57 protein-coding genes and 2 tRNA genes (2 of these 59 only partly in view) are annotated in these 56,793 nt (G+C 59.7%); 33 read left to right on the top strand and 26 right to left on the bottom strand.

Annotation, left to right across the window (positions count from 1 at the left end; translation table 11 throughout):
• The 4 genes from CR254_RS01430 to CR254_RS01415 all read left to right on the top strand — a co-directional run.
• A protein-coding gene (locus CR254_RS01430) for an SPFH domain-containing protein (protein WP_097928021.1) crosses the window boundary here: on the top strand, positions 1-729 show its 3' portion. 153 nt of this gene lie to the left of the window's left edge; 729 of the gene's 882 nt are visible here — the last part of the coding sequence; the start codon falls outside the window, past its left edge; the stop codon is at positions 727-729.
• A complete protein-coding gene (locus CR254_RS01425) occupies positions 729-1,001 on the top strand; it encodes an NfeD family protein (RefSeq protein WP_097928020.1) in 273 nt (90 codons plus the stop codon). The genes CR254_RS01430 and CR254_RS01425 overlap by 1 nt, the downstream gene beginning before the upstream one ends.
• Before the next feature lie 88 nt (positions 1,002-1,089).
• Positions 1,090-2,859, top strand: a complete 1,770-nt coding sequence (locus CR254_RS01420) for a DNA polymerase III subunit gamma/tau (protein WP_097928019.1) — start codon at positions 1,090-1,092, stop codon at positions 2,857-2,859.
• A 132-nt stretch (positions 2,860-2,991) separates the two neighbouring features.
• Positions 2,992-4,773 (top strand): ABC transporter transmembrane domain-containing protein, encoded by a 1,782-nt coding sequence (locus CR254_RS01415; RefSeq protein ID WP_097928018.1) that lies wholly within the window; start codon positions 2,992-2,994, stop codon positions 4,771-4,773.
• An 8-nt stretch (positions 4,774-4,781) separates the two neighbouring features.
• On the opposite strand, the gene CR254_RS01410 is transcribed toward CR254_RS01415, so the two are convergent.
• A complete protein-coding gene (locus tag CR254_RS01410; protein WP_180955851.1) occupies positions 4,782-5,201 on the bottom strand; it encodes a YdhR family protein in 420 nt (139 codons plus the stop codon).
• Between the two features lie 94 nt (positions 5,202-5,295).
• On the opposite strand from CR254_RS01410, the gene CR254_RS01405 reads away from it, so the two are divergent.
• Together CR254_RS01405 and CR254_RS01400 are read left to right on the top strand one after the other, a co-directional pair.
• On the top strand, positions 5,296-5,946 hold the full coding sequence (locus CR254_RS01405) for a TetR/AcrR family transcriptional regulator (protein WP_097928016.1): 651 nt from the start codon (positions 5,296-5,298) through the stop codon (positions 5,944-5,946).
• A gap of 107 nt (positions 5,947-6,053) precedes the next feature.
• A complete protein-coding gene (locus tag CR254_RS01400) occupies positions 6,054-7,949 on the top strand; it encodes an acyl-CoA synthetase (RefSeq protein ID WP_097928015.1) in 1,896 nt (631 codons plus the stop codon).
• A gap of 57 nt (positions 7,950-8,006) precedes the next feature.
• On the opposite strand, the gene cysG is transcribed toward CR254_RS01400, so the two are convergent.
• The 10 genes from cysG to CR254_RS01350 all read right to left on the bottom strand — a co-directional run bounded on the left by cysG (position 8,007) and on the right by CR254_RS01350 (position 21,253).
• A complete protein-coding gene (gene cysG, locus CR254_RS01395) occupies positions 8,007-9,410 on the bottom strand; it encodes a siroheme synthase CysG (protein ID WP_097928014.1) in 1,404 nt (467 codons plus the stop codon).
• Between the two features lie 20 nt (positions 9,411-9,430).
• Positions 9,431-12,058 (bottom strand): nitrate reductase, encoded by a 2,628-nt coding sequence (locus tag CR254_RS01390; protein ID WP_097928013.1) that lies wholly within the window; start codon positions 12,056-12,058, stop codon positions 9,431-9,433.
• Positions 12,055-12,387 carry a nitrite reductase small subunit NirD gene (nirD, locus tag CR254_RS01385; RefSeq protein ID WP_097928012.1) on the bottom strand — a complete coding sequence of 111 codons (333 nt, stop codon included), beginning with the start codon at positions 12,385-12,387 and terminating at the stop codon, positions 12,055-12,057. Before nirD ends, CR254_RS01390 begins: the two co-directional genes overlap by 4 nt.
• Positions 12,384-14,813 carry a nitrite reductase large subunit NirB gene (nirB, locus tag CR254_RS01380; protein ID WP_097928011.1) on the bottom strand — a complete coding sequence of 810 codons (2,430 nt, stop codon included), beginning with the start codon at positions 14,811-14,813 and terminating at the stop codon, positions 12,384-12,386. Before nirB ends, nirD begins: the two co-directional genes overlap by 4 nt.
• Positions 14,814-14,818: 5 nt before the next feature.
• The gene (locus CR254_RS01375; protein WP_180955850.1) at positions 14,819-16,507 is read right to left on the bottom strand and encodes an ABC transporter ATP-binding protein; all 1,689 of its coding nucleotides are present in this window, start codon (positions 16,505-16,507) and stop codon (positions 14,819-14,821) included.
• Between the two features lie 5 nt (positions 16,508-16,512).
• Entirely contained in the window at positions 16,513-17,595 is a 1,083-nt protein-coding gene (locus CR254_RS01370) for an ABC transporter permease (protein WP_097928009.1), read from the bottom strand.
• A gap of 83 nt (positions 17,596-17,678) precedes the next feature.
• Complete coding sequence (locus tag CR254_RS01365) at positions 17,679-19,046, bottom strand: CmpA/NrtA family ABC transporter substrate-binding protein (protein WP_097928008.1); 1,368 nt, start codon at positions 19,044-19,046, stop codon at positions 17,679-17,681.
• 269 nt (positions 19,047-19,315) lie between these two features.
• Positions 19,316-20,491 (bottom strand): CmpA/NrtA family ABC transporter substrate-binding protein, encoded by a 1,176-nt coding sequence (locus CR254_RS01360; RefSeq protein ID WP_097928007.1) that lies wholly within the window; start codon positions 20,489-20,491, stop codon positions 19,316-19,318.
• Positions 20,488-21,072, bottom strand: coding sequence for an ANTAR domain-containing response regulator (locus CR254_RS01355; RefSeq protein WP_097928859.1), 585 nt, complete (start codon positions 21,070-21,072; stop codon positions 20,488-20,490). The genes CR254_RS01360 and CR254_RS01355 overlap by 4 nt, the downstream gene beginning before the upstream one ends.
• A gap of 106 nt (positions 21,073-21,178) precedes the next feature.
• Positions 21,179-21,253 (bottom strand) — tRNA-Thr (locus tag CR254_RS01350).
• A gap of 82 nt (positions 21,254-21,335) precedes the next feature.
• On the opposite strand from CR254_RS01350, the gene CR254_RS17825 reads away from it, so the two are divergent.
• The 13 genes from CR254_RS17825 (at position 21,336) to CR254_RS01290 (ending at position 28,907) form a co-directional block, all read left to right on the top strand.
• Positions 21,336-21,515: a hypothetical protein gene (locus tag CR254_RS17825; RefSeq protein ID WP_145996688.1), complete on the top strand. Its 180-nt coding sequence runs from the start codon at positions 21,336-21,338 to the stop codon at positions 21,513-21,515.
• A 12-nt stretch (positions 21,516-21,527) separates the two neighbouring features.
• Positions 21,528-22,793: a UDP-N-acetylglucosamine 1-carboxyvinyltransferase gene (gene murA, locus CR254_RS01345; protein WP_097928006.1), complete on the top strand. Its 1,266-nt coding sequence runs from the start codon at positions 21,528-21,530 to the stop codon at positions 22,791-22,793.
• On the top strand, positions 22,790-23,266 hold the full coding sequence (locus tag CR254_RS01340; protein WP_097928005.1) for a DUF2948 family protein: 477 nt from the start codon (positions 22,790-22,792) through the stop codon (positions 23,264-23,266). Before murA ends, CR254_RS01340 begins: the two co-directional genes overlap by 4 nt.
• Before the next feature lie 120 nt (positions 23,267-23,386).
• Positions 23,387-24,688: a histidinol dehydrogenase gene (gene hisD, locus CR254_RS01335; RefSeq protein ID WP_097928004.1), complete on the top strand. Its 1,302-nt coding sequence runs from the start codon at positions 23,387-23,389 to the stop codon at positions 24,686-24,688.
• The gene (locus CR254_RS01330; protein ID WP_097928003.1) at positions 24,685-25,149 is read left to right on the top strand and encodes a UPF0262 family protein; all 465 of its coding nucleotides are present in this window, start codon (positions 24,685-24,687) and stop codon (positions 25,147-25,149) included. Before hisD ends, CR254_RS01330 begins: the two co-directional genes overlap by 4 nt.
• Entirely contained in the window at positions 25,149-25,595 is a 447-nt protein-coding gene (locus CR254_RS01325) for an arsenate-mycothiol transferase ArsC (protein WP_097928002.1), read from the top strand. Before CR254_RS01330 ends, CR254_RS01325 begins: the two co-directional genes overlap by 1 nt.
• Before the next feature lie 54 nt (positions 25,596-25,649).
• Positions 25,650-26,000 carry a DUF1428 domain-containing protein gene (locus CR254_RS01320; protein WP_097928001.1) on the top strand — a complete coding sequence of 117 codons (351 nt, stop codon included), beginning with the start codon at positions 25,650-25,652 and terminating at the stop codon, positions 25,998-26,000.
• Positions 26,001-26,004: 4 nt separating this feature from the next.
• Positions 26,005-26,619, top strand: a complete 615-nt coding sequence (locus CR254_RS01315) for a LysE family translocator (protein ID WP_097928000.1) — start codon at positions 26,005-26,007, stop codon at positions 26,617-26,619.
• Positions 26,620-26,702: 83 nt separating this feature from the next.
• Positions 26,703-26,921 (top strand): translation initiation factor IF-1, encoded by a 219-nt coding sequence (gene infA / locus CR254_RS01310; RefSeq protein WP_097927999.1) that lies wholly within the window; start codon positions 26,703-26,705, stop codon positions 26,919-26,921.
• Between the two features lie 13 nt (positions 26,922-26,934).
• The gene (locus CR254_RS01305; RefSeq protein WP_097927998.1) at positions 26,935-27,534 is read left to right on the top strand and encodes a Maf family protein; all 600 of its coding nucleotides are present in this window, start codon (positions 26,935-26,937) and stop codon (positions 27,532-27,534) included.
• Positions 27,531-28,574 (top strand): ribonuclease E/G, encoded by a 1,044-nt coding sequence (locus tag CR254_RS01300; protein ID WP_097927997.1) that lies wholly within the window; start codon positions 27,531-27,533, stop codon positions 28,572-28,574. Before CR254_RS01305 ends, CR254_RS01300 begins: the two co-directional genes overlap by 4 nt.
• Positions 28,571-28,750, top strand: a complete 180-nt coding sequence (locus tag CR254_RS01295; RefSeq protein ID WP_097927996.1) for a DNA gyrase inhibitor YacG — start codon at positions 28,571-28,573, stop codon at positions 28,748-28,750. Before CR254_RS01300 ends, CR254_RS01295 begins: the two co-directional genes overlap by 4 nt.
• 82 nt (positions 28,751-28,832) lie before the next feature.
• A tRNA-Phe gene (locus tag CR254_RS01290) sits at positions 28,833-28,907 on the top strand.
• Between the two features lie 24 nt (positions 28,908-28,931).
• On the opposite strand, the gene CR254_RS01285 is transcribed toward CR254_RS01290, so the two are convergent.
• The 3 genes from CR254_RS01285 to CR254_RS01275 all read right to left on the bottom strand — a co-directional run bounded on the left by CR254_RS01285 (position 28,932) and on the right by CR254_RS01275 (position 33,745).
• A complete protein-coding gene (locus CR254_RS01285) occupies positions 28,932-30,815 on the bottom strand; it encodes a glycosyltransferase family 2 protein (RefSeq protein WP_097927995.1) in 1,884 nt (627 codons plus the stop codon).
• Positions 30,816-32,483 carry a cellulose biosynthesis cyclic di-GMP-binding regulatory protein BcsB gene (locus CR254_RS01280; protein WP_097927994.1) on the bottom strand — a complete coding sequence of 556 codons (1,668 nt, stop codon included), beginning with the start codon at positions 32,481-32,483 and terminating at the stop codon, positions 30,816-30,818.
• A 74-nt stretch (positions 32,484-32,557) separates the two neighbouring features.
• Positions 32,558-33,745, bottom strand: a complete 1,188-nt coding sequence (locus tag CR254_RS01275; RefSeq protein WP_097927993.1) for an NAD-dependent epimerase/dehydratase family protein — start codon at positions 33,743-33,745, stop codon at positions 32,558-32,560.
• A gap of 449 nt (positions 33,746-34,194) precedes the next feature.
• On the opposite strand from CR254_RS01275, the gene CR254_RS01270 reads away from it, so the two are divergent.
• From CR254_RS01270 to CR254_RS01260, 3 genes are all read left to right on the top strand, one after another.
• Positions 34,195-35,289 (top strand): carboxynorspermidine decarboxylase, encoded by a 1,095-nt coding sequence (locus tag CR254_RS01270; RefSeq protein WP_097927992.1) that lies wholly within the window; start codon positions 34,195-34,197, stop codon positions 35,287-35,289.
• Positions 35,290-35,333: 44 nt separating this feature from the next.
• Positions 35,334-36,572 (top strand): saccharopine dehydrogenase family protein, encoded by a 1,239-nt coding sequence (locus tag CR254_RS01265; RefSeq protein ID WP_097927991.1) that lies wholly within the window; start codon positions 35,334-35,336, stop codon positions 36,570-36,572.
• A gap of 82 nt (positions 36,573-36,654) precedes the next feature.
• On the top strand, positions 36,655-38,301 hold the full coding sequence (locus CR254_RS01260) for a sulfatase-like hydrolase/transferase (protein WP_097927990.1): 1,647 nt from the start codon (positions 36,655-36,657) through the stop codon (positions 38,299-38,301).
• Positions 38,302-38,382: 81 nt separating this feature from the next.
• Here CR254_RS01260 and CR254_RS01255 read toward each other — a convergent pair whose 3' ends face one another.
• The 4 genes from CR254_RS01255 to ccmI all read right to left on the bottom strand — a co-directional run bounded on the left by CR254_RS01255 (position 38,383) and on the right by ccmI (position 40,963).
• Positions 38,383-39,057, bottom strand: coding sequence for a retropepsin-like aspartic protease family protein (locus tag CR254_RS01255; RefSeq protein WP_097927989.1), 675 nt, complete (start codon positions 39,055-39,057; stop codon positions 38,383-38,385).
• A gap of 91 nt (positions 39,058-39,148) precedes the next feature.
• Entirely contained in the window at positions 39,149-39,376 is a 228-nt protein-coding gene (locus CR254_RS01250; protein WP_097927988.1) for a DUF1289 domain-containing protein, read from the bottom strand.
• On the bottom strand, positions 39,369-39,851 hold the full coding sequence (gene ruvX / locus CR254_RS01245; RefSeq protein ID WP_097927987.1) for a Holliday junction resolvase RuvX: 483 nt from the start codon (positions 39,849-39,851) through the stop codon (positions 39,369-39,371). Before ruvX ends, CR254_RS01250 begins: the two co-directional genes overlap by 8 nt.
• Positions 39,848-40,963 (bottom strand): c-type cytochrome biogenesis protein CcmI, encoded by a 1,116-nt coding sequence (gene ccmI, locus CR254_RS01240; RefSeq protein WP_097927986.1) that lies wholly within the window; start codon positions 40,961-40,963, stop codon positions 39,848-39,850. The genes ruvX and ccmI overlap by 4 nt, the downstream gene beginning before the upstream one ends.
• 182 nt (positions 40,964-41,145) lie before the next feature.
• On the opposite strand from ccmI, the gene CR254_RS01235 reads away from it, so the two are divergent.
• The 10 genes from CR254_RS01235 (at position 41,146) to CR254_RS01195 (ending at position 50,762) form a co-directional block, all read left to right on the top strand.
• Positions 41,146-42,393 (top strand): sarcosine oxidase subunit beta family protein, encoded by a 1,248-nt coding sequence (locus CR254_RS01235; RefSeq protein WP_097927985.1) that lies wholly within the window; start codon positions 41,146-41,148, stop codon positions 42,391-42,393.
• 58 nt (positions 42,394-42,451) lie between these two features.
• The gene (locus tag CR254_RS01230) at positions 42,452-42,775 is read left to right on the top strand and encodes a sarcosine oxidase subunit delta (RefSeq protein WP_097927984.1); all 324 of its coding nucleotides are present in this window, start codon (positions 42,452-42,454) and stop codon (positions 42,773-42,775) included.
• On the top strand, positions 42,772-45,783 hold the full coding sequence (locus CR254_RS01225) for a sarcosine oxidase subunit alpha family protein (protein ID WP_097927983.1): 3,012 nt from the start codon (positions 42,772-42,774) through the stop codon (positions 45,781-45,783). Before CR254_RS01230 ends, CR254_RS01225 begins: the two co-directional genes overlap by 4 nt.
• Positions 45,776-46,357 carry a sarcosine oxidase subunit gamma gene (locus tag CR254_RS01220; protein ID WP_097927982.1) on the top strand — a complete coding sequence of 194 codons (582 nt, stop codon included), beginning with the start codon at positions 45,776-45,778 and terminating at the stop codon, positions 46,355-46,357. The genes CR254_RS01225 and CR254_RS01220 overlap by 8 nt, the downstream gene beginning before the upstream one ends.
• Before the next feature lie 91 nt (positions 46,358-46,448).
• Positions 46,449-47,210, top strand: coding sequence for a transporter substrate-binding domain-containing protein (locus tag CR254_RS01215; RefSeq protein WP_097927981.1), 762 nt, complete (start codon positions 46,449-46,451; stop codon positions 47,208-47,210).
• 54 nt (positions 47,211-47,264) lie between these two features.
• Positions 47,265-47,954 (top strand): ABC transporter permease, encoded by a 690-nt coding sequence (locus CR254_RS01210; protein WP_097927980.1) that lies wholly within the window; start codon positions 47,265-47,267, stop codon positions 47,952-47,954.
• Between the two features lie 9 nt (positions 47,955-47,963).
• Positions 47,964-48,650, top strand: a complete 687-nt coding sequence (locus CR254_RS01205; protein ID WP_097927979.1) for an ABC transporter permease — start codon at positions 47,964-47,966, stop codon at positions 48,648-48,650.
• A 126-nt stretch (positions 48,651-48,776) separates the two neighbouring features.
• Positions 48,777-48,923 carry an RSP_7527 family protein gene (locus tag CR254_RS17985; RefSeq protein ID WP_180955849.1) on the top strand — a complete coding sequence of 49 codons (147 nt, stop codon included), beginning with the start codon at positions 48,777-48,779 and terminating at the stop codon, positions 48,921-48,923.
• Between the two features lie 97 nt (positions 48,924-49,020).
• Positions 49,021-50,232 (top strand): RSP_2647 family RNA methyltransferase, encoded by a 1,212-nt coding sequence (locus CR254_RS01200; protein ID WP_097927978.1) that lies wholly within the window; start codon positions 49,021-49,023, stop codon positions 50,230-50,232.
• On the top strand, positions 50,232-50,762 hold the full coding sequence (locus tag CR254_RS01195; protein ID WP_097927977.1) for an RSP_2648 family PIN domain-containing protein: 531 nt from the start codon (positions 50,232-50,234) through the stop codon (positions 50,760-50,762). Before CR254_RS01200 ends, CR254_RS01195 begins: the two co-directional genes overlap by 1 nt.
• Here the strand turns inward: CR254_RS01195 and CR254_RS01190 are convergent.
• The 7 genes from CR254_RS01190 to CR254_RS01160 form a co-directional block, all read right to left on the bottom strand.
• Positions 50,752-51,447 (bottom strand): M48 family metalloprotease, encoded by a 696-nt coding sequence (locus tag CR254_RS01190; RefSeq protein ID WP_097927976.1) that lies wholly within the window; start codon positions 51,445-51,447, stop codon positions 50,752-50,754. The two genes, CR254_RS01195 and CR254_RS01190, sit on opposite strands and share 11 nt — an antisense overlap.
• A 119-nt stretch (positions 51,448-51,566) precedes the next feature.
• Entirely contained in the window at positions 51,567-52,751 is a 1,185-nt protein-coding gene (locus CR254_RS01185; protein ID WP_097927975.1) for a vWA domain-containing protein, read from the bottom strand.
• Entirely contained in the window at positions 52,751-52,927 is a 177-nt protein-coding gene (locus tag CR254_RS17980; RefSeq protein WP_097927974.1) for a hypothetical protein, read from the bottom strand. The genes CR254_RS01185 and CR254_RS17980 overlap by 1 nt, the downstream gene beginning before the upstream one ends.
• A 68-nt stretch (positions 52,928-52,995) precedes the next feature.
• Complete coding sequence (locus CR254_RS01175; RefSeq protein ID WP_097927973.1) at positions 52,996-53,436, bottom strand: GNAT family N-acetyltransferase; 441 nt, start codon at positions 53,434-53,436, stop codon at positions 52,996-52,998.
• Complete coding sequence (locus tag CR254_RS01170) at positions 53,433-54,341, bottom strand: AEC family transporter (RefSeq protein WP_180955848.1); 909 nt, start codon at positions 54,339-54,341, stop codon at positions 53,433-53,435. The genes CR254_RS01175 and CR254_RS01170 overlap by 4 nt, the downstream gene beginning before the upstream one ends.
• 149 nt (positions 54,342-54,490) lie before the next feature.
• Entirely contained in the window at positions 54,491-54,688 is a 198-nt protein-coding gene (locus CR254_RS01165) for a CsbD family protein (RefSeq protein ID WP_097927971.1), read from the bottom strand.
• A gap of 88 nt (positions 54,689-54,776) precedes the next feature.
• On the bottom strand, positions 54,777-55,559 hold the full coding sequence (locus CR254_RS01160; protein WP_245851338.1) for an SDR family NAD(P)-dependent oxidoreductase: 783 nt from the start codon (positions 55,557-55,559) through the stop codon (positions 54,777-54,779).
• Positions 55,560-55,653: 94 nt separating this feature from the next.
• On the opposite strand from CR254_RS01160, the gene CR254_RS01155 reads away from it, so the two are divergent.
• A complete protein-coding gene (locus tag CR254_RS01155; RefSeq protein WP_097927970.1) occupies positions 55,654-56,205 on the top strand; it encodes a TetR/AcrR family transcriptional regulator in 552 nt (183 codons plus the stop codon).
• Here the strand turns inward: CR254_RS01155 and CR254_RS01150 are convergent.
• A protein-coding gene (locus CR254_RS01150; RefSeq protein ID WP_097927969.1) for an AAA family ATPase crosses the window boundary here: on the bottom strand, positions 56,202-56,793 show its 3' portion. Its footprint extends 251 nt past the window's final position; only the last 592 of its 843 coding nucleotides appear in the window; its start codon lies off the right edge, out of view; the stop codon is at positions 56,202-56,204. The two genes, CR254_RS01155 and CR254_RS01150, sit on opposite strands and share 4 nt — an antisense overlap.

Raw genomic sequence — 56,793 nt, 5'->3', positions numbered from 1 at the left:
GGTATCAACCTGATCGTGCCGTTTCTGGACCGTGTGAAGCATCGGATCTCGATCCTTGAGCGTCAGTTGCCCACCGCGTCGCAGGATGCGATCACGGCGGATAACGTGCTGCTCAAGGTCGAAACCAGCGTGTTCTACCGTATTATCGAGCCGGAAAAGACGGTTTACCGTATCCGTGACGTTGACGCCGCAATTGCCACAACGGTCGCCGGTATTGTGCGGTCCGAGATCGGCGCGATTGAGCTGGACGCCGTGCAATCCAACCGCTCCACCCTGATTTCAAAGGTGAAAACAGCGGTGGAGGCCGTGGTCGATGATTGGGGGATCGAGGTGACGCGCGCCGAAATCCTCGACGTTGATCTGGATGAGGCGACACGCGCCGCGATGCTGCAACAGCTCAACGCCGAACGCGCCCGTCGTGCGCAGGTGACGGAGGCCGAGGGTCGCCGCCGCTCGGTTGAGCTTGCCGCAGATGCGGACCTCTACGCCGCTGAGCAGGCCGCAAAGGCCCGTCGCATCGGCGCCGATGCCGAGGCATATGCCACGCAGGTTGTTGCCGGCGCGATTGCGCAGCACGGGCTGGAGGCAGCGCAATATCAGGTCGCGCTGAAACAGGTCGAGGCACTGGCCGCTGTCGGTCAGGGTGAGGGCAACCAGACCATCGTCCTTCCCGCCAGCGCGGTTGAGGCATTTGGCGATGCGTTCTCGCTGCTCAAGGGACGCCGCTGATGTTGAGCATCTGGTGGGTTTGGTTGGTTGGCGGCGTTGGCCTGCTGATTTTAACGGCGCTGTTGCCGGAACCCATCCTGTTGGGCTTTGCGCTCGGGGCGATCACTGTTGGTATTCTGATGGCGATTGGCCTGCCGCTGGGCGCGTCAATCCCGCTGACTTTGCTGCTCTTTGGCGTGCTTTCCTTTGTCGCATGGCTGATCATGCGCCGCTGGCTGGGCGTGCGGCGGGGGCAGGTTCGGATTTGGAATCGGGATATAAACGAGAACTGAAACCGGTCTGATGTCGATTGAGCGCCCGCCCCGTGTTGCCCGATCCGCGTGGGCGGCTTAGGCTGCGCCGATTGTATTCGGAGGCCCCATGAGCGATTCCACCTATCAGGTACTGGCGCGTAAATATCGCCCGGAAACCTTTGCCGATTTGATCGGTCAGGATGCGATGGTGCGCACGCTCAAAAATGCGTTCGAGGCGGACCGCATCGCCCACGCATTTCTGATGACCGGCATTCGCGGCACGGGTAAAACCACCACTGCGCGGATCATTGCCAAGGGGCTGAACTGCATCGGAACCGACGGTCAGGGCGGGCCGACCACGGAACCTTGCGGTAAATGCGAACCCTGCGTTGCGATTGCCGAGGGGCGGCACGTTGACGTGATGGAGATGGACGCCGCATCGCGCACCGGCGTTGGCGATATTCGCGAGATTATCGATTCCGTCCGCTACCGCGCGGCCTCGGCCCGTTACAAAGTCTATATTATTGATGAGGTGCACATGCTCAGCACCTCGGCGTTCAATGCGTTGCTCAAAACGCTTGAGGAACCGCCGGAGCATGTGAAATTCATCTTTGCCACCACCGAAATTCGCAAGGTGCCCGTCACCGTGCTCAGCCGCTGTCAGCGGTTCGATTTGCGCCGGATGGAGCCTGAGCAGACCATGTCCTATCTGGCGGAAATCGCCGGTAAGGAGGGTGCGCAGGTCGCCGAGGATGCGCTGGCCCTCATCACCCGCGCTGCGGAGGGGTCGATGCGCGACGCGCTGTCCCTGCTGGATCAGGCGATTGCGCATGGGGCGGGGGAAACCACCGCCGATCAGGTGCGCGCCATGCTTGGTCTGGCCGATCGGGGCAGGGTGCTGGACCTGTTCGACATGATTATGCGCGGCGATGCGGCCAGCGCGCTGGCGGAACTGTCCTCGCAATATGCCGCGGGCGTGGACCCGCTGGCCGTGATCCGCGATTTGGCCGAGGTCACGCATTGGATCAGCGTCGTCAAAATCTCACCCGAGGCGGCGGATGATCCCACCGTTTCGCCGGATGAACGCAGTCGCGGCTTGGATATGGCGGAAAAGCTGCCGATGCGTGCGCTGTCGCGGTCATGGCAGATGTTGATCAAGGCATTGGAGGAGGTCGCCGCCGCCCCCAACGCGATGATGGCGGCTGAAATGGCGATCATCCGCCTGACCCATGTGGCCGATCTGCCCAGCCCTGATGAGCTGGTGCGTAAGCTGCAAGATGGCGGCGCAGTGAATGCCGCCGGTCGCGGTGCGCCTGCCGCAGGTGGTGGTGCCAATAACGCTAGCAATACCGGTGGCAGCATTACAGCCCGCGCCGCATTGGGTGGTACACCGATATTACGCTCGGTCGCGCAGGCCGTCGCCTTGGCAGAGCCGGAGGAAAACCCGCTCGCCCGTTATGCGATGTTCGAGGATGTCGTCGCCCTGATCCGTAAGCAGCGGGACATGCAATTGCTGGTACAGGTTGAGCGTTACGTCAGGCTGGCGAAATACAGTCCCGGCCGGATCGAGTTTCAGCCCACGGATGACGCGCCGCCACAACTGGCCGCGACCCTGTCACAACGTTTGGCATCGTGGACCGGCACCCGCTGGGCCGTCACCGTGGTATCCGAGGGTGGCGCGGAAACGCTGGCCGAGGTGAACAGCGCCCTTGCCGACACGATGGAGACGAAGGCCCGTCAGCACCCGCTGGTTCAGGCTGCGATGGAGGCATTTCCCCAGTCGCAATTGATCCGCATCCATGTGCCGCAGCCCGAGGAAGACATTAACGAGGATCTGGTTCCGATTGATCCGGATGATGTCGATGATGATTGGGCGCCCTTCGATCCGTTCGACTGATCGGCGGTGATTGGGCCTAAATGTCACATTTAGCGTGCCACCATCCCTCTGCTATTCGATCACATGCGGGCTGGTTGCGGCGGGCCCACGGGATTGTTACATCCCTATACGAAATTTACTGAAAGTGTGCAGATGGCCGACACCACCGAGGATCGCGCGCGCGCGACGCGATTGTCACCGATCCGGGGTCTGGCCCCGTTCCTTGCACCCTATAAATACTGGATCATCGGTGCCGGACTGGCGCTGACCTTTACCGCGGCGCTGACGCTGATTCTGCCGCTGGCCGGACGGCGGGTGATTGATAACTTCCTTGGCGAAGATCTGGGCGCGATGGATGCCTATTTCGGTGCTGCGCTGGGGATCGCCGCGCTGCTGGCGATCGGAACGGCCATCCGCTACATGCTGGTCACGATCATCGGGGAGCGTGTCGTCGCGGATATTCGCAAGGCGGTTTATGACCGCGCCATCGCGATGTCCCCCGTCTATTACGAGCGTTTGATGACCGGTGAGGTGCTGAGCCGCCTAACCACGGACACGACGCTGATCCTGTCGGTCATTTCCTCCAGCGTTTCGGTTGCCCTGCGCAATGTGCTGACGCTGCTGGGGGGCTTGGTGATGATGCTATATACCTCGCCCAAGCTGACCGTGGCCGTGCTGGTGCTGGTGCCACTGGTGATCCTGCCGATTGTTCTGCTAGGGCGTCGCTTGCGCGGGCTGGGCCGTGAAAATCAGGACCGCATTGCCGATAGCTCCGCACAGGCGAGCGAGACGCTGATGGCCGCGCAAACCGTACAGGCCTATACGCATGAGGCCGTCAGCCGTACTGTTTTTGGCGCGCTGACGGATGCGGCTTTTGCCTCGGCCGAGCGGCGGATCAAGGTGCGGGCGCTGATGACCGCCATCGTGATCTTCCTCGTCTTTGCGGGCGTGGTTGGGGTGCTGTGGCTGGGCGCGCGGGATGTGCGCGCTGAAACCATGTCCCCCGGAACACTGTTCCAATTCCTGATCTACGCGATCCTCGTGGCAGGTGCTGTTGGCGCATTGTCCGAGATTTGGGGTGAATTGATGCGGGCCGCCGGTGCGACCGAGCGTCTGGTTGAGTTGTTGGAGGCGCAAGACCCCGTGCGCGATCCGCAGCAACCCGCCGCATTGCCCGCCCCACGCGGCGCTGTTGCGTTCCACGATGTATCGTTTTGCTATCCTGCACGGCCCAGCATTTCGGCGCTGGACGGCGTGACATTGGACATTGCACCGGGTGAAACCGTGGCGATTGTCGGCCCGTCAGGCGCTGGGAAGACGACCCTGTTCCAGTTGTTGTTGCGGTTCTACGATCCGGCCACGGGCACGGTTTCTCTGGATGGCACGGATGTTGCCACATTGGATCGCACCCAGATGCGCAGCCGTTTCGCGCTGGTCCCGCAGGAGCCGGTTATCTTTGCCGATTCCGCGCGTGAGAATATCCGATTTGGCCGTCCTGATGCGACTGACCTTGAGGTTGAGAAGGCCGCTCGTGCCGCCGCCGCCCATGACTTCCTGACGGCACTGCCCGATGGTTACGATACCTATGTCGGTGAACGCGGCGTGATGCTGTCTGGCGGGCAAAAGCAGCGGATCGCGATTGCGCGGGCCATTCTGCGCGACGCGCCGGTTTTGTTGCTGGACGAGGCGACCTCCGCTCTGGATGCGGAGAGTGAGCGCGCCGTTCAACAGGCCGTTGATGAATTGGCTGAGGGGCGCACCACTCTGGTCATCGCGCACCGCTTGGCGACGGTGAAAAAGGCGGATCGGATCGTTGTGATGGAGGGTGGGCGCATCGCAGCCATCGGCACGCATGACGCGCTGGTTGCGCAGGGCGGGCTATATGCACGCCTTGCTCGTTTGCAATTCACAGGCAGTTTTGACGACGCGGTTTGAACGTCGCGCTAAACTACAGCACGGGTTGTACGCGACGCATCGCCGATAACATCCATCAGCCGGAATGACACGTCCAGATAACGCGGATCACCGGCTGGTCCGTGGACGCGCATGGCGTCAACATAGCGCCGCGCCAAATCGCGCGTGGTAAACAGGCAGGTCGCGGCCGCCTGACCTGTGCCCGTTTCGGCCCATAATTTCCAAATCAAGCCGGGTACATCGGAAACTGTCTGCGCGACCGTTGTCATCTCCGCCCGGAATTCGGCAGGGGACTGCGTGTAGCGCAATTGCATGTGCAGCATCACGTGACCGGCATCCTGCGGTTTACTGACCGGTGATTTGCGTGAGAACAGCCGCCCAAGTGGGGCCAGACCACCAAAGGGTGGCGGGATGAGGTACGCGGGGCGCTGCAAGGCGGAGCGGGTCATGATGCGAATCCTGTGTTGCATGTGATCGGTGATCACAATGTAAATTTATTTTACATGTGGCGGCGGGTCAATAGCTGATGTTATCACTGATCACATGAGTGATAATGAGCCAAAACATACCGATGAGGATCGTGGATCCTATCACCATGGTGACCTGCGGCGGGCGCTGCTGGATGCGATGGGCGCTGTCGTCACGCGCGAGGGCATCGATGCGGTGTCACTGCGTGGGCTGGCACGTATGGTCGGGGTCGCGCCCTCGGCGGCGTTCCGGCATTTCCGCGATAAACGCGCCTTGGTCACCGCCTATTCATGTGAGGCAATCAACGAACTGGTGGTGACGGCACGGGCAAAGCGGGATGCGGTAGAGGGCGATGCTGTTCGGTTTGAGGCGATAATTCTGGCCTTTATCGGTTTTGCCCGCGAACAACCACAACGCTTTCGGGCCCTAAACCGGCGTGAGCTGGTCGATATTGAGGATCTTGACTGGTTGCAGGCCGGTCTGGCGATGGACCAGTTGGTGTTTGAAACGCTCAACCGACCGGATGCCGACGCGAATCCGCGCCTTCAGGCGGCCCGAAACCTGTTAGCATGGGCGGCGGTTCACGGGCTGGTTACACTGGCAATGGACGGCTGGATTTCTGATGCGGACCCCGATGACCCCCTCGGCGCGCCAGAGATTTCTGACGCATATCGGCTGTTGGTCGCGCTGGTATCACAGGGTCGGGGGGCGGATGTGCGCTTTTGACGCCGCGTCTGCCTTGTGTCACCGTTGGGGCTGCGCAATCTGATTGGCAATGAACAACGAATGATGCCCGCATGAATGGGCACGTAAACACCGGAGGGAAACGGCCTATGACCGAGATGGCGACTCTTGCCCAAAAAATTGCGATTGAGCAATCAATGCCGATTGAGCAGCGTTGGACGGCGAAAACCGTTTACGAACAGCTCGCAGAAACTGCGCGCGCACATGGCAATCGGCCTGCAACGACGTTTCAGATCAAGTCCGGCCCAAAGGATAAGGCCGAAACCCTGAACTGGACGGAGCTGCTGGGTAAGGTCACGCAGGCCGCGAACCTGTTCCGCAAACTGGGCGTGGGCGATGATGATGTCGTCGCATATCTGCTGCCCAATGCAAACGAAACGGTCATCACCCTGCTGGGCGGTGCGACGGCTGGCATTGTGAATCCGGTCAACCCGCTGTTGGAGCCTGAAAAAATCGGCTCGATTCTGCGTGATACCGGCGCGAAGGTTCTGGTCACACTGGCCCCCATGCCCAAAACCAATGTGGCGGAACTGGCCGCGCTGGCCTGTGCCGAGGCCCCGAATGTTAAAACTATCCTTGAGGTTGACCTAACCCGCTATCTGTCCCCGCCGGTGTCGTGGATTGCGAAGCTGATCCGCCCAAAGGCGACCGGTGGCCACAATGCGCAGGTTCTGAACTTCAACGCTGAAATGGCCAAGATGAATGCTTCGGCGCTGGATTTTGCGGAACCGCAGGATGACGGAATTGCCGCATATTTCCACACCGGCGGCACGACGGGCATGCCGAAAATCGCGCAGCATCGCCATTCCGGGATGATCTATAACGGCTGGGTCGCGAGCGAAATTCTGTTCACGGAGCAGGACGTTCTGCTGGCCCCGATGCCGCTGTTCCACGTTTTTGCTGCCTATCCGATCCTGATGACGGCAGTTTGTTCGGGCGCGCATATGGTGATGCCAACGCCGCAGGGCTATCGCGGTGAGGGCGTGTTCGATAATTTCTGGAAGCTGGTGGAGCGGTACAAGGCGACCTTTATGGTCACGGTGCCTACCGCCGCCGCCGCGCTGATGCAGCGTAAGGTGGATGCCGACGTTTCCAGCCTGAAATACGCGCTATGTGGGTCCGCCCCCCTGCCTGTGGAACTGTTCCGCCGGTTCGAGGAGGCGACAGGCGTGCGTATTCTGGAGGGATACGGCATGACCGAGGCGACGTGCCTAGTGTCGTGCAACCCCGCGACGGGCGAGCGTAAGGTCGGCTCGGTCGGGTTGCCCTTCCCCTATACCGACGTGAAAATCCTAAGCTGTACTACTGATGGCACGATCATCAAGGAATGCGGTGTGGACGAGGTTGGAGAGATCTGCATCTCGAATCCGGGCGTTTCCTTTGGCGCGACCTATACCGACCCGACCAAGAATGTGGGCCTTTTCGCGGGTGACCACCTGCGCACCGGCGATTTGGGGCGTGTGGATGCGGATGGCTTCGTCTTTATCACAGGACGGGCCAAGGATTTGATTATCCGTGGTGGTCACAACATCGATCCCGCTCTGATCGAGGAGGCATTGGCAGGTCACGAGCAGGTCGCCTTTGTCGGTGCAATCGGCCAGCCGGATGTGCATTCGGGCGAACTGCCTGCCGCCTATGTTGAGCTAGTGGACGGTGCAACAGTGACGGAAAGCGCGTTGATCGCCTATGCTGAGGAGCATATCGGTGAGCGTGCGGCGATCCCGAAATTCCTCGAAATCATGGATGAGCTGCCCAAAACCGCGGTCGGTAAAATCTTCAAGCCTGACCTGCGCCGCTCCGCGATTACGCGGGTTTATGACAAGGCACTGCGCGATGCCGGCGTTCAGGCGCATGTGGTCGGCGTGATCGAGGACAAGAAGCTGGGCTTGGTCGCGCAACTGGTCGCGGATGACGATTCCGCAACGCAGGACGCCGTGTCGCATGTGCTGGGCGGGTTCTCGGGCCAGTGGAGATGGGCTGAGTAATCAGGCAGTTTTGAAATTCGGGGGCGGTGACAGCGATGTTGCCGCCCCCTTTCTATGTCACGCGATACACAGGGCGGGTGTGTTGGGCTGCTGCGTGGTGCTCTCCATACTCTCGGGCCATGTGATTAGCAGGACGGTGCAGCCGGTAATGGCATTCGTCACCAGCAGTGATGGCAGCGCGGCCAGCGTTGTTTGAAGCATCCGCTGATCGGGCTTCGATACATTGGCCCCAACCGTCACAGGCGCGCAGGCAGGCATGCCACGTTCCTGCAATTCCGCAACAAGGCGCGGTGCCTGTGCCACGGACATATACAGTGCGGTGGTGGTTCCGGGGCCGGTATGGCGCAGGGTTTCGGGCAGGGGCGCGCCCTCACGTGCCATGCCTGTGGTCAGGACCAGCGTGTTGGCAACACCACGTTCCGTCAGGGTTGCACCTGCGGCAGCTGCGGCAGCGCAGGCGGCGGTGATGCCGGGGACAATCTCGATATCGATACCGGCATCCTGTGCGGCGGTCATTTCCTCTGCCGCGCGCCCGAATATGCCCGGATCGCCGGATTTCAGGCGGACGACGCGGCGACCCTTGCGTGCCTCGGCCACGATTACGGCGTTGATGCGTTCCTGGGGCCATGCGTGGGCGCCGACCACCTTGCCCACGAAAACCCGCTCTGCATCGCGGCGGGCCAGTTCCAACACTTCCTCACATACGAGGCGGTCGTAAAAGATGATATCGGCCTCCTGCAAACGCTCCACCGCGCGCAGGGTTAGCAGATCACGTGCGCCGGGCCCCGCGCCGACCAGCGCGATGGAGCCTGTCGCGTCCTGCCGAAAATCACCACCGCTGGCCATAGCCGATTTGATCGCGCCGATGGCGTGATGCTGCTGCCCCGCGACCCATTTCTGGCGGGGCGTTTCCGCAAAGACCCATCGCCAAAAGGCACGGCGGTTTTCACGGGGCACATCACGGGCCACCGCGTTGCGCATGCGACCGGCAAAGGCAGCCAGCCCGCCCAGCGTGGGTGCCAGCGATTGTTCGACTTGTGTCTTGATCTGACGGGCAAGCACGGGGGCTGTTCCCTCGGTCCCGATCGCGACAACCACGGGGTCGCGATCCACGATTGAGGGGGTGGTGATGTCACACAGGTCAGGCCGGTCCACTACGTTCACAGGACAACGCGCCGCCGTGGCCAGGGCGTGCAGCGCGGCATCGTGACCCGCGCATCCCGTCGCGATAAAGGCCATGGCGGCCCCTGTGAAGGTTTCAGCCGTGACAGGCTGGGCATCCCAAATGGCACGGTTTTCCGCGACCACAGCCTGCAACTCGGCCTCCAATATCGGGGCGGCCAGCACAATTTGCGCATCCGTTTTCAGGATCAACCGCGTTTTCTGGGCGGCTTGTTCGCCCCCACCGACGATGACCACGCGGCGACCGCTGGTGCGGATAAACATCGGAAAACTCTTCATCGGGATACTCCTTTGAAACGTTACTCGGCGGCGACCTGCGCAGTGGCGCGGGCTAGCAATTCGGCGATTTCGGGGCGACACGATCCGCAATTAGTACCGGCGCCAAGGGCGGTGCCTATTGCCTCAACACTCAGCAATTGCTGTTTTTCGATGGCGGTGGTGATGGTGTTCACGCCGACGGACAGGCAGGCGCACAGGATCGGGCCGGGGTCCGGCTGATCACCGGGGCGGCGGCCTGAGAGAACCTGCGGTGCCTCGGTCCCCGGTAGGCCGGCCACATAATCGCGCATGGCAATCACTGGCGAGGGGGACAGGAACAGCGCCGCTTGCAAGATGCCCTCCTGATGAAAGGCTATGCGATGCGTGCCACGCGCAGGGTCCGAGGCGTGCTGGATTTCCGCATCCTGCAACCCGAACAGATCACGGGCCATCTGCTCCCAATCATCGGGGGCGTCCAATCCGGCTAGCTCCATCCGCCAGCCCTGTTCTGTGCGCACGCGGGCCCAATAGGTGCAATTCGGGGTGAGCGGCTGGGCAGAAACGGCAAATCCGTACCAAGCGGCGTTGAACGGCTCAACCGCGACCACGGCTGCCTTGGTTTCCGGCTGGCCTGAAATGGGGTCATTCGCGGATGGGATGACGGCATCCACACGGGCGGCGGGGGCGGTTTCGCCCGTCCAGTGGATCGGCGCGAAAACCTGTCCAGCCGCAACGGCATCGGTGTGACGTGCACGGAAAATCGCACGGCCCTGCGGGCTTCGCACTTGAACCAAGGCAGCGGGTTGCAGGCCCATCGCCGCCGCATCCGCCGGATTGATGTCGAGGAAGGGTTCCGCCAGATGTGCCGACAAACGCGGGGCGCGGGCGGTGCGGGTCATCGTATGCCACTGGTCGCGGATCCGGCCTGTATTCAGGCGGAACGGGTATTTCGGACCCGTCCGCGCAGCAGGGGCGCGTTGGGTCAGGGGCAGCATTTTCGCCTTACCATCCGTATGGAAATAACGACCATCGGCAAAGAAACGTTGCTGACTGCCCTGCGCACGGGCGGGCCAGCGGGTGGGGGGCAGTGCGTCATAGGCTGCGTCATCCATGCCCGTCAGGCCCGAAATGTCGAAGTCACGGCCATGTTGCAGCGCCGCAGTGGCCAGTGCGGCATATTCCGCAAAAATCTCGGCTGGGCTGCTCCAGCTAAAAGCATCAGCCCATCCCATCCGCTGTCCAACTTGGGTGAGGATTTGCCAGTCGGGGCGGGCTGATCCCGGTGCGGGCAGTGCTGCGCGTTGGCGACTAATGGTGCGGTCCGAATTGGTAACGGTGCCCGATTTTTCACCCCAGCCCGTCGCCGGCAGCAAAACATCGGCAAGGCGCGCCGTGTCGGTTTCGCCGGTAATATCGCTGACCACAACAAAGGGGCAATTCGCGATGGCGTCGCGCACTGCATCGGCATCGGGCATGGTGACAGCGGGGTTGGTGTGGATGACCCACAAAGCCTTGATCCGGCCATCGCCAACGGCCCTGAACATATCAACTGCTTTCAGGCCTGCCGTGTCGGGTAGGGGCGCAGCGGCGTTCCAGAATTCACCAACTGTTTTGCGATGCGCGGCGTTTTCCAGGTCCAGATGACAGGCGAGCATATTGGCCAGCCCGCCAACCTCGCGCCCGCCCATTGCGTTGGGCTGTCCGGTGACGGAGAACGGCCCCATTCCGGGGCGACCGATGCGGCCGGTTGCCAGATGGCAATTTAGGATGGCGTTGACCTTATCTGTGCCAGAACTGGACTGGTTTACCCCCTGAGAGAACACGGTGACGACTTTTTCGGTGCGGGTCCACATTTTGCAGAACGTGGCGATGTCGTCTGGCGATAGGCCGGTTTCGGATACATCACCAACCCGCGCCGCTGCCAGCGCGGCGGCAAAGCCGGTCACCGTGGCGTCTAGATCAGGTGCCACCATTCCGGCGGCGTCGATCTGTGTCAGCAGGTGGTTGAACAGGGCCACATCAGTGCCCGGCTGCAATGCGAGGTGCAGGTCAGCGGCATCGCATGTGGCGGTGCGCCGTGGGTCGATAACCACAATCCGCGTGCCATGCTTTGCCCGCGCGGTCAGCAGGCGTTGGTGCAATACGGGGTGGCACCATGCGAGGTTCGATCCAACCAGAACGACCAGATCGGCTTCCTCCAGATCCTGATAGGTGCCCGGAACCGTATCCGTGCCAAAGGCCCGTTTATGTCCCGCAACCGTTGATGCCATGCACAGGCGGGAATTCGTGTCGATATTGGCCGAGCCGACAAAACCCTTCATCAGCTTGTTCGCGACGTAGTAATCCTCGGTCAGCAATTGGCCCGAGACGTAAAAGGCAACGCTGTCGGGGCCATGCTCCGCGATGGTTGCCGTGAACCGATCCGCGACGAGGTCGAGCGTTTCATCCCACTCGGCTGCCTCACCATTGATTTGAGGGGTCAGCAGACGGCCCTGCATTCCCAGCGTTTCGCCCAAGGCGCTGCCCTTGGAACATAGCTTGCCGAAATTGGCGGGGTGGTCGGGGTCGCCGCGAACTTGCAGCCCCCCATCACCGTCAGGGCGCAACAACACGCCGCAACCGACCCCGCAATACGGACAGGTCGAGCGTATGTCGCACCCGCCGCTCATGCCGCGTTGCTCGCCATCAGGTTGGTCGCATCCAGCATGATGCGCCCGCCGTCAACGCGCACGGCGTAGGTTCTGATGGACCCCTCATCCGCGCCCTGTGCCTGACCGGTATTCAGGTCGAACACCCAGTTATGCAGGGGGCAAGTGACCTTTTGCCCATGCACGATCCCCTCGGACAATGGTCCGCCCTTATGCGGGCAGGTGTTGGAGGTGGCGAAGATTTCCTGATCGTCCGTGCGGAACACGGCCACGCAGCCCAGTTTCGTGCGGACAATGCGCGCCCCGCGCAGGGGGATGTCGTCCAATGCGCCAATATCGAGCCAGTTCATTCCGCGGCCTCCAATGTCAGATCTGCAAGGGGGGCGTAGGTGTCGGCCTTCTTGGCCTCCTCGGCCCATGGATCACGGCGGTAGATGGTTTGGGACAGTTCGAACCGCGCGACCAGTGCGGCGCGTTCGTCCAGATCGTCCACGACCCGTTCCTGCACCCAGTCCAGACCCACTTTGGCGATCCATTTATAGGCGCGGTCCAGATATTTGGCGTGCTCGCGGTACAGTTGGACAAAGGCGATGGTGACTTGCATCGCCTCCTCCTCGGTCGGGACCTCGGTCAGGCGCTGGATTTCCTTGAGGTCCATGCCCGCCGCGCCGCCAACGCCGATCTGGTATCCGCTATCGACGCAGATGATACCCAGATCCTTGCACGTTGCCTCGGCGCAGTTACGTGGGCAGCCGGAAACGCCCAGCTTTACCTTATGCGGTGTCCAACTGCCCCACAGGGCGCGCTCCAGCTTGATGCCTAAACCGGTGCTGTCCTGCGTGCCAAAGCGGCAGTGATCCGTGCCGACGCAGGTTTTCACCGTGCGCAGGCCCTTGGAATAGGCGTGGCCGGAAACCAGGCCCGCTTGGTTCAGGTCGGCCCACATGGCGGGCAGGTCCTCACCCTTTACGCCCAGCAGATCGATCCGCTGGCCGCCGGTCACCTTGACCGTCGGGACGTTGTATTTATCCGCTGCATTCGCAATTGCGCGCAGCTCATCCGCATTGGTGATGCCACCCCACATCCGAGGAACGACGCTGAATGTGCCGTCCTTTTGGATGTTGGCGTGCTTACGCTCGTTGATGAACCGGCTTTGCGGGTCATCCTGATATTCGATCGGCCAATCCGCCAGCAGGTAATAGTTCACAGCGGGGCGGCAGGTCGGGCACCCGTTTGGCGTGGTCCAGCCCAGTTCCTGCCAGACGGCGGGCTGGGATTTCAGCTCCTTGGATTTGATCAGCAGGCGCACATCCTCATGGCTGAGATCGGTACATCCGCAGATCGTCGCGGCCTCTGGTGCGGCATAGGAATCGCCCAGCGTGACCTCTAGCAACTGCTCGACCAATCCGGTGCAGGTGCCGCAGGATGCGCTGGCCTTGGTGGTGGCGCGCACGGCGCCTAGATCGGTCGCGCCTGCGCCGATTGCGTCAACGATTGTTCCCTTACAAATGCCATTGCAGCCGCAAATTTCCGCATCAAGCGGTAAGGCTGCAACGGCTGAGAGCGGGTCCGAGGGGGATCCCCCCTGAAATGCAGGGCCAAAGATCAGCGTTTCGCGCATCTCCGAGATGTCGGCCGCGTCCTTGATCAAGCCAAAGAACCAGTTTCCATCTGCCGTGTCGCCATACATCACGGCACCGATCAGGCGGTCTTCCTCAACCACCAGGCGCTTGTAGATACCGCGTGCAGGGTCGCGGAACACGATATCCTCGCGTCCGTCGCCATCGGCGAAATCGCCGGCGCTGAACAGGTCGCAGCCGGTTACCTTTAGCTTCGTGGCCAATTCCTTGCTGGTGAAGACATCAGGGTCGTCCAGCAGGGATTTGGCCACGATTTTGGCCTGATCGTATAGCGGTGCGACCAGACCGAAGAGTTGTCCCCCAAACTCTACACATTCCCCGACCGCCAGAATATCCGGGTCCGAGGTTTCCATTTGCGCGTTCACCGTGATGCCGCGAGCAACATCCAGTCCAGCAGCCGCTGCAAGGCGCGTTTCGGGGCGGATGCCAACGGCCATGACGACCAGATCGGCAGGTAGGATTTCGCCCTCGTCCACCTCAACACCCTCAACATGGGTTTCGCCCACGATCTGCTTGGTGCTGGCCTGTGTGCGGATGGTGATGCCGCGCCGTTCCAGATCCTGCCGCAGCAGGTAACCGGCGGTTTCGTCCAGTTGACGCTCCATCAGGTGCCCCATCAGGTGCACGACGGTCACCTGCATGCCACGTTCGGCCAGGCCAGCGGCGGCCTCCAGCCCCAGCAGGCCACCACCGATGACCACGGCGCGGCCACCACGGGCGGCGGCATCGATCATCGCGTTGGTATCGTCCAGATCGCGGTAGGAGATAACGCCCGCCAAGTCCTTACCCGGAACCGGAATGATAAACGGGGCAGAACCGGTGGCGATCAGCAGCTTGTCATAAGCGACCTCACCATCTGCGCCGGTGACAACTTTGCGCACGGGGTCGATGCCCTGCACCGGCTCACCAAAGCGGCAGGTCACGCCATGTGTCGCGTACCAGTTATCGTCATGGGTAACGATTTCCTCGTAGGTCTTATCGCCCGACAAAACAGGGCTGAGCATGATGCGGTTATAGTTTCCGCGCGGCTCGGCATTGAACAGGGTGATGTCCCAGCCTGCATCCGCATCGATCATGTGTTCCAGAACGCGGCCTGATGCCATGCCAGCGCCGATTACAACGAGTTTCTGTGTCATGTCGCTCACTCCGCTGCGACGGCAGGTGCCGCCGGTTTTGCGTTGGGTTTGGGACGGTTGCCGTGCTCGTATTCCTCAAGGAAATCGAGAACTTCCTGCCGGTAGGTGTAGTAATCGGGATGCTCCAGCAGCGCCTTGCGCGTACGGGGGCGGGGCAGGTCGACATTGGTGATTTTGCCGATCGTGGCCTGCGGTCCGTTGGTCATCATCACGACGCGATCCGCCATCAGAATGGCCTCATCCACATCATGGGTGACGCAGATCGCCGTGACCTTGGTGCGGGACCAGACCTCCATGAGAACCTCTTGCAGTTCCCAGCGGGTCAGGCTGTCGAGCATGCCGAACGGCTCATCCAACAGCAGCAATTTGGGGCTGAGCGCAAAGGCCCGCGCGATGCCGACGCGCTGTTTCATGCCGTTGGACATGGAGCTGGCCTGCTTATCCATCGAGTCCGCCAGTCCGACGCGCTCCAGATAATATTCGATCACATCTTGTCGTTCGGCGCGGGATGCGCGGGGGTAAACCTTGTCCACGCCAATCGCCACGTTCTCCTTGGCTGTCAGCCACGGGAACAGGTTGGGGGATTGGAACACAACGGCGCGTTCGGGATCGGCGCCCAGCACACCGCGGCCATCCAGCGCGATGACGCCCTTGGAGATCTCGTTCAAACCGGCGGCCATGGTCAACACGGTGGATTTACCGCAGCCCGAATGCCCGATGAGGGAGATGAACTCGCCCTTGCGCAGTTTCAGATTGAAGTCCTCGACCACGGTCAGTGGCCCCTTGGGCGTGGGGTAGACCTTATGAACCTGCGAGAAGTCCATGTACCGTTCCACCGCACCCGACGCACCGGCGGCGGCGATTGCGGCGGGTACGCCGTGGATCGGGGTGACGTCGGGCAATTCGCGCCCGCCTTCGATCTTTGCCTCGATCCCGACATCCATAAGGTAGGATGTCACCTTGGATCGCAGCGCCTTGAACACCTCGTCATTGTTCATCGCCATCCGGTCGCGGGGGCGCGGGATGTTGACGGTAACGGGCTCACCTAATGTGCCGTCGGGGTTCAAGGGCACGATGCGGTCGGCCAGCAGAATTGCCTCGTCCACATCATTGGTGATCAGGATGCAGGTTTTTTTGTCCTGCTCCCAGATCTCCAGGATCTCATCCGCCAGATTGGCGCGGGTCAGCGCATCAAGCGCCGAGAGCGGCTCATCCAGCAGCAGCATTTCAGGGTCCATGGCCAAGGCACGCGCCACCGAAACCCGCTGACGCATCCCGCCGGACAGTTCCGCGGGGCGGCGGGCCGCGGCGTGGCTTAGGCCAACCATCTGGATGTAATGCGCGGCCTTGGCGATCTTCTCCGCTTTGCTCAGCTTGGGGTACACCGACTCCACGGCCAGCATCACGTTGCCCTGCACGGTCAGCCACGGCATCAGCGAATAGCTTTGAAAGACCAAGCCACGCTCCGGTCCGGGGCCAGAAATTGGCGCGCCCTTGAATGTGACCGATCCGGTATCCGGCGTTTCCAACCCTGCGATCAGGTTCATCAGGGTGGATTTTCCGGTGCCGGAAAATCCCAGAATTGCCACGAATTCCCCCTCGGCCACGTCGAGGGTGATGTTCTTCAACACCTCCACCCGATATGCGCCTTGGCCGAAGCCCTTGGAGACGTTGCTAAATGTCAGAATGCTCATACCACTCACCGATTGTTCGAGAAGGTGGAGAGCGATTGCAGCGCGTACATCACCCGATCAAGCAGGAAGCCGATGATCCCGATGGTAAAGACAGCCACCATGATCTTGGCCAGGGACGAGGAGGAGCCGTTCTGGAATTCATCCCAGACGAATTTGCCCAATCCGGGGTTCTGCGCCAACATCTCTGCCGCGATCAGAACCATCCATCCAACGCCCAGACTCAACCGCAAACCGGTAAAGATCAGTGGTAGGGAGGAGGGCAGAACCAGCTTGGTAATCTTGGTCCATGTGTTCATCTTCAACACCTTGGAGACGGAGATCAGGTCCTTGTCGATGGAGGCAACACCCAGCGCGGTGTTGATCAGCGTTGGCCATAGCGAACACAGCGTTACCGTGATCGCGGAGACGAGGAACGACTTCGCGAACAGCCCGTCATTATTGGTGTAGACGGCGGAGACGATCATCGTGACGATGGGCAACCATGCCAGCGGGCTGACCGGTTTGAAAATCTGGATCAACGGGTTCAGCGCAGCATTCGCGGTGGCCGACAGACCCGCCGCGATGCCCAGTGGAACCGCGATAACCGTCGCAATCAGAAAACCAAAGAATACCGTCGTGATCGAGGTCCAGATTTGCTGATAATAGCTGGGCGCGCCGGTATAGGGCACGTTGCGCACCTGATCCTCGCGTCCTGCCTCACGCAGGCGTTCGTTGCGGGCCTCTACCTGCGCCTGAAACTGCTCGGCGCGGGCGGCCTTTGCCTGTGCATCCTCATGCAGGTTGATGGCTTCCTCCCACACGGCGGCGGGGCCGGGGATTGCGCCCAGCGATGTCTGAACCGTGGGGGCAAGGGTTGCCCACATCATCAAGAACGCCGCGATGGCCAGCAGGGGCACGCCCAGCTGACGCCAGATCTCACCGACCTGCGCGCGTGGATTGTCGCCCGCAACCGCCTTTAGGATCGGGGTCAGCCACGCTAGTCCGACGACCTGAAGCCATTTATCGACAGCGTTGATACGTGTGAAAAGGCGCGTCCGGCGGGCCTCGCGGGCGGCATCTAGTTCGAACTGGGAATCAGCGGTGCTCATCGCGGATGTTCCTTGATCATCGTAAATAAGGGGGTCGGGCCGGTCGGCATGCGGGTGCGCGTCCGGCCCGAATGTGTAGGGGGTTAGCCCTGCACTTCGTCGCCTACGACACGTTGGTCGTCATGCAGGCCAATCGGCAGGCTGTTCAGATACGCATTGGGCGTGCGGCCATCATATGGAATGCCGTCGATGATATCCTCGGCCGGTGTTGGTGCGCGGTATCCGTCGGTATCCCATGGGAAGTCAGCCTCGTTGGCCAAGCCTTCCTCGACCAGCGAACTTGCGGCCGTCAGATAGATGTCAGGGCGGTAAACGGAGCGTGCGACCTCATCATACCAGCTATCTGGCTGCTGTTCGGCGATCTGGCCCCAGCGGCGCATCTGGCTGAGATACCAAACCGCGTCAGAGTAATAGGGGTAGGTCGCGTAGTAGCGGAAGAACACATTGAAATCAGGCACATCGCGGATGTCGCCTTCCTCGTATTCAAAGGTGCCGGTCATCGAGTTGGCAATAACCTCTGCATCGGCGCCCACATATTCAGGACGAGACAGGATCTCCACCGCTTCCTCACGATTGGCGTTATCGTTTTCGTCCAGCCACATCGCGGCGCGGATCAGGGCGCGCACGATGGCCTGGGTCGTGTTGGGGTTTTCCTCGACGAATTCATGGGTCAACCCGAAGACTTTCTCGGGGTTGTTGCGCCACAATTCATAGTCGGTGATGACGGGCACGCCGATCCCCTTGGACACGGCCTGCTGGTTCCATGGCTCACCCACGGCGTAACCGTGGATTGTGCCTGCCTCCAACGTCGCGGGCATCTGGGGCGGGGGCGTTACGGACAGGTACGCCTCGGCGCCGATTTGACCGGTGATGTTGTCGGGCGAATAGTAGCCGGGATTGATGCCACCCGCGGCCAGCCAGTAGCGCAGCTCGTAATTGTGGGTCGAAACGGGGAACACCATGCCCATGTTGAACGGCTCACCACGGGTGTTGAAATCCTCGATCACGGGGATCAATGCCTCGGCGCTGATCGGGTGCTGTGGGCGGCCATCTTCCATCGAGGGGATGTGTGGGCGCATCATGTCCCAAACCTCGTTCGAGACGGTAATGCCGTTGCCGTTCAGATCCATCGAGAAGGGCGTGACGATATGTGCCTCGGTGCCATAGGCGATGGTCGCGGCCAGCGGTTGTCCGGCCAGCATATGCGCGCCCTGCAACTGCCCGTCGATCACGCCGTCCAGCAGAACCTTCCAGTTGGCCTGTGCCTCTAGCGTTACAAACAGGCCCTCATCAAAGAAATATCCCTGTTCATAGGCGATTGCCAACGGCGCCATGTCGGTCAGCTTGATAAAGCCAAAGGTCAGAATGTCGGTTTCCAGATCCAGCATATCCGCGAAAGTCGGGGATGCGAGGCCGGTTGTCGTGGCGAGAGCGAGGAGCAGTTTCTTCATGTGGAAGGTATCCCAGTCTGAGGATGTCACCCAAATTTCGGGCAATAAAAAAGCCGCCGATGTGAACCACCCAAACGGGCGGAAACATCGAGCGGCTTTGCTCATAGGTGGCCCTGTCATAGGGCGTGTTCTGTTCGGCGGACATCGTTGCCTGCCGGTAATTAGATAAGATCGGAACCGTGCTGAAATCGCAAAGAAAAAATGCCCCCTATAAGGCAACTATTTTGCGATGCACAAAAAATGCACGATTTAGGGGTGATTTTTGTCGGTTATTTGAGCAGCGGCTCGAATATTTGTCCGTCGAAAAATGCATCCCGTGGCAGAATCAAGCGGCCAGCGCGTGAGGCGACCGCCGTATCCTCGGCCAATGCGCCCTCCAGCTTGGCCGAGGCACCAGGCAAATCGGTGCTGGTTGTGGCCATGGCGGCACGGTAAATATCGCTGCGAAATGTGCTGCGCGCACGCTCCGCTGCTTGGTCGGGATCAAGGCCGACACGACGTGCCAGACGTGAGGCAATCCATTCCGCCTGACTGCGCCACGGGAAGTTTGCTGCGCCGCGATGAAATTCGATCAGGTCGGGAACGGATCGCATCTCACCACTTGGGGTAATGACCAATTTTCCGCACAGCGCACGGTCCAGCAATTCGGCTGGCAGGTTCAGCCATTTCGGACGGGCCAGCAACTCTGCGGCTAATATGCGTGAGGACGGATCGCCCAGCCACCGGTTTGCCCGCCAGATTGCGCGGATCAGTGCGTGAACAACGGTTGGCTCTGCCTCGACCCATGCATCGCGCACGGCCAGAACCTTTTCCGGCGCAAAGGCCCAGATGGCGGAGCAGGGCAGCAGCAGCTCGCCCACACCGGTCTCAACCGCTTGGCTGCCCCATGGTTCACCCACGCAAAAGGCGTCGATCTCACCCGCGCGAATGGCCTCACCCATCAGAGCGGGGGGCACCGTGCGTACGGTCAGGTTTTCAGGCGCGGGCAAACCCAGCGCGGTTAGCCAGTAGAAAACCAGCTCCGCATGCATGGAAAACGGGAAGGGCACGCCGATGCGCAGCGGTTTATCGGCTGCTGCAATGAGGGCCAGTCCGGCCGATTTCGCATCGTTAAAGGCAAAATCATGCCCGCCGCCGCGGATACGGGCCGCCAATTCGCGGCTGACCCCGATCACGTTGCCATTGATGCTGAGCACGGATACCGCAGACAGCCCGCCATTCGCACCGCCCAGCCCCAGCGCACCGGCAACCGGCACGGGGGACAGCATATGCGCCGCGTCCAGTCGCCCGATTCGCAACATATCGCGCAGTGCGGACCATGACGGCGCGGCGGAGAGGGACAGGTCGAGGCCTTCCTCAGCCGCGAACCCCATTTCAGCCGCAACGATCAGCGGTGCCGCATCCACCAACGGAATATATCCTAGCGAAACGGGGCGCAGCTTCATGATAGCAGGCCTGCCGCAGTAACCAGCGCCGAGGCGACATCGGCCACCCGCTTACCCTGATCCATCGCTGCCTTGCGCAGGATGGCATAGGCCTCGTCCTCGTTCACGTTGCGGGCCTTCATCACCATGCCCTTGGCGCGGTCGATGACTTTGCGTTCCTCCAGTGCCTTTTTCGTTTCGGCCAGTTCCGTGCGCATCCGCTGAAACATGCGGAAACGGGTAATGGCGGCATCAAGGATCGGTTTCAGGCGGGCCGGTTGCAGGCCATCCACGACATAGGCGGACACGCCTGCCTCAATCGCGGCGCCGGACAGGCCATCCGCAGACTGGTCCACAAACATCGCGACAGGGCGTTCCATCGGGCCAGAGGCCAGCGCCAGCTCCTCCAACGTATCGCGTGAGGGGTTGGCGATGTCGATCAGCACCACATCGGGTTGGTGCGCCTTGATCTGTCGCGCCAGGCCGGTATGGGTTGCGATGACCTGAATGTCAAAATCACCCGCCTCGCGCAGGCTGTCCACAATGGTTAGCGCGCGGTCGCGATCTTCCTCGACGACAATGATGGAGAGCTGTTTTGACATGGCGGTCAGCTTAGGCATGCCGCATGCGCGAAGTAAAGATGCTGCGCGTGCGAAGCCGCTGACTGCATCAAGCGATCATCAGGGGAATTGTATGTGATCTGAAATATGGTGCTGCCGGTGAGATTTGAACTCACGACCTCTCCATTACCAATGGAGTGCTCTACCCCTGAGCCACGGCAGCGTTGGCGCGTCTTTTAGCCGATTCATCAGGGTACGCAACCCCAATCTGGACCAAGAGCGATAACGTCACTATGTCACGTGACATGAGCGACAAAGATAGCAGAACCGAAGAAACAAAACGGGCGGACCGCGTAAGGGCTGAACGGCTTGCCGCGCAGCTGCGCAGCAACTTGCGCAGACGCAAGACGCAGACCCGTGCGCGTAAGGATGCTGACGAGAAAGCCCCCCTGCGGGATGATGGTTCAGCGTCCAAACAGGACTGAAAGAGGCAGAAAATGGATAAAATCATCGTTCGGGGCGGGAATCGTCTAAATGGACGCATCCCGATTGCTGGCGCGAAAAATGCGTGTTTGACGTTGATGCCTGCTGCATTGCTGTCGGCGGAACCGCTGACCCTGACCAATGCACCGCGGTTGAGCGACATCCGCACCATGACGGAATTGCTATGTTCGCTGGGATGCGAGGTTGCCAGCCTGCAAGATGGTCAGGTTCTGGCGTTGGGCTGCAAGGAAATCACGAATCACACCGCCGATTACGATATCGTTCGTAAAATGCGCGCATCGATTCTGGTGCTGGGCCCGATGCTGGCCCGTGACGGCCATGCTGTCGTCTCACTGCCCGGCGGCTGTGCTATTGGCGCGCGCCCCGTTGATATGCACCTCAAGGCGCTGGAGGCAATGGGCGCCGAGATCGAATTGAGCGACGGTTACGTCCACGCCAAGGCTCCTGATGGATTGCAGGGCGCAGATTTCGAATTCTCGGTTGTATCGGTTGGCGCGACGGAAAACGCGCTGATGGCGTCCACCTTGGCCAAGGGCACAACCGTCCTGCGCAACGCCGCGCGTGAGCCCGAGATTGTCGATCTGGCCAATTGCCTGATCGCGATGGGCGCGGATATTTCTGGCGCTGAAACCGGCACAATCACGATCAACGGGGTTGAGAAGCTGCACGGCGCGACCCACCGCGTTGTGACCGACAGGATCGAGCTGGGCACCTACATGCTGGCCCCGGTGATGACTGGCGGCTCGGTTGAGCTGTTGGGCGGTACACGCGCACTGGTCGGTGCCTTTGCCGATAAGCTGGAGGAGGCAGGCGTCACCGTTGAGGAAACGCCCGAGGGCCTGCGCGTGACCCGTGGTGATACACCGCTGAAACCACTGCATGTCGTGACGGAGCCTTATCCGGGCTTCCCTACCGATTTGCAGGCGCAGATGATGGCGATGCTGACGCTGGCCGGTGGGGAAAGCGTGCTGGAGGAGCGGATTTTCGAAAACCGCTTCATGCACGCCCCTGAATTACAACGTATGGGCGCGGATATCGTGGTTAAGGGCGGCACAGCCCATGTTCACGGACCGGTTGACCTAAAAGGTGCCAAGGTGATGGCGACCGATCTGCGGGCTTCGGTCTCGCTGATCCTCGCCGGTTTGGCGGCTGAGGGGGAAACCTCGGTCAGTCGGGTCTATCACCTCGATCGGGGTTATGAGAACGTGGTCGAGAAACTCTCCGCCTGTGGTGCGGATATCGAACGGGTGGCAGAATGACGGTAGAAGATGCAAGCTTTGCAGATGGAGGCGAAAGCCCGCTGCGTTTGATGGTCGCAGATGCTGACGACCTGCGGGTGCTGTCGGCGCTGTGTCAGGACGCGGTCGCACAAACGTCCGAAACCTCGTGGAAGGCGTCGCGCCGCGAATTCGCGCTGCTGCTGAACCGGTTCCGCTGGGAATACCATGCGGGCCGTTCGGGTCAGCCGGCAGAACGTGTTCAGTCCACGCTGGTCATCAACGATGTCACACGGGTGCGCGCCAATGGCGTTGATCCCAAACAGCGCGATCTGGTGATGTCGCTGCTGGCGCTTGAGTTTGTTGAGGGTAAGGACGGGCAGGGCGCGTTGACGCTGGTTCTGGCAGGCGACGGCGAAATCGTGCTGGAGGTTGAGAGCCTGAATCTGACCCTGACCGACGTAACACGGCCCTATCTGGCCCCGTCGCGTAAGATGCCAGATCACGATCTGTAATCGATCTGATAGGTGAAATCCCCGCCGGTTGCACCGGCGGGGACTGCGCTGCGGCGCAATGTTGGCTTGAGATACAAATCGTTGCGGGCTAAGCCGGATATGCAACTAGATGAGCGATCCATGCCCCAGTTTCTGTCTACTACCAATCCCGATTTCGAAACGGCCTTCACCGAGCTACTAGGGATGAAGCGCGAATCCGATGCGGATGTTGATGCCGCCGTCGCTGCGATTATCGCGGATGTGCGCGCACGCGGTGATGCCGCGCTGATCGAATATACCGCCCGCTTTGACCGCCTGACGCTGACGCCGGAAACCCTCGCCTTTACCGAGCAGGAGATCGACGCTGCGATTGCAACTGTTCCGCCGGCTGAGCGTGAGGCGCTGGAACTGGCCGCAGCCCGTATTCGCGCCTATCACGAACGTCAACGCCCCGATGATGCCCGCTGGGTCGATGATAGCGGTGCGGAGCTTGGCTGGCGGTGGAGCGCGGTTTCCGCTGCGGGCCTGTATGTGCCGGGCGGCTTGGCCTCGTACCCATCCTCGGTCCTGATGAACGCAATCCCCGCGCAGGTCGCAGGGGTGGAGCGGTTATGCATCTGTGCGCCAACCCCCGATGGCATCGCAAACCCCTTGGTTCTGCTGGCGGCGCGTCTGTCTGGGGTGGAAACGGTCTATCGCCTAGGCGGGGCACAGGCCGTGGCCGCAATGGCCTATGGCACCGAAACCGTTCAGGCGGTGGATAAAATCACTGGCCCCGGCAATGCATTTGTCGCGGCGGCAAAGCGGCGCGTCTTTGGCCAAGTCGGCATTGATATGATCGCGGGCCCCTCGGAAATTCTGGTTATCGCGGATGCGGATAATGACCCCGACTGGGTCGCCGTGGATCTGTTGAGCCAAGCCGAGCATGACGAAAGCGCGCAATCCATCCTGATTACCGACGATTATGACTTCGGTCAGGCGGTCGCCGCTGCGGTTAATAAACGTCTGGAAACGCTGGAGCGGCGCAAGATTGCCGGCAAAAGCTGGGATGATTTCGGCGCTGTCATCACCGTGCGCAATCTGGATGAGGCAATTGCCCTGTCCGACCGCGTCGCGCCGGAGCATCTGGAACTGGCCTGTGCCGATGCACAGGGGGTCTCCGAGCGGATTCGCCATGCCGGCGCGATCTTCATCGGCGCATGGACGCCCGAGGCGATTGGCGATTATGTCGGCGGCCCGAACCACGTGCTGCCCACGGCGCGGTCGGCGCGGTTCTCATCCGGCCTGTCCGTGCTCGACTTTATGAAACGTACAACCTTGGCCCGTATGACGCCCGAGGCACTGGCCGCGATTGGCCCAGCGGCCGAAACCCTCGCCATATCCGAGGGGTTGGAGGCGCACGGCCTGTCCGTTCGCGCCCGTTTGGAGAGGTTGAACAAATGAGATGCCTGACCAAAATCGAGCTGGACGATGCAGGCCTGCCCCCACCTACGCCGGAAATAGAGCAGGAGCGTAAGGTCGCCCTGTTCGATCTGCTGGAGGAAAACGCCTTTTCCCCCGTGGGCGCGCCTGATGGGCCGTATCACCTGTTCCTGTCGATTCAGGACCGGCGCTTGGTCTTTGATGTGCGGTCCGAGGGGGATGACGCGGTTGGCGCATTCCACCTGTCGCTCAGCCCGTTCCGGCAGGTGATCAAGGATTACTTCCAAATCTGCGAGGCCTATTTCGAGGCCGTAAAACGTCTGCCCCCCGCCCAGATCGAGGCGATCGATATGGGGCGTCGCGGCATCCATGACGAGGGCAGCCGTATTCTGGCGGAGCGGTTGGAGGGCAAGGTCGTCACCGATCACGCAACCGCACGACGTCTGTTCACGCTGATCTGCGTCCTGCATTTCAAGGGTTGATGGCGCTGCGTCCAACATCCGTTCTTTTCTGCTGTGACTACAATGCCGTCCGCTCTCCCATGGCTGAGGGGATGCTAAAACAGCGCTTTGGCACATCGATTTATGTGCAATCCGCAGGCGTGCGCCACGATCAGGAAATCGACGGTTTCGCGATTCAGGTCTGTGCTGAAATTGGCGTGGAGCTGTCGCGTCACCGCTCCCGCTCGTTCGAGGAAATGGCGGAATGGGGCGATGATCTGGGCGCGTTTGATATGATTGTCGCGCTCAGCCCTGCCAGCCTGCGCCACGCGCATGAGCTGACGCGCAGCACTGCGGTGCAGGTGGTTTACTGGCAAATCATGGACCCCACCGGCCTGGCCGAGGGGCGTGAGGAGCGGTTGGAGCATTACCGCAATGCGCGTGGCCAGATACTGAGCCGCATTACGGATGCTTTCGGCGAACCTTAAGGTTGCTTGCCGCGTGTTCCTCTGGCTTCATGATCCCCGAAACAGGAGGTTATCATGAGCTATGTTCAAGGATTTCTCGTCGCCGTTCCGGTGGAGCGTAAGGAAGAATACCGCGCAATGGCGCAGGAAATGTGGCCCTATTTCAAATCCCTAGGGGCGATTTCAACCACCGAATGCTGGCAGGATGATGTGGCCGATGGTGAGGTCACGTCCTTCCCGATGGCGGTAAAACTGGAGGAGGGCGAGGCGGTGGTTTTCTCATGGATCATCTGGCCCGATGCCGCGACCTATCAGTCGGCGTTCGAGGCGATGATGAACGATCCTGAAATGGCCGATATGGAAATGCCCTTTGATGGCAGCCGCATGTTATGGGGCGGGTTCAAACCGTTTTTCGAGGGGGCTTAAGCAGATGTTGTTTGAAACTTGGCTGGCATTTGCGATCGCATCCGCCGTTCTGGTGGCGATTCCCGGTCCTACGGTGATGTTGGTGGTCAGCTTCGCCTTGGGGCAGGGGCGGCGATCCGCTTGGGCCACGGTGCCCGGTGTGGCGCTGGGGGATTTGGTGGCGATGGTCATCTCGCTCGCAGGGGCGGGGGCGGTGCTGGCGGCATCAGCGACGGCATTCACTGTGCTGAAACTGGCCGGCGCGGTCTATCTGATCTGGCTGGGATACGGGCTGTGGCGTAGCACGCCAAAAACGCTTGAGGCAAAGCCCGCAACGGGGCGGCGATTGTTTCGCGACAGTTTTACCGTGACCGTGCTGAACCCCAAGGGGATCGTGTTTTTCATCGCCTTCGTTCCCCAATTTATAAATACGTCCGCGCCGTTATTGCCCCAAACCTCAATCCTGATTGCGACTTTTGTTGCGTTGGGGTCCCTAAATGCGCTGCTTTGGGCGCTGGCAGCGGGAACAATGCGGGATCGATTGACCTCAATTCGGGCGCAACGGATGATCGGACGGGTCGGTGGCAGCTTTCTAATCTTGGCCGGATTGGTCACAGCACTGACACGACGCGTGGCGTAGGGCTTGATTTCCCCGCATTTAAGGCCCATATCCGGCCTCGCACAGGCAACCGCCTGTTTGTGATTAACTACGCTGGAGTAAGCATGGCTAAAGAAGAGCTGCTTGAATTTCCCGGGGTCGTGATCGAACTTTTGCCGAACGCGACGTTTCGGGTGAAGCTCGAAAATGACCATGAGATCATCGCGCATACCGCAGGTAAGATGCGCAAGAACCGCATCCGCGTGCTGGCGGGTGATAAGGTTCAGGTCGAAATGACCCCCTATGACCTGACCAAGGGTCGGATCAATTACCGCTTCAAGTGATGGGGCCGCAGAAATGCGCCCCCCCGCAGCGCCGCGCCTGACATTGGCGTCGGCCTCCCCGCGCAGGCGGGAGCTGCTGGCACAGATCGGCGTCACACCTGACGCGATCATACCCGCTGATATTGACGAAAGCCCCCTGACAGGTGAGCTGCCGCGCCCCTATGCCCTGCGTTTGGCGCAGGAAAAGGCGGCGGCTGTTGACGTGCCCGGATTGGTGCTGGCTGCGGATACGGTTGTATCTGCTGGACGCCGGATCATGGGCAAACCCGTTGATGCGGCCGAGGCCGAGAAGTTTCTGACCCTGCTGGGCGGACGTCGCCACCGCGTGACGACGGGCATCGCCCTGCGCCGCGCCGATGGTTTTGTGTCGGCGAAAACGGTTGAAACCGCCGTGAAGCTCAAACGCCTGTCCGCCGCCGAACTGAACGCTTACCTCGATAGTGGTGAGTGGCAGGGCAAGGCGGGCGGTTACGCTATTCAGGGGATCGGTGCTGCCTTTGTGCCATGGATTTCCGGTAGTTATACGAATGTTGTCGGCCTTCCCCTGACGGAGGTGGCCGGTCTGCTCAACGCGGCGGGATATCCGCTGACCTATGCCGGAGTAGCCGCATGAAGGGCCGCATCATCGCCATCCAACCCCGCAGCGACGGGGCGGGCAATATGGCCGCACTGATCGAGGATGGACGGCTGGAGGACCTGATGGTCGATCCGGCCGAGGATGCAGGCCTGCAACCCGGTGCGATCTGTCGCGGCGTGATGGAGCGTCCGCTAAAGGGGCAGGGCGCCGCGATTGTGCGCCTGCCTGACGGGCAAAGGGGCTGGTTGCGGGAACCGAAGGGGATCTCCCCCGGCATGTCGATTCTGGTTCAGGTTTCCACCCATGCGGAGCCGGGTAAGGCGACGCCTGTGACCCTGCGCCTGACCTTCAAATCGCGTTACGCCATCGTGACCCCCGGTGCGCCGGGCCTGAACGTGGCCCGCTCTATTCGGGATGAGGAGGCGCGCGACCGGCTTGAATTGCTGGCGCGTGAGGGGATGGACGGCGCAGAGGGCCTCGGGCTTGTGCTGCGCACCGCCAGCGAGGGTGCATCGGATGAGGATGTCGCTGCGGATATCGAGGATATGCGCCAATTGGCGGAAGCTGTGCTGGCCGATGACGGAAAGGGGCCGGAACTGCTGGTCGATGCCCCCGATGTTGCGACCCGCGCTTGGCGCGATTGGCCTGAGCCGGAAATGGTGGCCGAGGGTGAAGCCGCCTTTGACGATCACGGCGTGTCGGATGTGCTGCACGAATTGCGCTCGATTCGCGTCAATCTGGGCGGTGCGGCATGGATGGCGGTTGAGCCAACCTCCGCATTGGTTGCCATCGACGTGAACACGGGCGGCGATACGTCGCCTGCTGCGGGCCTAAAGGCAAATATCGCAGCGGTTGAGGCATTGCCTCGTGCGCTGCGCCTGCGCGGTCTAGGCGGGCAGATCGTGGTCGATTGCGCCCCGATCTCGAAAAAACAGCGCCTTGATGTCGAGGCCGCCGCACGACGTGCGTTCAAGCGTGACACGGTGGACACCCAGCTGGTCGGTTGGACCCCGCTGGGCCACTTGGAATTCCTGCGCAAACGCGAACGGATGCCCCTTCGTGAGGTGCTTGGATGAAATGCGCCATCTGTGATCGTGAAAGGGACGAAAAATACCGCCCATTCTGTTCAAAGCGCTGCGCGGATGTCGATCTGGCCCGTTGGCTGGATGGCAGCTATTCCATTCCGGATGAGGGCTCGGATACCCATGATGCACCCCCGCCGGTGCCAATTTTTCGCGGCGATGACGTTTAATGATTCCAGAGCCCAAAAAGGCTCTGGACACCCCGCTGGACCTGTTCTAAACCCAGCGCACCCGAGGGAAACCTCACCCGATGCCCGGGTAGCTCAGGGGTAGAGCAGCGGATTGAAAATCCGCGTGTCGGTGGTTCAAATCCGCCCCCGGGCACCATTTTACCCTAGATGTGATAGTGCCTTAGCGATTGCTAATTCTGCTTCGCCAACTTCTTTTTTTCCTAGGGAATGCAGCAACATTCACGTCCGGACGATCAATATTCGTATCGCGGTATAGTGATTCTGTTTTCAGACGCTGGTTGATTGTCAGCATCGACTCCAGCGTGAAATAGGATCGCAGCATCCGGAACAGCATGTATTCGGGCAGGTACAATATTTGCCAGAAATACCCGTTGAGAACGAGCGCAGTGATTGAGGCCAGCAGCGGCGCGCCAAGCACAACAGCCAACACCGCTTGCCATTGCAAGACCTCTATCGGTTTGAAATTCCCGAAATACTCGATCATGCCAAACAGGATCAACGGAACCATCATGGATCTGCGCGCGGAGTTGACCAGCATGTAGGGTAGGATCACCTTGCCCCGAAATGTGATCTTGCTTGAAAATACCACGGTCCGACAGCGTGCTGTGACGTGGTAGACGGACCTGAACCAGCGCAGGCGTTGTTCACGCATATGGGCGTAGCTGTGCGGCACCTCGGATATATAGCGCACCTCGGGATCGATAATCAGACGATAGCCCAGCTCGCCGATGCGCAGCGACATATCGGTATCCTCACCATTCATGCCGCCCACAAAACCGCCCAGCTTGCGCGGCAGCTCGGTTCGGAAAATCACGAACATGCCGGGCACGCCGACCAGCCCGTTAATCGCGGCTAGGCTGACCGAATACATGCCGTGCTTTACCACGGATTCAACATAGCGGGCGTGATCAAAGGGCCCGTCACCGGGGGGCAGGGGCAATCCACCGACGACGCCAACCGAGGCTGATTTGAAATAGGTCATAGCCCGCGCAAACGCATTGGGACGGACCACGGTATCAGCATCAATCCGTACGAAGTAATCTGTCCGCACATTGGCGAGCGCCAGGTTCAGCGCATTCGCCTTACCGGGGCGGGGTTCCTGCAAAACGGTAACATGGGCGTTCGTCAGTTCCGCAGCGACGGCCACGGCAGCCTCGTATGTATTGTCGCTTGATGCATTGTCGACGAACAGAACCGTAACCTGCCCCTGATAAACAGCGGCGGCACCGTCGATGCCCTCCAATGTGCGGCGTACGATATGGCTCTCGTTATGGGCGGGGACAATGACGCTAATGTCGGGGTGATAGGTCTTGGACCGGAACATCATCTGATCCAGCAGGCCACCTAGGTACAGCACCAGGAAAAAGGCCGGAATGAACAGAAAAACGCCCGGCCCGATGCCCCCCATTAGCGCATGCGCTCGCAGCCAGTGCACGGTCGTGGCATCCATGTTGGTGACATAGATCGCCACACCCGCGCTCAATAGTGCGACCAGTGAGGCACGGGTGAGCGTTTCAATGTTACGGCTATTATCAATGGTCATTGGAACACTGGGCGGCATGCGGCCACGTTCCAGCAACTTGATCGAGAAGACACCGAATCCCATGATCCCCGATAGAATTTCGATAACAGATAGCGGGAATGAAATGGCGAAGGTCTTATAGGCCGCCATGCTGGCCAGATCGATAGCAAGGCAGATCAGGGCGAATGTCAGGTATAGATCCAGCCCCATGAGAAGCTTTTTCCACGGGTTTGCGTGGCAAAAAACTGCATAGGCCGCGAAGAAGGACAGGATGAAGACGCGTACGGAAATACTATGGGTTCCGTCATAGTAGCCGATCACCAAATCCCCTGATGGAAACAGCTCCCGCATTGCTGGCAGAATGGTGACGGCCAGCAGCATCGCAACGCTGATAGCTGAGAAAACCAGCAGCAATGCAGGAACATACCACAGTGGAACAGGGTGGGAGAGCCCCTTGGGCATCGAGTCAACGGATGCAAAGGCCGTAGGCGCATTCCCCTCAATCGGTTGGATCGGGTCCACTTACTCCTCCTGCACCGATATTGGTGGCTGTATCAGGGGGGTGGGCCACTGTGCCGGTACAACCAGTTCAGGGATGGCGACAATGGCGATAATGCGTGGTCCCTCGTTCAATAGAAAATCGGAAACCGACAGGGCATTCATGGCGACCTGATTATAGGGCAGTTCGCCCGGTGCCGACTGGCTGGGCCAGACCAGTCGGAAATTGTGATCGGGATGTATTGCAGTCATTTCTGAAACGCGCTGCTCTAGCTCGCGCCGGGTAACGATATGCACGAATGCACCAGTTAGGTCCGGTGTGTTGGTCGCAGTCCACTGTGTGCGCTCACCAAACGTATCGGCCAGAAATTCCACGGTGCTAGAGGCCTCCGCTGCATTCAGGTCGTTCGAGACATCTAGCTGGATTACACCGGTCAATGCATTGATGAAGTTACCGATGATTGCGTTGGGTGCAGGTACCCCCCCTTGCAGCGCGGTGGATGCATGTAGTTGCGCCATGATGGTTGAACCGCCAACACAGATACCGTCCTGATCAATATCCGAGCTGATGAGCCTGATTTCGATGTTGTTCGAGAATTGGTGCATTGATTGCGGCAGAGCAATACTTCGCTCGATCTCCAATGTGTCACCCGAGAAACGCTCTGCAAAAATTGATTGATCATTCAACGTGACCGAAACCAGCCACTCAGCATCGGGCTGCAATCCGGATACAGTCATTCCGATATCTAGATCGGTCGGATATTCGGCCTTTGGCGTAGTGCGCAGGTCGTAATCATATCGCCACGCGGTCTCATATGAGAAAAAGCGTGCCTCGCGGTTCGCGTCGTCTAACGCAAAATAGATTGGCCATGTGGGGCGGTCATATTCGCGGCGTGCATTTTGCATGATGTGATCTGCGACCAGCAAATCCTCATCGGTCATGACCACAGCAGTGGGGCAACGCTGGGCGGCAACCGGTACAAAATTGGTGCGGATATCCCGTAATCGTTGATCCACACCAAAGGCGATGAGCTGCTCGTAGTTGGTTCCCACATGGGTTTCGGGCCATTGCATTTGGTAGGGATTGCCAGTGGAGCGGAGGCGGTCGTTCAGGTCCTCTAGCGGCCCTTCAGTCACCAACTCGATGCGGCTGGAGGGTTCGATCCGTATAATCATGCCGCCATTCCAACTGGACTGGCATATCGTTGATGGAAACGCGCCAAACGCGGCCAAGTTTACCTCTAGCTGACTATGCGTCAGATCCGAGGGCAGCAGATCAACCCGAATTTCGCGTGAGGAAACGCCTTCCTCCAGAATGATCTCACCCCGCCGTTCACCATTTACGTTAACGCGCAGGCGCCCCACAGATTCGGGCTGTAGATTGGTCGCAACGTCTAGGATCAGGATGCCGGACACGACTTGGACCGATTTGGGCATATTGAACGAAACCGCATTATATCCCGGCGAACCGGCAAGCGCGGTCCAGGTGTCGCTTTCCCGCACGATAAAGGTGTGCTGGTTCACTCCTTCTGTAACCTCACAGGCCTCCGGTGGTAGTGAGGATACGAGATCATGTGAAATACGGTCCTCGCGGTTCAGCCCGACCAGCCCCTGCACATCGGGTTGCAGAAACACAAATCGCGCCAACGCGAACAGGAAAATCGTTAACAGTGCTACGCCAAGAATACGCATGTGACCCCCAGTTGCAGTGCCCTTTGCGTCCGCAATTGGGCGCAAAGGTTAACGTCGCTTCGGTGGTGGTGAGGTTAGTGTACCACACCCGGCTTTTGATCCGTGGTCCAAATAGAGCGCGCGGGCACGCGCTCCGGATCAAAGCGATCACGATACTTTTCAGCGATCTGTACTGTTTCCTCCAGGATGCCATCTGCCAGCTTGGTCGGGTTCAGGCCATCATCCATGAAGGACTGGTTGGACACGAACAGGTCGTTCTCCGCTGCTTCCTTGCGCGGGTTATCGACCAGCGCTGCCTTGGCGCCGGTCAGGCGGGCAACCAGTTGCGCCAGATCGCGGATGCGGTGGGTTTCAGTCATCTGGTTGCGAATGCGCACACGATCACCGGCGGCAGGCGGATTTTCGATGGCGATTGCCACGCATTTGACCGTATCACGAATATGAATGAACGCGCGCGTCTGCCCGCCGGTGCCATGCACCGTTAGTGGCATGCCAGAGGCCGCCTGCATTAGAAACCGGTTCAGAACCGTGCCGTAATCGCCGTCATAGTCAAAACGGTTGATCAGCCGCTCATCCATCTTTGTCTCATCGGTCTGGGTGCCCCAAACGATGCCCTGATGCAGGTCGGTCACACGGATACTGTCGTTTTTCGCATAGAACTGGAACAGCAGCTGATCCATGGATTTCGTCATGTGATAAACGCTGCCCGGATTGGTCGGGTACAGGATTTCGCGGTCGAATGTTTTACCGCTATCGTTTTCAACCTTGATGGGCAGATAGCCCTCGGGCAGTTGCAGCCCATCGCCATCATAACCGTAAACGCCCATCGTGCCTAAATGCACGACATGCGGATCAATGCCCAGTTCGGCAATGGCGCAGAGCAGGTTATGCGTAGCGGAGATGTTGTTATCGACGGTGTAGCGTTTTTCCTGCTGACCACGCATCGAATACGGGGCGGATCGTTGTTCCGCGAAATGAACCACGGCGTCAGGCTTCATTTCAGCCAAGAGCGCGCGCAGGCCGTCATAATCCTTAGCGATATCGAGCTCTTGAAAGGTTATGGATTGTCCCGAAACCTCGGTCCACGCCGCGATACGTGTTTTGACGCTGGAAATCGGGGTCAGGCTTGCCACCTGTAGCGCCGCATCAATACGCCGCCGAGACAAGTTGTCGACCATCACGACATCATGTCCCAATTTGGAAAGGTGCAGAGTTGTGGGCCAACCGCAGAAGCCGTCGCCACCTAGGATGAGTACTTTCATTCTAAATCTCCAGTTTCTAAAGACTCCTCCGCTTTTGATATTCAGGACGGTTCATACAGGTTCGCAACTTTATATCGGAAATTACTTGATAGGCTGGAATGGGGGAGACCCGACAGTGATGTTAATGATGCGATGCATAGTATGGATGGGTTCTGGACAGTTAATAACGTTAGAGTATTTCGATATTTCCTCATATCGAGGATTTTTCCTTGGTTATTAATCAGTAAGCGATTTTTTAGACGCAATGTTCTAACCATTTGTATACAACTGAACCATTATGAGTAGTGCTGGCGCCCATTGCGCATCGTGGTGAGGGTTATTTCGCCCATAAGGGTCAGCGGTGTTGACCATATTCCTCATATTACACAGCGCAAGGCTTGTTTTGGCAGGCGGGCGAATCTATACCGCGCGTTCCTATGAAGCCTTTTCATTGCAGGACACCGTGCCGGATGCAGACGCCATATTACCTGATCGACAAATCCCAACTCCTTAAAAACATGGAGCTTATTACCAAGCTGCGTCAGCAATCGGGTGCCAAGGCATTGTTGGCCCTGAAATGTTTCGCGACATGGTCGGTTTTCGATTTCATGTCGGACTATATGGACGGCACGACCTCCAGCTCGCTGTTCGAGGTAAAGCTGGGTCGCGAAAAGTTCCCCGGTGAAACCCATGCCTATTCCGTGGCATGGGCCGATCATGAAATTGCGGAGGTTCTGGTCAATTCAGACAAGGTGATTTTCAACACCACAGGTCAGTTGAGCCGCTTCGAGCAGCAATCGCGTAACCATGTGCGCGGCCTGCGGGTCAATCCCGGTGTCTCCACGTCCAGCTTCGACCTCGCCGATCCGGCGCGACCCTTTAGCCGCTTGGGTGAACATGATCCGGCGGTGATTGAACCGTTCGTCGATCAGCTCAGCGGGTTCATGTTCCACAACAATTGCGAGAACGCCGATTTCGACCGTTTCGACGCGATGCTGAACGATATCGAGGCGCGTTTCGGCCATCTTATCAAGCGTATGAATTGGGTTAGCCTTGGCGGTGGTATCCACTTTACAGGGCAGGATTACCCACTGGACCGGCTGGCAGAGCGCTTGAAACGGTTCGCTGGTGAGAACGAGATTCAGGTCTATCTGGAGCCGGGTGAGGCGGCGATCACCAATTCCACCACGCTGGAACTGACCGTGCTGGATACGCTGCATAACGGCAAAAACCTCGCCATCGTCGACAGCTCGATCGAGGCGCACATGCTGGACCTGCTGATCTATCGCGAAAACGCCAAGGTAACGCCCGATACAGGGCCCGAGGAATGGATGATCTGCGGTAAATCCTGCCTTGCCGGTGATATCTTTGGTGAGTTCCGGTTCGAAAACCCGCTGAAAGCCGGTGACCGGATCAGCATTCAGGACGCCGCTGGTTACACAATGGTCAAAAAGAACTGGTTTAACGGTGTGCAGATGCCCTCCATCGCGATCCGCGAATTGGACGGAACACAGCGGTTGGTGAGAGATTTCACATTTGACGATTTCACCGCCGCACTATCGTAAAGAAAGAAGCGCCATTGGCGCATGCAAATATGAGGACTAATGGTTTGAAAAAGAACGTTTTGATTATCGGCGCCGGTGGTGTGGCTCAGGTCGTGGCGCATAAATGCGCACAAAATAACGACGTGCTGGGGGATATTCATATCGCCAGCCGCACTTTGTCCAAATGTGACGCGATCATTGAAACTGTTCATGAAAAGAACGCGATGAAGGTCGCGGGCGTTCTGACCGCGCATCAGGTTGATGCGATGGACACCCCCGCTGTTGCCGCGCTGATCCGTGAAACGGGTGTGCAGATCGTCATCAATGTCGGCTCCGCTTTCGTTAACATGACCGTTCTGGATGCCTGCATCGAAACCGGCGTCGCCTATATCGATACCGCGATCCATGAGGAGCAGGACAAGATTTGCGAAACGCCGCCATGGTACGCGAATTATGAGTGGAAGAAGCGGGGCTTATGCGCGGAAAAGGGGATCACCGCGATCCTCGGCGCGGGCTTTGATCCGGGCGTTGTGAACGCCTTTGCCCGCTTTGCGATTGATGAGTTCATGGACGAAGTGACCTCCATCGACATCGTGGATATTAACGCTGGTTCGCATGGCAAATACTTCGCGACAAATTTCGATCCTGAAATCAACTTCCGCGAATTCACCGGCACGGTTTACTCGTGGCAAAACGGCGCATGGCAGGAAAACGCGATGTTCGAAGTGGGCCACGATTGGGACCTGCCCGTCGTCGGCACGCAGCGCGCCTATATGTCTGGCCATGATGAGGTGCATTCGCTGTCCGCGAACTATCCGCAGGCGGATGTGCGGTTCTGGATGGGCTTTGGTGAGCATTACATCAACGTCTTCACCGTACTGCAAAACCTTGGCCTGCTGTCCGAACAGCCAGTAAAGCTGGCCGATGGGGGTGAGGTTGTGCCGTTGAAGGTGGTCAAGGCTTGCCTGCCCGATCCGTCCTCGCTGGCGCCTGATTACACGGGTAAAACCTGCATCGGTGACGTGGTTAAGGGGATCAAGGACGGCGCACCGGTTGAGGTGTTCGTCTACAACGTCGCCGATCATAAGGAAGCCTATCTGGAGGTCGGCTCACAGGGCATTTCCTACACCGCAGGCGTGCCGCCAGTGGCCGCCGCGATGCTGGTCGCGACGGGTGAGTGGGACGCTAAGACCATGAAAAACGTTGAGGAAATGGACCCCAAGCCATTCTTCAGCATCCTTGACCAGATCGGCCTGCCGACCCGTGTTAAGGATGCGAACGGCGATCGGGCGTGGAACGCCTAAGGGGAAAACCCCTCGACATCGGGGCGTTCTCTGTGGCGAACTGTACGCGGCCCTCGGGCCGTGACTTTGCCGGGAGCGCCCCTTGAATATCCTGTTTATTATGTATGACCAGCTGCGGTTCGATTATCTGAGCTGCGCTGGCCACCCCCACCTACACACCCCGAACTTTGACCGCGTGGCCGCCATGGGCGTGCGATTTGATCGCGCCTATGTGCAATCGCCGGTCTGTGGTGCCAGCCGGATGAGCTTTTACACAGGGCGCTACACGTCCTCGCACGGGGCGACGTGGAACGGGTATCCGTTAAAAGTAGGGGAATTGACGCTGGGTGATCACCTGCGCGATGCGGGGATGCAGTCATGGTTGATTGGCAAAACCCACATGACGGCGGATGTGAAGGGGATGCAACGCCTTGGCATCGCTGCGGATTCTATGATCGGGGCCCGGGTTTCCGAATGCGGGTTCGATGTCTGGATCCGCGATGACGGGCTGTGGGGCGAGGGGCCGGACGGGTTCTATGACCAGCGACGTTCGCCCTATAATGAGTACCTGAAATCAAAAGGTTACGAGGCTGAAAACCCGTGGCACCACAATGCAAATTCCGGTGTGGATGAGGAGGGGCAGACGGCCTCCGGCTTCCTGATGCGTCATGCGGGTAAGCCTGCAAACGTGCATGAGGAGCACAGCGAGACACCGTGGTTAACAGATCGAACCATTGATTTTATTGAGGAAAAGCGTGGTCAGGACACGCCGTGGCTGGCCCATGTCAGCTATATCAAACCGCACTGGCCCTATATTGTGCCTGCGCCCTATCACGATATGTACGGCCCTGAACATGTGCTGCCCGCCGTGCGGGACGAGGCGGAGAAGGACGACCCGCATCCGGTGTTTGATGCCTTTATGAACGGTCGTATTGGTAAGGCTTTTCAGCGGGATGACGTGCGTGATGTTGTTATTCCCGCCTATATGGGCCTGATTAAGCAATGCGATGATCAGTTGGGTAAGCTACTGGATTACCTAGAGGATTCCGACCAGTTGGACAGCACGATGATTGTGCTGACGGCGGATCATGGCGATTATTTGGGGGATCATTGGCTGGGCGAAAAGGACTTGTTTCACGAACCCTCGGTCAAGGTTCCGATGATTATTTATGACCCGCGCGCCGAGGCGGATTCGACTCGTGGAACGGTGTGCAACGCACTGGTGGAAAGCATCGATTTGGCCGCGACCTTCGTTGAATTTGCGGGGGGTGAGGTGCCGGATCATATCCTTGAGGGGCGCTCCCTGCTACCTTGGTTGCAGGGGCAAGTCCCTGATAACTGGCGTGAATTCGCGATTAGCGAATATGATTACAGCTCGCAACCGCATGCGCAAACCTTGGGCCTGGCCGCGCGGGATTGCCGACTGTTTATGGTCACAACCGAGCGATGGAAATTCATGCATGCGGAGGGCGGATTGCGCCCGATGTTGTTTGATTTACAGGCCGATCCGGATGAGGTGAATGATCTGGCCACGGACCCAGTATATGCGCCGGTTCTATCTGAAATGTATGAACGTTTGGCCAAGTGGTCGCGCCGTATGTCGCAGCGCACGACGATGTCGGATGCGGATATTGATGCACGACGGGGTAAGTCGGGGCGGCGTGGAATCTTGCTGGGCGTTGTTGATGAAACCGACGTGTCGGAGGAGGCGCTGGTGCGTTATCGTGGACCGGCAGCGGGGCGACCCTAGGGCGTGAAAACCGCTGGCTGGAAAGTGGCTGCTTTCCGGCTGCTCTGTGGCTGCGCAGTAAAATGGTCGGGAATTTGACGCCTAATTGCGTAGGATGATCCGGTCGTTGCGGATTGATGCCTCGGTCAGGCGTTCGATGAACGACATGCCAAGCAGGCTGGAATGCAACTGATCGGGGCGGGCGACTGCGCCCTCCACATCGCGGATGACAACGCCGCCGATGCGGATTTCGTCAAAGGTGACGGGCGCAACAAAGGAGCGGCCATTCGCGGTGGTCACAGCCATGGTGTAGTCCAGCTGATAGTCGCGCATACCAATCCGCCGGGCATCGTCATAGCGCAGCAAAACCAGCGATGCGCCGGTATCAATCAGCAGGCCAACAGGCACGTCGTTTACATCGGCTACGGCACGGAAATGACCGTCCCATGCGCGCATCAACATGACCTCTGGGTTCAGGCGCGGGGTGCTGACCGGTTCGGTGACGGGTTGTTCCAGCATGGACAGGGCCAGCAGGTGGCCCTGTTCGCGAAAGCTGTAGGCGCCGATCAGCACGATTGCGCTGCACGCCCAGACAACCGGCAGGATTTGAATCTGACCGTTGCGGATATATCCGCGTGTGATCGCCATGCAGGCCGCGCAGGTGCAGATGCAGATCGCGATAACAAATTGCGTCACAGGGGACAACGCATCCAATGTGCCGGTCAAAGCAAGGGCGCTGAACAGAACAGCAAAGATCAGCGTCATCGGCCAGAACATGGTTACTCAATACACTCCGAATACGAATCAGTCACGGTGTAGTGATCTACAACTCTACTCGTGAAAGCACTTTTATAACATAGGGTTAATTTTAGGTACTTCTTCCGGCCCGACCGCCACGCCGCTTTGGCTTTGCCGCGGCGGCGCGTTCGGGAAGTTGCGCCATAATATCGGTGCGGGCCTGCGGAGTCATGCGAGACCAGTCGCCGATTTCGTCAATCGTGCGGTGGCACCCCATGCAGTGACGGGTTGCGGGATCGATCACGCATAGCTTGATGCAAGGGCTTTCGATTTCGTCGCGCCGCCAGACCTCATCCATCGGGGCGTTCCAAATGGCGCAGGCGGTCGAGGAACCCCTGCAAAATATAGGAAGCGGCGATGTTGTCGATCTTCTCGGCCCGTTTGGCGCGGGAGGTATCTGCCTCCAGCAATGCACGTTCCGCCGCGACGGTGGACAGGCGCTCATCCCAGAAGGTGATAGGCAGGGGCGTTAGCGGTGCGAGATTGCGAGCAAAGGCCCGTGTGGATTGGGCGCGCGGCCCCTCGGACCCGTCCATATTGCGGGGCAGGCCCAGAATGATGCCGACCGGTTCGCGGGCGGTGATGAAGTCGATCAGGGCCTGCGCGTCCTTTCCAAACTTGATCCGGCGCACAGTCATTTGCGGGCTGGCCACGGTGCGGAGTTGGTCGGACAGGGCTACGCCGATGGTTTTGGTGCCCAGATCAAGGCCGAGCAGCGCACCGATACGGGGTAGCGCGGCGGCCATATCCTCGGGCTGTTCAATAACGCTCATGGTCGGTCCCCCAGTAATGCGATTGCGTCGGGATCATTTGCGAAGGTTTCCAGTGCCTCGGCGTGGATTGCGTCTGCATCCTCGGTCCGGCCCAGCACGTCATAGGCGCGGATCAGTCGGTCCCATTCCTCAACAGTGCCGCCCTGTGTGGCGAGGCGTTGGGCGAGGCCGCTGACCATCCCCTCAACCAATTCGCGCTGATCGTCGGTGCTGCCTGTGGTGACGGTCAGTTCGGCCAGATCAATGCGGATTGCGCCCAGCAGGTCCTGCGGCGTCGCGGGATCGTCGGCCAAGGTGGTGTACATCTCGATCGCGGTTTGGGTGTCATCGGCTTGGGCGCGGATACGGGCGAGGTAATACAGGCTCCACGGATCATCGGGCGATAGGGCGAGGGTGCGGTTCACGACCTCCTCAGCCTCGGGCGAGATATAGCCGCCAGCCGCCACGATCATATATTCGGCCAGAGCTGCGATATCCGCGACATCGGCATCGGCGCCGGCGCGTTCGACCAGTTCGGTCTGGATCTGCTTGCCCTCCAAAAACCGGCCAAGCTGCATATAGCTGCGGGCCAGCAGGCGGCGGCCCTCTAGGTCATCGGGGCGCGAGGCGACAATGCCGGCGAGCTGTGTGATCAGTTCCTCATCGCGGGTGGACAATTCGGGGGCGGGCGATTGGGCGGCGAACATCGCCTCAACCACGGACTGGGGCGGGCGGCGCATGGCCTCTGCCTGTGCAATGCGCGGGGCGAGGGGGGCATCGGGCCGTCCGAACGAGCCAAGCATTAGATAGCCAGCTGCGCCGCCAACCAGCACCACCAGCAGCGTTGCCGCAATGGCCAGCCGGTTTGCGCCCGTCGGTGCCGTGCCCTGTTGTTGCGCGGTCGCTGCATCGGCGGCCAGCAGGCGGCGGGATAATTCCAGACGGGTTGTTTCTGCCTCAGCCGCATCAATCGCGCCACGGGCGATTTCGGCGTCCAGCGTGGCCAGTTGATCTCGGTACACGGACAGGTCGGCATTTTGTTCCGCAGGGGCCGATGACGTGCGCAAAAGCGGGCGCAACAGCAAGCTTGCCACCAAAAGTCCGCTTACGATGCAGATCAGCAAGAAGCTCATTTCAAATCCTCGAATTTAGACGTGTCACAGGTAAAGCGCGTTGTAGCGTACCGCAATGTGCGAATGCGACGCGGCACTTCGTCGTGAATGGAACGTAATCAGGCGCATTTTCGAGGTTGAACGTACCCCATCTTTGGCATCACGCTGGGGTCAGTCTGTACCGCGCCCCGGGGGATACCATCATGAAACGCTATTCGGCCTTCGCTATCGCCCGTGAGGCCTTTCGCCATCACACCGGATGGGAGCGCGCGTGGCGATCCCCCCAGCCAAAGGCGGAATATGATGTTGTGATCGTGGGTGCGGGCGGTCACGGGTTGGCCACGGCCTATTATCTGGCGAAAAATCACGGCATCACCAATGTTGCTGTCGTCGAAAAGGGCTGGCTGGGCGGTGGGAATACGGGGCGAAACACGACGATCATCCGCTCGAATTACCTGCAACCGTCCTCCATGGCGATTTTCGAGAAGTCGCGCGGACTGTACGAGGATCTGAGCCAGGATCTGAACTATAACATCATGTTCTCGCCCCGTGGCGTGATGATGCTGGCCCAGACCGAGCATGAATTGCGCGCATGGAAACGCACGGCCCATGCGAACCGGATCGCCGGGATCGAGAGCGAGATGGTCACCCCCCAGCAAATTCAGGAGATGATCCCGATTATCCAGACCGCCGGCCCGCGCTATCCGGTTCTGGGTGGACTGTGGCAGGCGCGTGGTGGGTCGGCGCGTCATGACGCTGTTGCGTGGGGCTATGCCCGTGCCGCCAGCAATATGGGCGTGGACATCATCCAGCAATGCGAAGTCATCGGCGTCGACCGTGACGCGAGCGGTGTGACCGGTATTCAGACGACCAAGGGTGCGATCCGTACGAAAAAGCTGTGCATCGTCGTGGCTGGTAATTCCGGCGTGCTGGCCGATATGGCAGGGTTCAAGCTGCCGGTGGAATCGGTGGCATTGCAAGCATTGGTATCTGAACCGATTAAACCGGCGCTGGATTGCGTGGTGATGGCAAACACCGTGCACGGATATATGAGCCAATCTGACAAGGGTGAGATGGTCATCGGCGGCGGCGCGGACAGTTTCAACAACTACACGCAACGCGGCTCTTTCCACCATCTGGAGGAAACGGTGCGGGCGCTGATCGAAACCTTCCCCATGGTATCGCGGCTAAAGATGCTGCGGCATTGGGGGGGGATCGTGGATATGACCGGTGACCGCTCGCCTATTATTGGCACGACCCCGGTTCCGGGCGTGTTCATCAATTGCGGCTGGGGCACCGGCGGGTTCAAGGCGATCCCCGGATCGGGCTGGGCCACGGCGGAGATGTTGGCAGATGGCGCGCCACGTGCGCTGGCCGCGCCCTTCGCGCTGGATCGCTTTACCCAAGGGCGCATGATTGACGAGAGCGTCGCAGCCGCGGTGGCGCACTGATGGCTTTCGTGACCTTGCATTCAAATTTCTGCGGAAAATCCAATTCTGGGGGCAACACATGCTTCGACTGACCTGTCCTGTTTGCGGTGCAACCGGCGAGGAAACCGAGTTTCACGCCGGTGGTGAGGCCCATCTGAAACGGTTTGGCCCCGGGTCCACCGATGAGGATTTTCGCGACTATCTGTTCCAACGGCAAAACCCGCGTGGTGTGCATTTCGAACGCTGGCGCCATCAATATGGCTGCGGCAAGTGGTTCCACGTTGCGCGCTGTACCCAGACGCTTGAGGTATTTGGCAGCTATACCGCACAAACCTCGACCGTGCCTGACCATATTCAAAGCGCCATCAAGGCGCGCCGTCCCGATTGGGAGCCTGCGCAATGAGCACCCGTATCCAATCCGGCGGTCGCCTGATCGACCGCAGCCGCAAAATCGGCTTCACCTTTAATGGACAGCGACTGACAGGCCATCCGGGGGACACGTTGGCCTCGGCGCTGCTGGGCAGTGGTCAGGTGCTGATGGGGCGTTCGTTCAAATATCACCGCCCTCGTGGGCCGGTCGGGGCGGGGTCTGAGGAACCGAACGCGCTGATGGGCTTGGGTCAGGGCGCGCATTTTGAGCCGAACCAGCGCGCCACCGTGGCCGAGTTGCATGACGGGTTGGCCGCGACCAGCCAGAACCATTGGCCCAGCTTGGATATGGATGTTGGCGCGTTGAACGCCGCGATGTCGCGCTTTTTCCCTGCCGGTTTTTACTACAAGACCTTCATGGCGCCGCGTTCCGCGTGGAAACACGTGTTCGAGCCGGTGATCCGAAAGGCAGCAGGCCTGGGCAAGGCCCCGACGCAGCCGGATGCGGATCGGTACGAGTATTTCTACGCGTATGTCGATGTGCTGGTTGTCGGCGGCGGCATGGCCGGATTGCAGGCCGCGCTGGAGGCTGGTCGCGCCGGTGCGCGTGTGTTGCTGTTGGAACAGACCGCGCATCTGGGCGGACGTTTGCTGAGCGATGAGGTGGAGATTGACGGCCAGCCCTCGGATATCTGGCTGGCTGCGGCTGTGGCTGAATTGCAGGGCATGGATAACGTCACCATCCGCACCCGCATGATGGGCGCAGGCGTCTACGATCATGGCTACGTCACCGGCTATGAGCGTCTGACGGATCATCTGGAAAATGCGACTGGCCCACGGCACCGGCTGTGGCGCATTCGCACCGACCGGATTGTAACAGCGACCGGCGCGATTGAGCGGCCGCTTTCCTTTGCGGGCAATGATGTGCCCGGGGTCATGCTGGCCGCGGCGTTGCGCGATTATGTGACGCTGTACGGCGTGACGCCGGGGGATCGCACGGTTGTTGTCACGAATAATGATGACGCCTATCGCACGGCAATCGCGCTGAAACTGGCAGGGTTGGAAGTTCCGGTTATCCTTGATGCACGGGATGCCGCCATCGGGCCGTTGCCACGACAGGCGCGTGATCTGGGTATTCGGGTCGAGGTGGGCAAGGGTGTTGCCTCGGTCAAGGGTGGCAAAAAAGTTGAAGCGGTTGAGATTTGCTCGCAGGCTGGTGAGGGGACTGTGCTGGAGACGATCCCCTGTGATGCGGTGGCGATGTCCGGCGGGTGGTCGCCCGTTGTGCACCTGTGGTCCCATTGCGGGGGCAAGCTGGTCTGGGATGTCGATCAGGCGCATTTCCGCCCCGATGCCAGCCGCCCGCCCACCGATCATAACGGTGCGGGATATGTGATCACTGCGGGCAGCGCATCGGGTGCGTTGCTCTCTGGCGATGCGATGCAGGATGCGGCGGCGGCGGGTCGCCGCGCGGCGGCTGAGGTCGGGTTCATCCCGTCCGAAGGCGACGCTCCCACCGCAATGGCGGAGCCGGAGGAACCGGTGCAACCGGTCTGGATGATGCCTGCGGGCGCGTCCTACAAGCTGCGCTCAAAGGCGTTCCTCGATTTCCAGAACGATGTGAAGGTATCCGACGTTCAACTGGCCGCGCAGGAGGGGTTCGAGAGCGTCGAGCACGCCAAACGCTATACTACGCTGGGCATGGCGACGGATCAGGGTAAGCTGAGCAACATTAACGGTCTGGCCGTGCTGGCTGATAGCCTAGGCACGACGATCCCGCAGGTGGGCACCACGACCTTCCGTCCGCCCTATACGCCGATTTCGATGGGAGCGATTGCGGGGGAGGCGCGGGGCGCGATCTTTAAGCCCACGCGCAAATCCCCGATTGATGGCTGGCACGATGAAAACGATGCGGTCTGGGAGCCGGTTGCCGATTGGCGCCGCCCCTATACCTATCGCCGCGCGGGGGAAACGACGGAGCAGGCCGTTCACCGCGAGATTCGCAACACGCGGACCAATGTTGGCCTGCTGGATGCATCCACCTTGGGCAAAATCCTGGTGAAGGGACCGGACGCGGCAAAGTTCCTCGACCTGATCTACACCAATATGATGTCCAGCCTGAAACCGGGCCGCTGTCGCTATGGCCTGATGTGTACGGAAAACGGGTTCCTGTTCGATGACGGTGTTGTGGTGCGGCTGTCCGAGGATAGCTTCCTATGCCACACCACGTCCGGCGGGTCGGATGGTGTTCATGCGTGGATGGAGGAATGGCTGCAAACGGAATGGTGGGATCTGGAGGTCTTTACCAGCAACGTGACGGAGCAATTCGCGCAGGTAGCCGTCGTTGGTCCCAAGGCGCGGCAATTGCTGGAGAGCCTCGGCGGGATGGATGTGTCCAAGGAGGCGTTGAGCTTCATGGGCTATGCCGAGGGTGAGCTGGGCGGTATTCCGGCGCGGGTTTTCCGCATCTCGTTCTCGGGCGAGCTGAGCTATGAGATCGGGGTGCCTGCCTCATACGGTCGTGCGTTCTGGGATATGTTGCTGGAAAAGGGTGCTGCGCTGGGCGTGATGCCCTACGGCACCGAGGCTTTGCATGTGATGCGGGCCGAAAAGGGCTTTATCATGATCGGGGATGAGACGGACGGAACCGTCACTCCGCATGATCTGGCGCTGGGCTGGGCCGTGTCGAAAAAGAAAGAGGACTTTATCGGCAAGCGCGCATTGCAGCGCCCCGATATGATCCGTGCGGATCGCAAGCAGTTGGTCGGCTTGGCCACGGAAGATCCGGCAACGGTTCTGCCGGACGGTGCCCACGCAGTTGCGGGTGTCAATGAATATGGCGATCCGAAAACCATTGGCCATGTCACCTCGACCTATTTCAGCCCGACGATGGAACGCTCTATCGCGATGGCGTTGATTGATGGCGGGGCTGGTCGCATGGGTGAGGTGCTGGAATTTCCGGTGGGCAAGGATTCCGTGATACGGGCGACGGTGGTCGATCCGGTCTTCTACGACAAAGCAGGGGAGCGCCAGGATGTTTGAGCCACGCACAGCGCTGCAAGGCGCACATTTCAGCGGCGATATTACCGTTACCGATGCGGGTCTGGTGGGCATGATCGCCATTCGCGGCAGCTTGACCGATCCGGCCCTATGCGCCGCCGTGGCTGAGGTTACGGGCCACCCCGTGCCCGCCACGCGCAAAATGTCCGGCGATGCGACGGATGGCTTGGCATGGATGAGCGCGGATGAGCTGATGCTGTTCTGCGCCTATGGCGATGCACCAACTGTTGCTGCACGACTGGTCGATGCATTGGGTGATGTGCACAGCATGGTGTCGGTTCTATCCGACGCGCGTGCGGTTATCCGCCTGCATGGGGATGTCGTGCGTGAGGTTCTGGCAAAGGGTGCGCCCGTTGATTTGGCCCCCGATCAGTTCGCGCAGGGCGACATCCGGCGCAGTCGTTTGGGGCAGGTTGCGGTCGCATTCTGGATGACCGGCGCGGATAGTGCGGAACTGGTCTGTTTCCGCTCCGTCGCCGGTTTTGTATTCGAATGGCTGAGCACAGCATCGCAATCGGGCAGTGCTGTCGGGTATTTCGCCACGCCGCGACGTTAAGCAGATGGGGGCGGTGGTCGCTTCGGCTTGACGCCCCCCGCCTGCTGCATGATGTTTGTCGGCAGAAATGAGACCAATAGGGACTTCGATAATGAAAAAAATCATTGCTGTGGCATTGGCCACTCTGACCGCTGGCGCTGCTGCCGCGCAGGATCTGGATATCTGTGTCGAGGGCGCATACCCTCCATTCTCGCAAACCGAGGCTGACGGTTCCGTCACCGGTTTCGATATCGATATGGCGAACGCCATGTGTGACGCGATGGGCGCAAGCTGCACCATGGTGAAAACCGATTGGGACGGCATCATCCCTGCCTTGCAGGAAGATAAGTGCGACGCGATCATCGCCTCCATGTCCATCACCGAGGAGCGGATGCAGGTCATCGACTTCTCCGCGAAATATTACAGCACGCCTGCGATCTTCCTCGCGGCTGAGGGTGCATTTGCGGATGACAGCGTCGAAACACTGGCCGATGCGACGGTTGGCGTTCAGCGTGGCACGATCCACCAGAACTTCATGGAAGGTGAGTATCCTGACGTAGAGCTGCGCTTGTACGCCTCGCAGGACGACACCTATCTGGATCTGGTTTCGGGCCGAATCGACGCGATCATGGCTGATTCCATCACCATGGATGAGGGCTTCCTGCAAACTGAGGACGGTGCGGGTTACGCATTTTTCGGCGCTGGATACTCGATCCCTGAATATCACGGTGAGGGCGTTGGCGTTGGCGTTCGTCAGTCCGACACAGAGCTGCGCGACCAGTTCACCGCAGCCATCGCTGCGATCCGCGAGAGCGGCCAGTATGATGAAATTGCGTCGCAGTATTTCGACTTTGACGTTTATGGCGGTTCCTGAAGCCTGAATTGACGTGATTGGGTGGGGCGGCAGTGTCGCCCCATTCGTGACCTGATGGATCAACTCGTCGCATATATTCCGCTGCTGCTGCGCGGCTTTGGCATCACCGTCTCAATGGCGTTGCTGGCCTTTGTGCTGTCCTGCGCATTGGGCGGGCTGGGCGCGTGGGGGCAGATGTCCAAGTGGCGCGCCGTGCGTTGGCTGGTCATGGGTTACACGGTCGTGGTGCGTGGCGTGCCCGATCTGGTGATGATCCTGATCTTCTATTACAAAATGCAGGCGTTGATGAACCTGTTCACCCGCTCCGCCGGGTTTGAGCGGATCGACGTGAACCCCTTTATCTCGGGCACGATCACCATCGGCCTGATCTATGGCGCCTATCTGACGGAGACGTTCCGTGGCGCAACATTGGCTGTGGACCGTGGACAGGGTGAGGCCGCGACGGCGCTGGGGCTAAAACCGCGTCAGACATTGCGTCTGGTCACGCTGCCGCAAATCATCCGGCAGGCGCTGCCCGGCACGATGAATGTGTGGATGGTGCTGACGAAATCCACGGCTGTGGTGTCGATCATCGGGTTGAGCGATCTGGTCGGTGTGGCGATTGATGCGGGGCGTTCTACGCGGGAATTCTTCTGGTTCCTGCTGGCGGCGTTCCTTGGCTATCTGTTGATCACATGGGTCAGCCAACAAATCTTTAACCGGTTGGAGCGGCGGTTCGACCGTGGCTTCTCCGATGCACGGTAGGGGGTTGCGATGCGCTTTGACCTACTGATCCAACGCTGGCCTCTATTCGCTGAGGGGGTGTGGCTGACCGTACAACTCACCATGTTGGCGGTGGTGATCGGGTTCTGCATTGCGGTACCCTTTGCCATTATGCGCACGCGCAAAACGCCGATCGCCAGCCCGCTGATCCGCGGCTATGTCTATGCCATTCGGGGCACGCCGCTGCTGGTGCAGCTATACTTGCTGTATTACGGCATGTCGCAATTCGAATTTATCCGCGACAGCTTCGCGTGGAGCTATCTGCGTGAGCCGTGGTGGTGTGCGCTGATCGCGTTTTCGCTGAACTCCGGTGCCTATGCGACGGAGATTGTGCGCGGCGCGATTGAGCGGACGCCCAAGGGGCAGGTCGAGGCGGCGCAGGCGCTGGGGCTGCGCACTTGGCTGGTTTACGCACTGGTGGTGCTGCCCTCGGCGCTGCGCCGTGCGATCCCGCAATATGGCAACGAGGTTGTGTTTATGATGCACGGCTCCGCCATCGTTAGCGTCATTACCCTGACCGATATTCTGGGTGCCGCGCGTGAGTTTAATGGCCGGTATTATGTCTCGGATGAGGGGTTTTATACCGCGGCGATCCTGTACGGATTGCTGACGCTGATGATCGTTCTGATCTTTCGCGGGATCGAGGGGCGCTACCTTAAACACCTCAAAATGCGGTAATATTCGGCAGGCATGCGTTTCGCGCATGGCGATCTGGCGGAGTTGTCTGCTGTCAGCATGTGATTGTGCGCCTAGGTTTATTCCAACGATACGCATCACGGTGTATCGCAGACCAAGGATAGAACCATGACCGAACGCGATCTGACTATTGCCGAGATCAATGCATATGTTGAGCGCGCCCACCACATGCGCGCCGAAGCAAGCCGCGACATGGCTGTTGCTTTTGCAAACTGGGTACGCTCGTTGTTTTCTGGTGTTGCACGCACCGCCTAATCCGGCCACAAGCCGATGCTGACAGGGTCGCCCTATGGGGCGGCCCTTTCTTGTTTCCAGACTTTCCTTTGAGCCACGAACCAGATAGCGACAGACTATGACAGATCAAAACGCCTCCCCGTCGACCGCCCGCCCTGTTGTACGCCTGCGCCCAGGTCGTGCCCGCACGGTTCGTTTTGGATTCCCGTGGGTTTACGCGGATGAGCTGGTGCTGGATCGCCGCTCGAAATCGCTGACCCCGGGCACCTTTGCCACGTTGGAGGATGCGGATCGCGTCGCCATTGGCACAGTGACCGTCAATTCGGAAAGCCGCATTCCCGCCCGCCTGATGGACCGTGATCCAGAGGCAGTGATCGATGCGGCATGGCTGGAAAGCAAATTGCGATTCGCGTTTGAGCACCGCTCGCGCCTGTTCGCGGAGCCATTCTACCGCCTGATCCATGCCGAGGCTGACGGCCTGCCCGGTGTTATCATCGACCGTTTCGGCGATGCCGCAGTGATCCAGCCAAATGCCGCATGGGCCGAGGCAATGTATGCGGAGCTGGAGGCAGCGGTCATCGCGGTGACTGGCGTTTCCAGCGTGGTAAAAAACGCATCAGGTCGTGCGCGTAAGCTGGACGGGCTGGATGAGGAAAGCGCTGTGACCACCGGTCAGATCGACGCGCCTATTCCGGTGAAAATGAACGGTGCGACCTATATGGCGGACCTGTTGGGCGGGCAGAAAACGGGCCTGTTTCTGGATCAACGGGCGAATCATGCCTTTGCGGCTGGCTTGGCCGCGGGTGGCGAGGTGCTCGACGTCTTTAGCCATGTTGGTGGCTTTGCGCTGGCGGCGCTGGCTGGTGGCGCAAAATCGGCGCTGTCTGTCGATGGGTCTGCCCCTGCGCTGGCACTGGCCGAGGAAGGCGCGCGCGCAATGGGGGCCAGCGACCGGTTCGCGACCCGTCGCGGTGATGCGTTCGACACGATGACCGCAATGGTTGAGGAGGGCGTGACCTACGATCTGGTCGTGTGTGATCCGCCTGCCTTTGCCCCGACAAAGCAGACCGCTGATAAGGGCCTGCGCGCCTATGAGCGTGTTGCGCGGATGAGTGCGGCCTTGGTCAAGCCGGGTGGCTATCTGGTGCTGTGTTCATGTTCCCATGCGGCTGATCTGGCCAAGTTCCGCGACGCATCGCTGCGCGGTGTAGCGCGGGGCGGACGTGTGGCGCAGTTGATCCACACAGGCTTTGCCGGACCGGATCACCCCACCCATGCGATGTTGGCGGAAACGGCTTACCTGAAGGCATTGTTCCTGCGGCTGGAGTGATGCGGGTCCTGCTAGACGCCTGCGTTTTATATCCAACGATCCAACGTGAAATCTTCGTGGCGGTTGCCGCGCGCGGGGATTTCGTGCCGCTATGGTCCGAGCGTATTCTGGAGGAATGGGCGCGGGCCGCGTTGCGGGCCGGGCCGGATGTTGGGGCGCAGGCGCGGGTGGAAATCGCATTGCTGCGCGACCGTTTCCCGAATGGCTGCGTTGCCGCGCCGGTGCGCGATGATCTGGACCTGCCGGACCCTGACGATGTGCATGTGCTGTCCGCTGCGATTGAGGGGCAGGCGGATATGATCGTGACCCGTAACCTCAAGGATTTTCCGAACCGGATTTTGGCGCGGGAAAACCTTTATGCTATTGGGCCGGATCCGTTTTTCCTCGCCTGTCATGCTGAGCGATCGCTGGCTGAACCGGTTGAGGAGGTTCGTGCGCGAACGCAGGCAATATCGGGGCGTGAGCAGGTGGTGCGGCCGCTGTTAAAGCGGGCGGGCCTGCCGCGATTGGGTAAGGCGCTCAGCGAATAGAGGGGCGTGTGTTCCAGTTACGGGCGAGGGCTTCGATGGCGGCGATGCGGTCCTCGGCCCTGGGGTGGCTCAACAGCCATGCGGGTGTGCCGTTTGCGGTGCCTGCAAGCTGATCCAGCTTACGAAACAGGCTGCGCTGCGGGCTGATGCCGATCCCGATTTTTGTAAGCAAAGCAGCGGCATAGGCGTCTGCCTCATATTCATCGCGACGGCTGAGGCGCGCGGCGAGCAGTTGCGTGGCGCCGCTGGCCAGCCATGGGCCAATGAACGGAACGAAGCGCCCGATGACCATCATCAGAACCACGCGGATCGCGTTTTGGCCGCTATAATCAATCATCCGCCGTTTGGCGTGTCCTAGGGCAACGTGGCCCAGTTCGTGGGCGATGACGGAGCCGATTTCCTCGGCCTGAACGTGGCCCTGCCGGTATTTCTCGATAAAACCACGGGTGATGAAGATACGCCCGTCCGGCGCGGCCAAGCCGTTGATAACTGGCGTGTTTTGTACATAAACCTTGAGGTTGGGTGCATCTAGTTCTCGCGCCATTCGCTCGGTTAGGCGCAGTAGCGCAGGGTCGGTCAGGGGGCTGGATTGGGCGCCTAGATTGCGCGCACTGGTCCAACTGGACAGGTGCATCATGATGAAGCCGCCGATCACGGCGATCAGGATTGGGATCAATAGGGCCATGTGCTGAATGTGGCGCCAGAACCGGCCCAGTGCAACGGCGGTTATCGCTGATTTGGGCGGGCTGCGCTGTGGCTGCTATGCGGCTGCTATATGGCTGGCAAAATGAAGCGGCGCCGGGGTTAGCGGGTTAGCTCGCGCATGCCGCTTTCCAGACCGGCCAATGTCATGGGGACCATGCGGTCGGGGAATAGGTCCTGAACCATGCGGATGGAATGGGTGTAGCCCCACAGCCGTTCGGGGACCGGATTGATCCATAGGGATGAGGGCCATTGTTCGCGGGCGCGGGTTAGCCAGACATGGCCTGCCTCGGGGTTCCAATGTTCGCTGGCGCCACCGGGATGGGCGATTTCGTAGGGCGACATCGAGGCATCGCCGACAAAGATGCAGCGATAATCGGACCCGTAGGTACGCAAGACCTCATGCGTGGGGATTTGTTCGGTCCAGCGGCGGGAATTGTCACGCCAGACGCCCTCATACAAACAGTTGTGGAAGTAGAAATGTTCGAGATGTTTGAATTCCGTGCGGGCGGCGGAAAACAGTTCCTCCACCACCTTGATATGCGGGTCCATGGAGCCCCCAACATCAAGGAACAGCAGTACCTTGACGGCGTTGCGCCGTTCGGGGCGGGTTTGCACGTCGATATAGCCGTGTTCGGCGGTGGCGCGGATGGTGCCGGGCAGGTCGAGTTCCTCCGCTGCGCCATCCCGTGCCCAACGGCGCAGGCGTTTTAGCGCGACCTTGATATTACGGGTGCCCAGTTCGCGAGTATCGTCGAAATCGCGGAATTCGCGTTTGTCCCAGACCTTGGTCGCCTTTTGGTGGCGCGATTCCTTTTGGCCGATGCGCACGCCCTCAGGATTATAGCCATAGGCGCCGAAGGGGGAGGTGCCTGCCGTGCCGATCCATTTATTGCCACCCTGATGGCGTTTTTCCTGTTCGGCCAGCCGTTCGCGCAGCTTCTCCATCAGCGCTTCGAAGCCGCCTGCGGCCTCAACCTCGGCCATTTCCTCAGCCGTCAGGTGTTTTTCGGCCATTTTGCGCAGCCACTCATCGGGCAGGGCCTGCGGGTCGATCATGTCGTCTAGGGTGATCTGCTCCATCCCCTTGAACGAATGGGCAAAAACCTGATCAAAGCGGTCGATATTCCGCTCATCCTTTACCAATGTCGCGCGAGCCAGATAGTAGAAGGCATCGACATCATACATCACAACGCCGGCCTGCATTGCCTCGATCAAGGTGAGGTATTCCCGCAGGGATACGGGCAGTTTGGCGGTGCGCAGATTGTCGAAAAACCGTAAAAACATCAGAGCACGTAGAACTTGCCGAAATCGTAAGCCATCAGCACCACGATCGTCACGATCACAAAGGCCAGCGCGTGGCCGATGCCCCATGTCACCATATCCCCGATCGAACCACCGCGACGTTTCGCGCGAAAGATCCCGATCGCAAGGCCGACAAGTCCGATGTAAAGGGCGTTCATGTGAGGTTCCTCGCAATTTGGCTGGGTGGCGGTGGGCCGTTGGCCCGATGCCTGCCATACTCGTCAGCTTAGCGCTGATATTTTATGAAATCTGTTTTGGTCGCGATCCGGTCATAGAGCAAGCGTGCCGTCGCGTTGTCGTTTTGCGTCATCCAGTAGACAGTTGGCGCGCCTGCTGCGTCGGCGGCGGCGTAAACAGCCTCGATCAAGGCGCGGCCTGCGCCGGTGCCACGGGCGGCGTCACTGACATAGAGATCCTGTAGGTAGCACACATTTTCCACGCGCCAGCCGTGGCGGTGGAACATGTAATGGGTCAGGCCGATTGGCGTGCCGTCCTTTACCGCGATCAGACAGGAGAAATCCTGTGGGTCATCGCCCAGTAGGCGGGCAAAGGTCGTGGTGTAAACTTCCTCGGCCACGGTTGCGTCGTAAAACGTCAGATAGGCGGTCCATAGGGTGCGCCATGCAGGTTCGTCCGTAGCAATCAGGGGGCGGATGGTCAGTGTCATGCGGTCAGCCAAGCCAGAGTAAACAGGGTAATGCCGGTTGATATCAGGATCGCGCGGGCGATTGTCTCCGTCTTTACCCCGTATTGCAGGCCAATGACAAAGGGCATCGCGCCGCAGGGGCCGGCGGCCACAAGCATGGCAATATCGGCCTTATCCGCGTCTACCTCGGTCATCGCGAACATGGTGAGCAGCAGTAGCGGGTGGATAACCGTTTTTATCCCGACAATTGACCAAGTGGCCCCGCCCGGCCTGCGAAAATCAGCGCCTGCCATGATGATGCCCAGTGCGAATAGCGAGGCGGGCGGTGCGGCATTGCCGACGAACTCAGCGAAGGTAAACAGCCCCTGTGGCGATAGCGGTTCCAGCGCATATACCACCAGACCCGCGATAATGGCCAGAAAGGCGGGATTGCGCGCCATCATTCCGGCGATCTTGGTGGGCGAGGCGGTTCCGGCTTTCATCAGATCGAGGATCAGCACAGTGCCGCAAAATAGCAGCGCGATATCCACGATGATGATGCCTGCAATGGTCGAGGCGGCTTCCTCGCCATAAATCCGTTCGGCAATGGGCAGGATATAGAAAACGTGGTTCACAAAGGCGCAGGTCATGCCCAGCAGCAATGCTTCGCGACGGTCGCGGCCAAAATAGCGGCGCATGACCCAGTAGCCCAACGCATAGACCGCAATCTCCGACACCAGATACAGGCCCAGAGCGCGGTAATCAAAGGCAGCAAACGGTGCGCGCGCCACGACGAAAAACACCAGTGCGGGTTGTGCGATGTAGAACACGAACCGGTTCAGGGTCCGCGCGAAATCCACGTCGAACAGACCGCGCCAGCCTGCGAAGACGCCAATGGCAAGAATGGCAAATATCGGGAGGATCGGGTCTGCGAGGGTGGAGAGCATGGGATGTCCGGTCAGTTGCTCTACCATATGCAGGTAAATGACGGTGTGCCGCAATGCAGAAGGGTCGGTGCGCCTGTGTCGAAATGTAAGGGGTACAACGCAAAACGCCGCCCCACTGGGACGGCGTGCAAATCGTGCTGGTGGTCAGGTCAGAGGCTGTCGATCCACTCATCGACTTCGCGCTTGGCCTCTTCCTTGGATTTTCCGTATTTCTCCTGGATCTTGCCCTCAAGCACGGCGCGGTTGCCCTGCGCCTGATCCAGTTCGTCATTGGTCAGTTCGCCCCATTTAGCCTGTGCGTTGCCTTTGAATTGCTTCCAGTTGCCTTCGAAAATATCGTTATTCATGTCAAATCTCCACCTTACTAAAATAAGTGACGGTTAATGCCGTCATCCTACTAACGTGCGGAGTGGAATAGCGTTCCGAAATTGTTACTCAATCCTTGGACTGGCTTCGCTGAATCGCCTCCAGAACGAAGCGGCGTGGCATGAGCGGCATCATCCACTGCATCACAAAGCCAAGCAGTCGATCGTTTACTGCAACCAACTTACCCTGCTGCATCGCCTTGTACCCGCATTGGGCAACGCTGTCCGCTGATGCGCCGCCTGCCTTGGTAAAGGCGGTGCCGATAATGTCGGCGCGCTTTGCGAAGTTTGTTTCAACAAAGCCGGGGGCAAGCGCGGTGCAGGTTACGCCGCGCGGGCGCAATTCCTGATCCAGAGCCTGTGAATAGGATGTCACAAAGGCCTTGCTGGCGAAATAGACCGCTTGCAGCGGGCCGGGGGCAAAGCCGGCGGTGGAGCTGACATTCAGGATTTTGCCTGAGCCGCGCCGTGCCATCGCGCCGCCAATTCGGTGGGTAACTGTGACCACGGCCTTTATGTTAAGGTCGATCATCGCCTGTTCGGTTGCCAAGTCGCGCAACACATGGGGGCCATGCCCGCCAAAGCCTGCGCTATTTATCAGAATGTCGGGAATTTCGATGGTGGCAACGATGTCTAGCAGTGCATCTATGCCCTCGGACGTGCCCAGATCGGCGGGAATGGCGTAGACTGTGATGCCGTGGGTGGCCTCAAGCTCCGCCTTCATCGCCTCAAGTTCCGCAGCGCGTCGTGCCGTGATTATCAGGTCTCCGCCCTTGTTCGCATGAAGGCGTGCAAACGCCTCTCCGATGCCGGATGTTGCGCCAGTGATAAGTGCAAGATCGGCGATAGGCATCACTCCTGAACTGTGTTAACTTGCTTATTCAATAGTTTATGTGCTGTAGTAACCTAAGTCAACGGTTGTTGACTATGCGAGGGACGGCCTGTTTATGCGTGATTTGAGTACATCCTATACCACCCGCGAGGCATTGCTGACCCATGGTCTACGCCTGTTCTGGTCGCGGGGATTTACCAATGTTTCTGTTCGGGAGGTTGCGCGGGCGGCAGGCGTCGATGTTGCGCTGATCTCGCGATATTACGGATCCAAGCTGGGATTGTTCGAGGCAACCTTGCACGAGGCCTATGGGCTGGACGGTGTTGTTATGCCTGATGGTGCCGCGCTGGTTGATGCGATTGTTCAGGTGTTTGTAACGCTGGACCGTGGGTCTGATATGCCATCGGTCACGCGCCTGATCCAAATGAATGCGGACGATGAGCAGGTCGGACATTTGGTCCGCAAGGTTTATGACGAGCTGTGGCAGAGCAAGATTGAGGGTGTTTTGGGCGACCCCTCCCGTGCGGCATTGATGTCATCCGCAATATTGGGACTGTGTGTCGCCGAAAATTCGCTGAAGCTGGATGGCTTTGCCGCGCCGCACCTGCCGCATTATGAGCAACAGGTGCGGTTTTTGCTAACGGCCGCGCTGAATTTCGAGGCTTAGCGCCCGTCGCGCCGCGCCATAAAGGCCAGACGCTCGAACAAATGCACGTCCTGTTCGTTCTTCAAAAGCGCGCCGTGCAGTTGGGGCAGGGCGTCCTTTCCGTCGCGTTTCAGATCCTCGGGGTCCAGATCCTCAACCAGGAGCAGTTTCAGCCAGTCCAGAGCCTCGGATGTGGACGGCTTTTTCTTGAGCCCCGGGGTTTCGCGGATATCGTAGAACTGGGTCAGGGCCTCCGTCATCAGGGTCTTTTTGATGTTGGGGAAGTGGACCTCAACAATCCGGGCCATGATGTCGGGGGCGGGAAACTGGATGTAGTGGAAGAAACAACGGCGCAAGAAGGCGTCGGGCAGTTCTTTTTCGTTGTTCGAGGTGATGATCACGATCGGGCGATGTTTGGCGCGAACCGTCTTTCCCGTCTCGTAGACATGAAATTCCATCCGGTCGAGTTCTTGCAGCAGATCGTTTGGAAACTCGATATCCGCCTTGTCGATTTCGTCGATCAGCAGGACCACGCGCTCATCCGCATCAAAGGCCTGCCACAACATCCCCTTGCGGATATAATTGGACACATCGTGGACCCGTTCCTCG

The organism is Pontivivens marinum, from assembly GCF_900231835.1.
GTDB classification, from domain to species: domain Bacteria; phylum Pseudomonadota; class Alphaproteobacteria; order Rhodobacterales; family Rhodobacteraceae; genus Pontivivens; species Pontivivens marinum.
The sequence above is the reverse complement of the archived record's forward strand: the minus strand, read 5'-3'. Positions and strand labels throughout refer to the sequence as shown.

Coding starts and splice junctions, on each gene's coding strand:
- CR254_RS01295 (WP_097927996.1), top strand. CDS start 28,571: ATGAAATGCGCCATCTGTGATCGTGAAAGGGACGAAAAATACCGCCCA.
- CR254_RS01410 (WP_180955851.1), bottom strand. CDS start 5,201: ATGACCCGCTCCGCCTTGCAGCGCCCCGCGTACCTCATCCCGCCACCC.
- murA (WP_097928006.1), top strand. CDS start 21,528: ATGGATAAAATCATCGTTCGGGGCGGGAATCGTCTAAATGGACGCATC.
- CR254_RS01300 (WP_097927997.1), top strand. CDS start 27,531: ATGAAGGGCCGCATCATCGCCATCCAACCCCGCAGCGACGGGGCGGGC.
- CR254_RS01230 (WP_097927984.1), top strand. CDS start 42,452: ATGCTTCGACTGACCTGTCCTGTTTGCGGTGCAACCGGCGAGGAAACC.
- CR254_RS01170 (WP_180955848.1), bottom strand. CDS start 54,341: ATGCTCTCCACCCTCGCAGACCCGATCCTCCCGATATTTGCCATTCTT.
- hisD (WP_097928004.1), top strand. CDS start 23,387: ATGCCCCAGTTTCTGTCTACTACCAATCCCGATTTCGAAACGGCCTTC.
- CR254_RS01200 (WP_097927978.1), top strand. CDS start 49,021: ATGACAGATCAAAACGCCTCCCCGTCGACCGCCCGCCCTGTTGTACGC.
- CR254_RS01405 (WP_097928016.1), top strand. CDS start 5,296: ATGAGTGATAATGAGCCAAAACATACCGATGAGGATCGTGGATCCTAT.
- CR254_RS01375 (WP_180955850.1), bottom strand. CDS start 16,507: ATGAGCATTCTGACATTTAGCAACGTCTCCAAGGGCTTCGGCCAAGGC.
- CR254_RS01220 (WP_097927982.1), top strand. CDS start 45,776: ATGTTTGAGCCACGCACAGCGCTGCAAGGCGCACATTTCAGCGGCGAT.
- CR254_RS01315 (WP_097928000.1), top strand. CDS start 26,005: ATGTTGTTTGAAACTTGGCTGGCATTTGCGATCGCATCCGCCGTTCTG.
- nirB (WP_097928011.1), bottom strand. CDS start 14,813: ATGACACAGAAACTCGTTGTAATCGGCGCTGGCATGGCATCAGGCCGC.
- CR254_RS01190 (WP_097927976.1), bottom strand. CDS start 51,447: ATGGCCCTATTGATCCCAATCCTGATCGCCGTGATCGGCGGCTTCATC.
- CR254_RS01255 (WP_097927989.1), bottom strand. CDS start 39,057: ATGTTCTGGCCGATGACGCTGATCTTTGCTGTTCTGTTCAGCGCCCTT.
- CR254_RS01355 (WP_097928859.1), bottom strand. CDS start 21,072: ATGTCAAAACAGCTCTCCATCATTGTCGTCGAGGAAGATCGCGACCGC.
- cysG (WP_097928014.1), bottom strand. CDS start 9,410: ATGAAGAGTTTTCCGATGTTTATCCGCACCAGCGGTCGCCGCGTGGTC.
- CR254_RS01165 (WP_097927971.1), bottom strand. CDS start 54,688: ATGAATAACGATATTTTCGAAGGCAACTGGAAGCAATTCAAAGGCAAC.
- CR254_RS17985 (WP_180955849.1), top strand. CDS start 48,777: ATGACCGAACGCGATCTGACTATTGCCGAGATCAATGCATATGTTGAG.
- CR254_RS01175 (WP_097927973.1), bottom strand. CDS start 53,436: ATGACACTGACCATCCGCCCCCTGATTGCTACGGACGAACCTGCATGG.
- CR254_RS01420 (WP_097928019.1), top strand. CDS start 1,090: ATGAGCGATTCCACCTATCAGGTACTGGCGCGTAAATATCGCCCGGAA.
- CR254_RS01215 (WP_097927981.1), top strand. CDS start 46,449: ATGAAAAAAATCATTGCTGTGGCATTGGCCACTCTGACCGCTGGCGCT.
- CR254_RS01365 (WP_097928008.1), bottom strand. CDS start 19,046: ATGAAGAAACTGCTCCTCGCTCTCGCCACGACAACCGGCCTCGCATCC.
- ruvX (WP_097927987.1), bottom strand. CDS start 39,851: ATGAGCGTTATTGAACAGCCCGAGGATATGGCCGCCGCGCTACCCCGT.
- CR254_RS01400 (WP_097928015.1), top strand. CDS start 6,054: ATGACCGAGATGGCGACTCTTGCCCAAAAAATTGCGATTGAGCAATCA.
- CR254_RS01275 (WP_097927993.1), bottom strand. CDS start 33,745: ATGAAAGTACTCATCCTAGGTGGCGACGGCTTCTGCGGTTGGCCCACA.
- CR254_RS01370 (WP_097928009.1), bottom strand. CDS start 17,595: ATGAGCACCGCTGATTCCCAGTTCGAACTAGATGCCGCCCGCGAGGCC.
- CR254_RS01320 (WP_097928001.1), top strand. CDS start 25,650: ATGAGCTATGTTCAAGGATTTCTCGTCGCCGTTCCGGTGGAGCGTAAG.
- CR254_RS01415 (WP_097928018.1), top strand. CDS start 2,992: ATGGCCGACACCACCGAGGATCGCGCGCGCGCGACGCGATTGTCACCG.
- CR254_RS01195 (WP_097927977.1), top strand. CDS start 50,232: ATGCGGGTCCTGCTAGACGCCTGCGTTTTATATCCAACGATCCAACGT.
- CR254_RS01205 (WP_097927979.1), top strand. CDS start 47,964: ATGCGCTTTGACCTACTGATCCAACGCTGGCCTCTATTCGCTGAGGGG.
- CR254_RS01225 (WP_097927983.1), top strand. CDS start 42,772: ATGAGCACCCGTATCCAATCCGGCGGTCGCCTGATCGACCGCAGCCGC.
- CR254_RS01185 (WP_097927975.1), bottom strand. CDS start 52,751: ATGTTTTTACGGTTTTTCGACAATCTGCGCACCGCCAAACTGCCCGTA.
- infA (WP_097927999.1), top strand. CDS start 26,703: ATGGCTAAAGAAGAGCTGCTTGAATTTCCCGGGGTCGTGATCGAACTT.
- CR254_RS01210 (WP_097927980.1), top strand. CDS start 47,265: ATGGATCAACTCGTCGCATATATTCCGCTGCTGCTGCGCGGCTTTGGC.
- CR254_RS01340 (WP_097928005.1), top strand. CDS start 22,790: ATGACGGTAGAAGATGCAAGCTTTGCAGATGGAGGCGAAAGCCCGCTG.
- CR254_RS01235 (WP_097927985.1), top strand. CDS start 41,146: ATGAAACGCTATTCGGCCTTCGCTATCGCCCGTGAGGCCTTTCGCCAT.
- ccmI (WP_097927986.1), bottom strand. CDS start 40,963: ATGAGCTTCTTGCTGATCTGCATCGTAAGCGGACTTTTGGTGGCAAGC.
- CR254_RS01270 (WP_097927992.1), top strand. CDS start 34,195: ATGCAGACGCCATATTACCTGATCGACAAATCCCAACTCCTTAAAAAC.
- CR254_RS01325 (WP_097928002.1), top strand. CDS start 25,149: ATGGCGCTGCGTCCAACATCCGTTCTTTTCTGCTGTGACTACAATGCC.
- CR254_RS01360 (WP_097928007.1), bottom strand. CDS start 20,491: ATGAAGCTGCGCCCCGTTTCGCTAGGATATATTCCGTTGGTGGATGCG.
- CR254_RS01425 (WP_097928020.1), top strand. CDS start 729: ATGTTGAGCATCTGGTGGGTTTGGTTGGTTGGCGGCGTTGGCCTGCTG.
- CR254_RS01250 (WP_097927988.1), bottom strand. CDS start 39,376: ATGGATGAGGTCTGGCGGCGCGACGAAATCGAAAGCCCTTGCATCAAG.
- CR254_RS01155 (WP_097927970.1), top strand. CDS start 55,654: ATGCGTGATTTGAGTACATCCTATACCACCCGCGAGGCATTGCTGACC.
- CR254_RS01280 (WP_097927994.1), bottom strand. CDS start 32,483: ATGCGTATTCTTGGCGTAGCACTGTTAACGATTTTCCTGTTCGCGTTG.
- CR254_RS01160 (WP_245851338.1), bottom strand. CDS start 55,559: ATGCCTATCGCCGATCTTGCACTTATCACTGGCGCAACATCCGGCATC.
- CR254_RS17980 (WP_097927974.1), bottom strand. CDS start 52,927: ATGAACGCCCTTTACATCGGACTTGTCGGCCTTGCGATCGGGATCTTT.
- CR254_RS01330 (WP_097928003.1), top strand. CDS start 24,685: ATGAGATGCCTGACCAAAATCGAGCTGGACGATGCAGGCCTGCCCCCA.
- CR254_RS01390 (WP_097928013.1), bottom strand. CDS start 12,058: ATGAGCGGCGGGTGCGACATACGCTCGACCTGTCCGTATTGCGGGGTC.
- CR254_RS01305 (WP_097927998.1), top strand. CDS start 26,935: ATGCGCCCCCCCGCAGCGCCGCGCCTGACATTGGCGTCGGCCTCCCCG.
- CR254_RS17825 (WP_145996688.1), top strand. CDS start 21,336: ATGAGCGACAAAGATAGCAGAACCGAAGAAACAAAACGGGCGGACCGC.
- nirD (WP_097928012.1), bottom strand. CDS start 12,387: ATGAACTGGCTCGATATTGGCGCATTGGACGACATCCCCCTGCGCGGG.